The 56,875-nt window shown below is 60.8% G+C and carries 57 protein-coding genes, 2 tRNA genes and 1 riboswitch (2 of these 60 cut by a window edge); of the genes, 48 read left to right on the top strand and 11 right to left on the bottom strand.

Going from position 1 to position 56,875, the window contains the following annotated elements; all coding sequences use genetic code 11:
- The 5 genes from I4W07_RS00710 to I4W07_RS00690 form a co-directional block, all read right to left on the bottom strand.
- Positions 1-1,046: the 5' portion of a hypothetical protein gene (locus I4W07_RS00710; RefSeq protein WP_196025278.1), read on the bottom strand. The gene continues 190 nt to the left of window position 1, outside the view; the window shows 1,046 of its 1,236 coding nt (coding positions 1-1,046); it begins with the start codon at positions 1,044-1,046; its stop codon lies off the left edge, out of view.
- Positions 1,047-1,228: 182 nt separating this feature from the next.
- A complete protein-coding gene (locus tag I4W07_RS00705; RefSeq protein WP_196025277.1) occupies positions 1,229-3,043 on the bottom strand; it encodes a hypothetical protein in 1,815 nt (604 codons plus the stop codon).
- On the bottom strand, positions 3,040-3,792 hold the full coding sequence (locus tag I4W07_RS00700; RefSeq protein ID WP_196025276.1) for a hypothetical protein: 753 nt from the start codon (positions 3,790-3,792) through the stop codon (positions 3,040-3,042). Before I4W07_RS00700 ends, I4W07_RS00705 begins: the two co-directional genes overlap by 4 nt.
- Before the next feature lie 8 nt (positions 3,793-3,800).
- Positions 3,801-3,891: riboswitch (SAM riboswitch) on the bottom strand.
- Positions 3,892-4,009: 118 nt separating this feature from the next.
- On the bottom strand, positions 4,010-4,996 hold the full coding sequence (locus I4W07_RS00695) for a hypothetical protein (RefSeq protein WP_196025275.1): 987 nt from the start codon (positions 4,994-4,996) through the stop codon (positions 4,010-4,012).
- Positions 4,997-5,119: 123 nt separating this feature from the next.
- The gene (locus I4W07_RS00690) at positions 5,120-5,773 is read right to left on the bottom strand and encodes a helix-turn-helix transcriptional regulator (protein WP_022094290.1); all 654 of its coding nucleotides are present in this window, start codon (positions 5,771-5,773) and stop codon (positions 5,120-5,122) included.
- 277 nt (positions 5,774-6,050) lie between these two features.
- Here I4W07_RS00690 and dpaL point away from each other — a divergent pair, with 277 nt between their 5' ends.
- The 5 genes from dpaL to hydA all read left to right on the top strand — a co-directional run bounded on the left by dpaL (position 6,051) and on the right by hydA (position 12,270).
- Positions 6,051-7,265 (top strand): diaminopropionate ammonia-lyase, encoded by a 1,215-nt coding sequence (gene dpaL, locus I4W07_RS00685; protein WP_196025274.1) that lies wholly within the window; start codon positions 6,051-6,053, stop codon positions 7,263-7,265.
- Between the two features lie 74 nt (positions 7,266-7,339).
- Positions 7,340-8,725 carry a YgeY family selenium metabolism-linked hydrolase gene (locus I4W07_RS00680; RefSeq protein ID WP_055252228.1) on the top strand — a complete coding sequence of 462 codons (1,386 nt, stop codon included), beginning with the start codon at positions 7,340-7,342 and terminating at the stop codon, positions 8,723-8,725.
- A 201-nt stretch (positions 8,726-8,926) separates the two neighbouring features.
- A complete protein-coding gene (ygeW, locus tag I4W07_RS00675) occupies positions 8,927-10,129 on the top strand; it encodes a knotted carbamoyltransferase YgeW (protein ID WP_195644111.1) in 1,203 nt (400 codons plus the stop codon).
- Positions 10,130-10,279: 150 nt separating this feature from the next.
- Positions 10,280-10,894 (top strand): nucleotidyltransferase family protein, encoded by a 615-nt coding sequence (locus I4W07_RS00670; protein ID WP_196025273.1) that lies wholly within the window; start codon positions 10,280-10,282, stop codon positions 10,892-10,894.
- 8 nt (positions 10,895-10,902) lie between these two features.
- Positions 10,903-12,270, top strand: a complete 1,368-nt coding sequence (hydA, locus tag I4W07_RS00665) for a dihydropyrimidinase (protein WP_196025272.1) — start codon at positions 10,903-10,905, stop codon at positions 12,268-12,270.
- 109 nt (positions 12,271-12,379) lie between these two features.
- Here hydA and yqeC read toward each other — a convergent pair whose 3' ends face one another.
- Complete coding sequence (yqeC, locus tag I4W07_RS00660) at positions 12,380-13,114, bottom strand: selenium cofactor biosynthesis protein YqeC (protein WP_196025271.1); 735 nt, start codon at positions 13,112-13,114, stop codon at positions 12,380-12,382.
- A gap of 102 nt (positions 13,115-13,216) precedes the next feature.
- On the opposite strand from yqeC, the gene yqeB reads away from it, so the two are divergent.
- From yqeB to I4W07_RS00545, 23 genes are all read left to right on the top strand, one after another.
- A complete protein-coding gene (yqeB, locus tag I4W07_RS00655; RefSeq protein ID WP_196025270.1) occupies positions 13,217-14,011 on the top strand; it encodes a selenium-dependent molybdenum cofactor biosynthesis protein YqeB in 795 nt (264 codons plus the stop codon).
- 9 nt (positions 14,012-14,020) lie between these two features.
- Entirely contained in the window at positions 14,021-15,064 is a 1,044-nt protein-coding gene (locus I4W07_RS00650; RefSeq protein WP_196025269.1) for an XdhC family protein, read from the top strand.
- 311 nt (positions 15,065-15,375) lie between these two features.
- Entirely contained in the window at positions 15,376-15,933 is a 558-nt protein-coding gene (rplE, locus tag I4W07_RS00645) for a 50S ribosomal protein L5 (RefSeq protein ID WP_006235260.1), read from the top strand.
- A 79-nt stretch (positions 15,934-16,012) separates the two neighbouring features.
- Entirely contained in the window at positions 16,013-16,198 is a 186-nt protein-coding gene (locus I4W07_RS00640; protein WP_022094280.1) for a type Z 30S ribosomal protein S14, read from the top strand.
- A 119-nt stretch (positions 16,199-16,317) separates the two neighbouring features.
- A complete protein-coding gene (rpsH, locus tag I4W07_RS00635; RefSeq protein ID WP_006235262.1) occupies positions 16,318-16,716 on the top strand; it encodes a 30S ribosomal protein S8 in 399 nt (132 codons plus the stop codon).
- 33 nt (positions 16,717-16,749) lie between these two features.
- Positions 16,750-17,286 carry a 50S ribosomal protein L6 gene (rplF, locus tag I4W07_RS00630; RefSeq protein ID WP_118259158.1) on the top strand — a complete coding sequence of 179 codons (537 nt, stop codon included), beginning with the start codon at positions 16,750-16,752 and terminating at the stop codon, positions 17,284-17,286.
- A gap of 75 nt (positions 17,287-17,361) precedes the next feature.
- Positions 17,362-17,730: a 50S ribosomal protein L18 gene (gene rplR, locus I4W07_RS00625; RefSeq protein ID WP_006235264.1), complete on the top strand. Its 369-nt coding sequence runs from the start codon at positions 17,362-17,364 to the stop codon at positions 17,728-17,730.
- A 14-nt stretch (positions 17,731-17,744) separates the two neighbouring features.
- The gene (rpsE, locus tag I4W07_RS00620; RefSeq protein ID WP_006235265.1) at positions 17,745-18,269 is read left to right on the top strand and encodes a 30S ribosomal protein S5; all 525 of its coding nucleotides are present in this window, start codon (positions 17,745-17,747) and stop codon (positions 18,267-18,269) included.
- A 2-nt stretch (positions 18,270-18,271) separates the two neighbouring features.
- Complete coding sequence (gene rpmD / locus I4W07_RS00615; RefSeq protein ID WP_006235266.1) at positions 18,272-18,454, top strand: 50S ribosomal protein L30; 183 nt, start codon at positions 18,272-18,274, stop codon at positions 18,452-18,454.
- 3 nt (positions 18,455-18,457) lie between these two features.
- Entirely contained in the window at positions 18,458-18,907 is a 450-nt protein-coding gene (gene rplO, locus I4W07_RS00610; RefSeq protein WP_006235267.1) for a 50S ribosomal protein L15, read from the top strand.
- Positions 18,901-20,187, top strand: coding sequence for a preprotein translocase subunit SecY (gene secY, locus I4W07_RS00605; protein ID WP_035137447.1), 1,287 nt, complete (start codon positions 18,901-18,903; stop codon positions 20,185-20,187). Before rplO ends, secY begins: the two co-directional genes overlap by 7 nt.
- 18 nt (positions 20,188-20,205) lie before the next feature.
- Positions 20,206-20,832, top strand: a complete 627-nt coding sequence (locus I4W07_RS00600; RefSeq protein ID WP_006235269.1) for an adenylate kinase — start codon at positions 20,206-20,208, stop codon at positions 20,830-20,832.
- Positions 20,829-21,617, top strand: coding sequence for a type I methionyl aminopeptidase (gene map, locus I4W07_RS00595; protein WP_196025268.1), 789 nt, complete (start codon positions 20,829-20,831; stop codon positions 21,615-21,617). The genes I4W07_RS00600 and map overlap by 4 nt, the downstream gene beginning before the upstream one ends.
- A gap of 104 nt (positions 21,618-21,721) precedes the next feature.
- Complete coding sequence (infA, locus tag I4W07_RS00590; RefSeq protein ID WP_035137443.1) at positions 21,722-21,940, top strand: translation initiation factor IF-1; 219 nt, start codon at positions 21,722-21,724, stop codon at positions 21,938-21,940.
- A 147-nt stretch (positions 21,941-22,087) separates the two neighbouring features.
- Positions 22,088-22,201, top strand: coding sequence for a 50S ribosomal protein L36 (rpmJ, locus tag I4W07_RS00585; protein WP_006363204.1), 114 nt, complete (start codon positions 22,088-22,090; stop codon positions 22,199-22,201).
- Positions 22,202-22,215: 14 nt separating this feature from the next.
- Positions 22,216-22,590: a 30S ribosomal protein S13 gene (gene rpsM, locus I4W07_RS00580; RefSeq protein ID WP_022094275.1), complete on the top strand. Its 375-nt coding sequence runs from the start codon at positions 22,216-22,218 to the stop codon at positions 22,588-22,590.
- Positions 22,591-22,604: 14 nt separating this feature from the next.
- Positions 22,605-23,009: a 30S ribosomal protein S11 gene (gene rpsK / locus I4W07_RS00575; protein ID WP_006235274.1), complete on the top strand. Its 405-nt coding sequence runs from the start codon at positions 22,605-22,607 to the stop codon at positions 23,007-23,009.
- Between the two features lie 19 nt (positions 23,010-23,028).
- On the top strand, positions 23,029-23,625 hold the full coding sequence (gene rpsD, locus I4W07_RS00570) for a 30S ribosomal protein S4 (protein WP_006235275.1): 597 nt from the start codon (positions 23,029-23,031) through the stop codon (positions 23,623-23,625).
- 32 nt (positions 23,626-23,657) lie between these two features.
- A complete protein-coding gene (locus I4W07_RS00565; protein ID WP_195246761.1) occupies positions 23,658-24,599 on the top strand; it encodes a DNA-directed RNA polymerase subunit alpha in 942 nt (313 codons plus the stop codon).
- 30 nt (positions 24,600-24,629) lie between these two features.
- A complete protein-coding gene (rplQ, locus tag I4W07_RS00560; RefSeq protein ID WP_006235277.1) occupies positions 24,630-25,097 on the top strand; it encodes a 50S ribosomal protein L17 in 468 nt (155 codons plus the stop codon).
- Positions 25,098-25,189: 92 nt separating this feature from the next.
- Positions 25,190-26,014: a tRNA pseudouridine(38-40) synthase TruA gene (gene truA / locus I4W07_RS00555; protein ID WP_196025267.1), complete on the top strand. Its 825-nt coding sequence runs from the start codon at positions 25,190-25,192 to the stop codon at positions 26,012-26,014.
- A gap of 203 nt (positions 26,015-26,217) precedes the next feature.
- Positions 26,218-27,216: a glycosyltransferase family 2 protein gene (locus tag I4W07_RS00550; RefSeq protein WP_138375096.1), complete on the top strand. Its 999-nt coding sequence runs from the start codon at positions 26,218-26,220 to the stop codon at positions 27,214-27,216.
- 132 nt (positions 27,217-27,348) lie between these two features.
- Positions 27,349-27,786 carry an arginine repressor gene (locus tag I4W07_RS00545; RefSeq protein WP_006235280.1) on the top strand — a complete coding sequence of 146 codons (438 nt, stop codon included), beginning with the start codon at positions 27,349-27,351 and terminating at the stop codon, positions 27,784-27,786.
- Between the two features lie 187 nt (positions 27,787-27,973).
- Here the strand turns inward: I4W07_RS00545 and I4W07_RS00540 are convergent, their stop codons facing one another.
- The gene (locus tag I4W07_RS00540; protein ID WP_196025266.1) at positions 27,974-30,196 is read right to left on the bottom strand and encodes a transglycosylase domain-containing protein; all 2,223 of its coding nucleotides are present in this window, start codon (positions 30,194-30,196) and stop codon (positions 27,974-27,976) included.
- Positions 30,197-30,357: 161 nt separating this feature from the next.
- Here I4W07_RS00540 and I4W07_RS00535 point away from each other — a divergent pair, with 161 nt between their 5' ends.
- The 4 genes from I4W07_RS00535 (at position 30,358) to I4W07_RS00520 (ending at position 36,662) form a co-directional block, all read left to right on the top strand.
- Entirely contained in the window at positions 30,358-32,334 is a 1,977-nt protein-coding gene (locus tag I4W07_RS00535) for a U32 family peptidase (protein ID WP_196025265.1), read from the top strand.
- A gap of 96 nt (positions 32,335-32,430) precedes the next feature.
- Positions 32,431-33,642 (top strand): tyrosine--tRNA ligase, encoded by a 1,212-nt coding sequence (gene tyrS, locus I4W07_RS00530; protein ID WP_196025264.1) that lies wholly within the window; start codon positions 32,431-32,433, stop codon positions 33,640-33,642.
- A 278-nt stretch (positions 33,643-33,920) separates the two neighbouring features.
- Positions 33,921-35,741 (top strand): adenine deaminase, encoded by a 1,821-nt coding sequence (locus tag I4W07_RS00525; RefSeq protein ID WP_196025263.1) that lies wholly within the window; start codon positions 33,921-33,923, stop codon positions 35,739-35,741.
- A 126-nt stretch (positions 35,742-35,867) separates the two neighbouring features.
- A complete protein-coding gene (locus I4W07_RS00520) occupies positions 35,868-36,662 on the top strand; it encodes a Cof-type HAD-IIB family hydrolase (RefSeq protein WP_196025262.1) in 795 nt (264 codons plus the stop codon).
- Between the two features lie 115 nt (positions 36,663-36,777).
- Here the strand turns inward: I4W07_RS00520 and I4W07_RS00515 are convergent, their stop codons facing one another.
- The 3 genes from I4W07_RS00515 to I4W07_RS00505 all read right to left on the bottom strand — a co-directional run bounded on the left by I4W07_RS00515 (position 36,778) and on the right by I4W07_RS00505 (position 39,491).
- Positions 36,778-37,620, bottom strand: a complete 843-nt coding sequence (locus tag I4W07_RS00515) for a Cof-type HAD-IIB family hydrolase (RefSeq protein ID WP_196025261.1) — start codon at positions 37,618-37,620, stop codon at positions 36,778-36,780.
- 87 nt (positions 37,621-37,707) lie between these two features.
- Complete coding sequence (locus I4W07_RS00510) at positions 37,708-39,126, bottom strand: citrate synthase (protein ID WP_196025260.1); 1,419 nt, start codon at positions 39,124-39,126, stop codon at positions 37,708-37,710.
- Between the two features lie 77 nt (positions 39,127-39,203).
- A complete protein-coding gene (locus I4W07_RS00505; RefSeq protein ID WP_006235289.1) occupies positions 39,204-39,491 on the bottom strand; it encodes an ACT domain-containing protein in 288 nt (95 codons plus the stop codon).
- A 326-nt stretch (positions 39,492-39,817) separates the two neighbouring features.
- On the opposite strand from I4W07_RS00505, the gene rpmE reads away from it, so the two are divergent.
- The 12 genes from rpmE to I4W07_RS00445 all read left to right on the top strand — a co-directional run bounded on the left by rpmE (position 39,818) and on the right by I4W07_RS00445 (position 54,548).
- Complete coding sequence (rpmE, locus tag I4W07_RS00500; RefSeq protein ID WP_006235303.1) at positions 39,818-40,243, top strand: 50S ribosomal protein L31; 426 nt, start codon at positions 39,818-39,820, stop codon at positions 40,241-40,243.
- A 341-nt stretch (positions 40,244-40,584) separates the two neighbouring features.
- The gene (gene secA / locus I4W07_RS00495; protein ID WP_196025259.1) at positions 40,585-43,392 is read left to right on the top strand and encodes a preprotein translocase subunit SecA; all 2,808 of its coding nucleotides are present in this window, start codon (positions 40,585-40,587) and stop codon (positions 43,390-43,392) included.
- The gene (gene prfB, locus I4W07_RS00490) at positions 43,392-44,540 is read left to right on the top strand and encodes a peptide chain release factor 2 (RefSeq protein WP_118079456.1); all 1,149 of its coding nucleotides are present in this window, start codon (positions 43,392-43,394) and stop codon (positions 44,538-44,540) included. The genes secA and prfB overlap by 1 nt, the downstream gene beginning before the upstream one ends.
- A 167-nt stretch (positions 44,541-44,707) precedes the next feature.
- Positions 44,708-45,598 carry a YitT family protein gene (locus I4W07_RS00485; protein ID WP_118079458.1) on the top strand — a complete coding sequence of 297 codons (891 nt, stop codon included), beginning with the start codon at positions 44,708-44,710 and terminating at the stop codon, positions 45,596-45,598.
- A 246-nt stretch (positions 45,599-45,844) separates the two neighbouring features.
- Complete coding sequence (locus I4W07_RS00480; protein ID WP_118079460.1) at positions 45,845-46,675, top strand: transketolase; 831 nt, start codon at positions 45,845-45,847, stop codon at positions 46,673-46,675.
- Position 46,676: 1 nt separating this feature from the next.
- Positions 46,677-47,618, top strand: coding sequence for a transketolase family protein (locus I4W07_RS00475; protein ID WP_196025258.1), 942 nt, complete (start codon positions 46,677-46,679; stop codon positions 47,616-47,618).
- A 525-nt stretch (positions 47,619-48,143) separates the two neighbouring features.
- Positions 48,144-49,364 carry a cell division ATP-binding protein FtsE gene (ftsE, locus tag I4W07_RS00470; protein ID WP_271739717.1) on the top strand — a complete coding sequence of 407 codons (1,221 nt, stop codon included), beginning with the start codon at positions 48,144-48,146 and terminating at the stop codon, positions 49,362-49,364.
- Positions 49,351-50,271, top strand: coding sequence for a permease-like cell division protein FtsX (gene ftsX, locus I4W07_RS00465; protein ID WP_117734382.1), 921 nt, complete (start codon positions 49,351-49,353; stop codon positions 50,269-50,271). Before ftsE ends, ftsX begins: the two co-directional genes overlap by 14 nt.
- Positions 50,272-50,461: 190 nt before the next feature.
- On the top strand, positions 50,462-52,597 hold the full coding sequence (locus I4W07_RS00460) for a ribonuclease R family protein (protein ID WP_196025257.1): 2,136 nt from the start codon (positions 50,462-50,464) through the stop codon (positions 52,595-52,597).
- A gap of 177 nt (positions 52,598-52,774) precedes the next feature.
- Positions 52,775-53,380 carry a recombinase family protein gene (locus I4W07_RS00455; RefSeq protein WP_055251867.1) on the top strand — a complete coding sequence of 202 codons (606 nt, stop codon included), beginning with the start codon at positions 52,775-52,777 and terminating at the stop codon, positions 53,378-53,380.
- 104 nt (positions 53,381-53,484) lie between these two features.
- Positions 53,485-54,066 (top strand): VanZ family protein, encoded by a 582-nt coding sequence (locus I4W07_RS00450; RefSeq protein ID WP_196025256.1) that lies wholly within the window; start codon positions 53,485-53,487, stop codon positions 54,064-54,066.
- A gap of 122 nt (positions 54,067-54,188) precedes the next feature.
- Positions 54,189-54,548, top strand: coding sequence for an arsenate reductase family protein (locus I4W07_RS00445; RefSeq protein WP_055285675.1), 360 nt, complete (start codon positions 54,189-54,191; stop codon positions 54,546-54,548).
- A gap of 196 nt (positions 54,549-54,744) precedes the next feature.
- Here I4W07_RS00445 and I4W07_RS00440 read toward each other — a convergent pair whose 3' ends face one another.
- On the bottom strand, positions 54,745-55,155 hold the full coding sequence (locus tag I4W07_RS00440) for a hypothetical protein (protein WP_195247218.1): 411 nt from the start codon (positions 55,153-55,155) through the stop codon (positions 54,745-54,747).
- Positions 55,156-55,431: 276 nt separating this feature from the next.
- On the opposite strand from I4W07_RS00440, the gene I4W07_RS00435 reads away from it, so the two are divergent.
- From I4W07_RS00435 to smpB, 4 genes are all read left to right on the top strand, one after another.
- Positions 55,432-55,505, top strand: a tRNA-Gln gene (locus I4W07_RS00435).
- Positions 55,506-55,522: 17 nt separating this feature from the next.
- Positions 55,523-55,599 (top strand) — tRNA-Glu (locus I4W07_RS00430).
- A gap of 95 nt (positions 55,600-55,694) precedes the next feature.
- On the top strand, positions 55,695-56,612 hold the full coding sequence (locus I4W07_RS00425) for a tetratricopeptide repeat protein (RefSeq protein WP_196025255.1): 918 nt from the start codon (positions 55,695-55,697) through the stop codon (positions 56,610-56,612).
- A protein-coding gene (gene smpB, locus I4W07_RS00420) for an SsrA-binding protein SmpB (RefSeq protein ID WP_196025254.1) crosses the window boundary here: on the top strand, positions 56,602-56,875 show its 5' portion. It continues 197 nt past the right edge of the window; the window shows 274 of its 471 coding nt (coding positions 1-274); the start codon lies at positions 56,602-56,604; its stop codon lies off the right edge, out of view. The genes I4W07_RS00425 and smpB overlap by 11 nt, the downstream gene beginning before the upstream one ends.

Below are 56,875 nucleotides of genomic sequence, written 5' to 3'. Positions count from 1 at the left end.
TCTCCTGCGCCTTCGAGCGCCTCGTCGATGAGTGTATGGTCGCCCACGGGGGTCTTTGCGATGGCGTGACCGAGCAATTTGCCCGCGGACGCGATACCGCCCAGCAGTGCCGCATCGACGGTGTCGACAGCCCCCGCTTCGAGTGCGTTGTAGCAGTCGGTGTAGAGCTCGCGGTACGCGATCGAATCAGCCTCGATCTTCGCAGTGGCGTCCGCGAGCTTTGCGGGCTCGAAGTTCTGGGCGAGCATGGGTTCGAGGAACAGCGAGAACGCGTGGATGTAGGTGGCGAGCTGGCAGTCTTTGAGGTAGTCGAGCACCTTGTCGAGGCGTCTGCCCAAGCCGTCTCGCACCTCGATGAACCCTTTCTTTTTCAGATCCGCCTGTGCCTGCGAGCGGAAGAGTTCCATGTCCTGCGCGGACGACTGCTTGATGTCGAGCACCTTCATATGGGCGTTTGCCATGTAGGTGGCGTTGCCGTAGTTGAGGCCGTAACCGTTGAGGATGTCTGCGAGCGTCTTGAGGTTGCCACGCATGTTGGCCTTGTCGCGCTGACGCATGTACTCGAACATTTCGTCGACGGACTCCTGGATGGAGTCGAGCTTTTGGTTTATCTGCGCGATTGCGGCTGCCATGAATAGCGATGTTGGATCGTAAGGCACCTGCGTGACGCTCGTGGCGATGTCGCCCTCGACTACGTGGAAGCGCGCCTGCCCAAGGCCCTTGGCGGCGTCGCGGTAGCCCCCTGTGAGACCGCTGCCGTCCTTGAACGTGTTGAGTTTCGACGGATCGAGCGGGCTACCATATTTGTCAGTCGCCTGGAGCAGCGTGGGCACACTCACCGTGTTGGTGACGGTGCGAAACATCGAGCGGAGCGAGGCGAACGCCACGCCGAGTTGGGGAATTCGCTCGAGCGGTAGCTTGATGGCGCCGGAGACGTCCACCCGCTTCTGAGTGAGCGCGAGGTGGATTTTGGTCGATGCGAGCTGTTTTGCCACGAGCTCCTCTCGGCCGTCGTTCGCCGAGGGTTTGGTCTCGTTGTCTGCCATAGCGCGCTCCTTGCTTACGTTGATAGTCGTGGGCATTATCTCATCGCCTGGTGGCTTGCTAGAGCGGGGTAGAGGCCGAGCGTCTGGCGAAACTCGTTAACTGATTGCATTTCAGCGGATTGGGTTGATTATAAGAGAAGGACGGCTATCCATCTGCCCTTCCCAGTTGAGTTCGCTTTGAGCTACTGTTCGTGCCTATGCTGCTTGGGCTCAAGCCTTCTCGCTGCCGTGAAGCAGGCCGTGGCCGCCATGGCCAATGCGATGCTGGCCATCCAAGTGGAGTCGCCGGTTGCAGCGAGCTTTGGTTCATCGGCTGTCGTGCGTCCCGACTTTTTTGTAGCCGCCTCGTCGGCGTCCTTTTCAGGAGTGGCAGGATCACTTTTGTTGTCGCCGGGTGAATCTACGTCGGTCTTTCCGCCCGCCTGCTCCCCTTGGGCCTTCCCCTCCACGGTGAAGGACGCATCGGTCGCCGTCCCGTCCTTCCAGACGGCCGTGACGGTGTGTCCGCCGCCGGCGAGCGTGTCCAGGTAGGACGGCCTGAGCTCGATAATCGTGCTGCCCCTGGTTGCGGTGTAGTTCTCGGCGGAGACCTCAGTTCCGTCCACGAGGAGACGCGTGAACTCATCGAGAGGACCGCTGAAGCGGAAGGTCAGACCGGCCTCGCCGTCCTTTGCATACGCCTGCCCGTCGCCCTTGGTGGCGGCATACAGCGGAGCGGTCACGTCGAAGGTGACGTCCCCCGCGTCGTCGACATCAAAGGTCTGAACGCCGGTCTTGCCGTTACGCTCGGCGTAGGCGGAGCTGTAGACGAAGGTCTCGTGGCCCGTCTTGTCGAGGACCGCGAGGGCTTGGATTTCAAACGAGCCCATCGAGAGCGACGTGGGGAACTCGATTTCGATATAGCCCCTTGCCGCATCGTAGCTGCAGCTCAACGTTTTGCGGGTCTTTAAAGAGTTCGGGTCCTCGACATAGCCGGGGTCGCCGAGGATCGGGGAGACAGACCTTACGCCGTCCGCGTCGCCTACATTGCAATAGATACGGAGGATCCCGCCGACGGGGACCCTCTTCGCGGAGATGGAAACGTTCGAGACCGTGGGCGGGTTCCGGTCGATCGCGCTGCCGGTCACCTCGAAGCACAGCTCGCTCGGGTCGCCAACCGAGAAAGTCGCGCCCGAAATGCCGTTGGCCCTGGCGTAGGAACTCTCGTACACATCGGTCTCGAACCCTAGGCCATCGGTGACCGAAAGGCCGATCAGCCTGTGCCTTCCGATCCTATTGCTGTCGAATGTGAGGTCAAACCCGTCGATAGACGAGCCTCCGTGATAATAGGCTGACGAAACAGAGCAGCCGTCGTCCGAATTCTCCCAGCCCTGCCGCAGTATGGGGGAAACGGAGCGAACGCCGTCGGCATCGGAGACGGTCCAAGAGATGTGGAAGTCGGCACCGGTTGCGACCTCCCTGCTCGAGAGCGACACGGAGGACACGGTCGGCGGGTTTTGGTCCTCGGGTCCCTCGGTCACCTCATACTCGAGGGGGTCGGTGGTGAAGGTCGGACAGTCGAGCCCCTTCTCCTCGGCATACGTCGTGTCGTAGACATCGGTAACCCATCCAAGACTATCGGTCACGCCGAGGCCGATGATCCGGTACCTGCAGGGCCGGTCGCTCGGGGAGGTGGAGATATCGAAGCCCGCGGTCGTGTTGCCGGTCGACGAGAAGGCGAGACGGGAACTGATTCCATGGTCTCCGGTATCGTTTTCGACAAGGACTTCGACTATGGGCGTGACGGACCGTACCCCGTCAGGGTCATCGACGCTATAGCCGACATGCAGCGTGGAGCCGGCCGTGACTGTCGTCGCGGATATCGTCACGTTGGAGATGCTGGGCGGGTTCGGGTCCGACGCGGCTAGGGCGGTTGAGGGCAAAGCAAGCGCTACGGTGGCGGACAGCGAGGCGAGCAGGCTAAGCGCGAAGCGCCTGGAGAATTTCAAGGAGGTCATTGGTGGTGCCGATCTTCCATAATTGTTGCAGCGATACCAGTATATCTTTGGCCCATGCTAGCCAGATGTTCTTTCCGCGAACGGCTCGTTAGTTTAGAGACGGCATATGGACGCCTGTCTCGTCCACGTTTCTCGTAAGGGCGATTATAAGGACATGAAGAGACTTTCTCGGAACAATCAATTGGGGATATCAAAGAAATGCTGGACGCCTCCTGATCGCTCAATGCCTTTGAGGTGAAATGCGGCGCATCGGCTACGTTGTTGAGATCATTTATCGAGCGATACGTCATTCCAGCTGAGGCCACCGTCATGAGGCTTCTGTTCCTACACCCCCCCGCAATCCCGCGCGCGGCACCCAACAGCGCGTACTCCCTCTCGCTCCACTGGCACAGCTCGGCAGTCTCGACGGCGTCGCGACACAGGTCCAGAAACACCTCAGCTCCCTCGCAGAAGCACTCGCGGGCAAAGTCACCCGAACCGCTTGCGACGCACGTGCCGTCGGCAAACAGCTTCCAGCTAGACAGCTCGCGCGAGTCGTCTCCAAGCAGCTTGATCTGCAGTACGTGCGGGTCGCCGGCGGTGTAGAGCTCTTTCTCGAGCGCCTGCACGGTAAAGCGCATCTGGTGGGGGAGACTGCTCTTGACCATGGCCGAGGCATAGCCGTTCGGCTTGTCCAGAAGATGCATTCGTTTTGGCTTGGCGGCTAGGTTGTGGAAGTTGCGCTCACTGCGCACAGAGAAATTGTCCATACGGACTCCTTTCATCGATGTTGGCAGGGCCACCGTGCCTCTTGGCCGGTTGGCGTCGGGATCGTGGAGCCAACTCTCTACCCCGACTCTGGATAAAACGCGCCCGCTGCTTGCGGGCACGATGGAGTCTATCAGCACGCGCGGACAAAGATCAACCCCGTGCGGCAATGAGCGCACGGGGTTGATCTGGTCTACGACCCTCAATTTTTGGCATTTGTTATTCGTCGTCTCCGTCGTTGGGGTCGCCCTTGAGGGTGTTGATGTCCAGGTACTGGTTATCGTCCTCTTTTTGCTGGGTCTCCGACTCCGCTTGGGTGGGGCCGCGGAACAGCTGGAATCCCTCAAACGCAATGACGCCGAGCAGGGCAATGATAATGGCGATAAAGGCAACCTTGACAGCCTGCGGAAATTCCGAGAAACGCAGCGCCTTTTCCTCGGCGTAATAATCGGCGAAGCGCTCTTCGCCCGTGCTTTTGGTATACGCCGGCGCGGACGCGGCCTCCGGGTCATATTCCGGTGCAGGCGTGGCAGCGTACGGATCGTTGGGATAATCGCTCGATGCGGTGCCATAATCCTCTGTCTCGATGCGACCGTTGCCAGCATAGTCATCGGAATAATCGGAATATGCCGCACCGCCCCCATAGTCCGCAGCGCTCGTGTTGGCGGCAAACAGCGGGTTAACTGGAACATCGAGCGCCGGCATGCCGGTAGAGGTCTCATCCAGATCGGCTGCAGCCCAGGAATCGTAGGCAACTTGATGGGCAACGGGCTCATCGAGCCTTGCGACCGGAGGCTTGCGTGCCGCAGGAACAGGCAACTGCTGGGCGCTGTACATAACAGTGCTGTCGGCCGATTTGCCCTGCGTCGCTGCAGCGAGAAATGCCGCCGTCTCGGACGGGTCGCTTGCGGGGCGGGGAACGGGCGTGGGCGCCGAAGTGGGTGCGGGCGTAGGCGCGGGCGCCGAAACAGGCGACTGCGCAGGAGTCGGCGCAGATGCGGGCTTAGGCGCAAGTGCGGGATTGGGGTTTGACGGGCGAGCCCCGCCGCCCATGAGTTCGTCGGCGGTCCACGGGCGATCATCCATCACGTCGTCAAGGCTCAGCGAAAACAGGTCGTCTTCACCCTCATCGAACATGCGGTGCACATGTCCACCAATTGCCGGAATCAATCCGCGACCGGTGCATGATGCCTTGCTCAACGCCATTCTGTCCCATCCTTTCGAAATACTAATGACATCGATTATATGGAACTTCCCAAGCGGCTCGGTCTTGGTTTCGTGCTTTCCAGAACTCGCGCCCAAAAGGGGAGGGGCAATCCAGGCGAGTGCCTACTTGTCGCCGGCCGCCGCCTTGGCCTCATTGAGGTAGCTATAGAAGCTGTACTTGGAGATGCCAAAGAACTCGCAGGCGCGCTCGCTCGACTTGGAAATGAGGAAGGCACCGCGACGGTCGAGGTAGCCAATGGCACGAATGCGCTCGTCTTTGGTCATGAGTGCCGCGGGCTTGCCCACAAACTGCTCGCACTCGTGCAGCAGGTCCTCGAGTAGGTCGCCGATGTTCTTGGTAATGGGCTCGGGCTCGGTATAGCCCGTGCCGCCGGTGCCGGTAAAGGCGTCGAGCGAACGCTCAAAAGCCTTCATAAGCGTAATGTCAAAGTTGATGCCCAAAATGCCGACGGGCTTGCCCTCGTCGTTGCGGATAAAGATGGTAGAGGACTTGAGCAGCTTGCCATCGGTGGTTTTGGTGAGGTATGGCTCGCGGTCGTGCACGTCGGTGGTGCCCTCGTGCATGGACTCAAACACAATATGGCTGGGGCCGTCACCCAGTTTGCGCCCGCTGACGTGGCCGTTTTCGATCACTACGATGGAGTGGTCCACGTCCTCGGTCTCCAGATCGTGGACGACGACTTCGCAGTTGGGGCCAAATTGGAGCGCCAGGCCGTGTGCTAGGCGCTTGTAAAACTCAATCTGTGCGGGGGTCATGGGTGCCTTCCTAAAAATTAGTTTGGGCACACTTTGCCATAAACCACACTTGACCGCAAACAAATCCATCAACAAGGCAATTCATGACCGTTCGGCGGCGAAAAAGTACCGATTACGGCAACAAACAATTCGTTAGGTATGCCAATCAAAAAGTGTGATAGAACATTACTAACAAACTTTTTGTTTGGCATCCACATAAAAGTTCAGCCGTGTGAATGGGATCGGGCTGAAACGCGTATGCGGGGGCCGGCAAGAGAGGACTTAAGGAGTTCACCGTATGGCCGATAAGATCCAGTGGGCGAGCAACACGATGCCCAAGAGCGATGACAAGCACTTGGGAATCATGAGTCTCGACCACGTGAAGAAGGCCCGTGCCTTCCACCAGTCGTTCCCCCAGTACACCGTCACTCCGCTTGCCCGTCTGGACGGTCAGGCTGCGCGCCTGGGCCTGTCCAACCTGTGCGTTAAGGACGAGAGCTATCGCTTTGGCCTCAACGCCTTTAAGGTCCTGGGCGGCTCGTTTGCCATGGCCAACTATATTGCCGATGAGACCGGCAAGGACGTTGCCGACTGCACCTTCGATTACCTGACCTCCGATCAGCTGGCCGAGGACTTTGGCCAGGCCACCTTCTTTACCGCCACCGACGGCAACCATGGCCGCGGCGTGGCATGGGCTGCCAACAAGCTGGGTCAGAAGGCCGTCGTTCACATGCCCAAGGGTTCCACTAAGCCCCGCTTCGATAACATCGCCGCCGAGGGCGCAACGGTGACCATCGAAGAGGTCAACTACGACGAGTGCGTGCGCATGGCCGCTGCCGAGGCCGACGCCTGCGAGCGCGGCGTCATCGTTCAGGACACCGCCTGGGAGGGCTACGAGAAGATCCCGTCCTGGATCATGGAGGGTTACGGCACCATGGCTTCCGAGGCTGCCGAGCAGCTGCGCGAGATGGCCATCAACCGCCCGACGCACGTGTTTGTCCAGGCTGGCGTGGGTTCGCTCGCCGGCGCCGTGGTGGGCTACTTCACCAACCTGTATCCCGATAACCCGCCCACCTTCGTCGTGGCTGAGTGCGCGCCTGCCGCCTGTCTGTACAAGGGCGCTGCCGCCGGCGACGGCGATCCGCGCATCGTGGACGGCGACATGCCCTCCATCATGGCCGGTCTGTGCTGCGGCGAGCCCAACATTCTGGGCTGGGATATCCTGCGCAACCACGTCACCGCCTTCGTGTCCTGCCCCGACTGGGTCACCGCTCGCGGCATGCGCACCCTGGGCGCTCCCGAGAAGGGCGACCCGCGCGTCATCTCCGGCGAGTCCGGCGCTGTGACCACCGGCCTGGTCGAGACCCTCATGCTCGATCCCGAGTACGCCGAGCTCAAGGAACTCATCGGCCTGGACAAGACGAGCTCCGTGCTCTGCTTCTCCACCGAGGGCGACACCGATCCCGACCAGTATCGCCGCATTGTTTGGGAAGGCGAATATCCCACTTGCTAATCGTTGGGGCGGAGTAAATAGGTATCGCTCCGCCACCTCACAGGTAGATTCCTTCGTTTGAAAGGTTATGAACAATGGCTAAAGAACTCGATTTCGACGCTATCAAGGCTGCTGCTGAGTCTCATCGTGCTGATATGACTCGTTTCCTGCGCGCTATGATTTCCCATCCCTCTGAGTCCTGCGAGGAGGGTGAGGTTGTCGCCTGCATCAAGGCCGAGATGGAGAGCCTTGGCTATGACGAGGTCAAGGTCGACGGTCTGGGCAACGTCATGGGCTTTATGGGCGAGGGCGACAAGATCATCGCCATCGACTCCCACATCGACACCGTCGGCATCGGCAACATCGAGAACTGGGATGCCGATCCCTATGAGGGCTACGAGACCGACGAGATCATCTACGGCCGCGGCGGCTCCGACCAGGAGGGCGGCATGGCTTCTGCTACCTACGCTGCCAAGATGATGAAGGACATGGGCCTCATCCCCGAGGGCTACAAGATCATGGTCGTCGGCACCGTCCAGGAAGAGGACTGCGACGGCATGTGCTGGCAGTACATCTACAACAAGGACGGCATTAAGCCCGAGTTCGTCATTTCCACCGAGCCCACCGACGGCGGCATCTACCGCGGTCACCGCGGCCGCATGGAGATCCGCGTCGACGTTCACGGTACCTCCTGCCACGGCTCCGCTCCCGACCGCGGCGACAACGCCATCTACAAGATGGCCGACATCATCGCCGACGTCCGCGCCCTCAACAACAACGGCTGCGACGAGTCGACCGACATCAAGGGCCTCGTCAAGATGCTCGACCCCAAGTACAACCCCGAGCACTTCGAGGATGCCCGCTTCCTGGGCCGCGGCACCTGCACCGTCAGCCAGATCTTCTACACCAGCCCCAGCCGCTGCGCCGTGGCCGATTCCTGCGCCATCTCCATCGACCGTCGCATGACCGCCGGCGAGACCTGGGAGTCCTGCCTGGACGAGATCCGCAACCTGCCGGCCGCCAAGAAGTACGGCGACGACGTGAAGGTCTCCATGTACATGTACGATCGTCCGTCCTGGACCGGCGAGGTCTACGAGACCGAGGCTTACTTCCCCACGTGGATCAACAAGGAGACCGCTCCGCACGTCAAGGCCCTCGTCGACGCCCACAAGGCCATGTTTGGTGACGAGCGCATCGGCTGCGAGCCCAGCATGGACAAGCGCACCGGTCGCCCGCTGTGCGACAAGTGGACCTTCTCCACGAACTGCGTCTCCATCCAGGGCCGCTACGGCATCCCCTGCGTGGGCTTTGGCCCGGGTGCCGAGTCTCAGGCTCACGCTCCCAACGAGGTCACCTACAAGGACGACCTGGTCACCGCTGCCGCCATGTATGTGGCTGCCCTGAACCTCTACGATCCGAGCCAGGCCGATGGCGACGCCACCGTGTTCCGCGCCGGTCTGACCAACAACAAGATCGACTAGTCCCATTCCTCGATTTTGTTGAGCCGGGGACAGTTTATGCCCCCGGCGCCTCCTGTTGACTTGGGGCCCGCGGTCGTTATCTCCCATGCTTCCTCAACGGTGGCGGGTCCTCGTCATGGTGCTCTGCATGTTCTAGCCACACGCGCATGCCGGAGCACATCTACTCACTGCGATCGTTTCATCTTTAGAAAGGACATTTCCATGGACGCTAAGTTTACCGAGCTCGTCGAGCAGCTGAACGGCCTCGATTTTAAGGGTATGTACGGCAGCGACTTCCTGCACACCTGGGACAAGACCACCGATGAGCTCAAGGCTCTCTACATCGTCGCCGACGCCCTGCGCGAGCTGCGTGAGAACAACGTTTCGTCCAAGATCTTCGACTCGGGCCTGGCCGTCTCCCTGTTCCGCGACAACTCCACCCGTACGCGTTTCTCTTTCTCTAAGGCCGCCAACCTGCTCGGCCTTGAGCTGCAGGACCTGGACGAGAAGAAGTCCCAGATCGCCCACGGCGAGACCGTCCGCGAGACCGCTACCATGATCTCCTTCATGGCCGACGTCATCGGCATCCGCGATGACATGTACATCGGCAAGGGCGATGCCTACATGGCCGAGGTCTCCGAGTCCGTGCAGCAGGCCTACGAGGATGGCGTTCTGGATCACCGTCCCACGCTCATCTCTCTGCAGTCCGATTCCGACCACCCCACGCAGTCCTCTGCCGACATGCTCTACCTCATCAACGAGTTTGGCGGCCTCGAGAACCTTAAGGGCAAGAAGGTTGCCGTCACCTGGGCCTATTCGCCCTCTTACGGCAAGCCGCTGTCCTGCCCGCAGTCGCTGATCAGCCTGCTGCCCCGCTTTGGCATGGACGTCACCCTGGCTCACCCCGAGGGCTACGACCTCATGCCCGAGGTCGTCGAGCGCGCCAAGAGCTATGCCGCCGAGTCCGGCACCACCTTTAAGCAGGTCAACACCATGGCCGAGGCCTTCGAGGGCGCCGACATCGTGATCCCCAAGAGCTGGGCTCCGTTTGCCGCCATGGAGAAGCGCACCAACCTGTACGCCGAGGGCGACGACGCCGGCATCGCAGCGCTCGAGAAGGAGCTGCTCGCCCAGAACGCCACCCATCAGGACTGGTGCTCCACGACCGAGCTCATGGAGAAGACCGCCAACGGCCAGGACACCATCTTTATGCACCCGCTGCCCGCCGACATCTCCGGTGTCTCCTGCGAGCACGGCGAGGTTAACGCCGACGTCTTCGACATGCACCGTGTGGGCATGTACAAGGAGGCCAGCTACAAGCCGTACGCCATCGCAGCCATGATGTTCCTGCAGAAGGTTGCCGATCCCGCCGCTACCCTCAAGGCCCTCGACGAGCGCAATACCGCCCGTTGGTTCCAGGCCTAAAGCCGGGTTGAGGTAAGCCATGTAAAGGGGGCGCTCTGCCAACCGGCGGGGTGCCCCTTTTTTGCATCGCGGGCGTGCGGGATAAGCGCTTTCGATGTGGATGCCCGCGGCGCGAGTTATGGGTACGATGGTTTCAGGGGAGGTATCACCATGAAACTTGGATGCGTCATTATGGCCTCGGGCGAGGGCAAGCGGTTTGGCTCCAACAAGATGCTTGCCGATATCTATGGCAAGCCGCTGATTGCCTGGACTATCGATTCGGTTCCCCGGGGCTTTGACGTCGTGGTTTCGACGCGTTGGCCCGAGGTCGCCCAGATTTGCGAGGACAAGCATTGCCCGTGTGTGCTGCACGATGGCGAGCTGCGCAGCGAAAGCGTCCGTGCGGGCCTTTCGTGGGGAGTCGAACGCAACTGGAAAGGTTGCCTCTATTTGCCGGGCGACCAGCCGCGCGTGAGTTCGGATTCTTTTGAGGCTATGGTTCGTACATTTGACGAGCGTGGCCGCAAGCATCCGGTGCGTCTTGCGTGCAACGGTGAGCCTTCGAGTCCGGTGCTCTTTCCGGCGGAATTGTTCGATGCGCTCATACGTCTCGAGGGCAAGGACGGCGGCGGTTCGATCCTCAAGGACCGTACCGATGTGGTGCTGGTCGAGGCGCGTGCCTACGAGCTGTGGGACGTCGATACCGCCAAGGGGCAGCAACGCATAACGGAGCATATCGCCGCCTGCTCGTATTTTGATCGCGTGGCCAACTGTATTAATCAATAAGGAGCAACATGATCATCATCAAAAACGGCGCGCTCGTGACGCCCCAGGGGCTTCGCCGCGCCGATCTTGCCATGGAGGGCGACAAGATTGTGCGGATTGCCGCGGCGATTGAGCCGGGTGAGGACGATACCGTCCAGGACGCCACGGACTGTTGGGTGTTCCCGGGCTTTATCGATGGGCACACGCACATGCAGTGCTGGACCGGCATGGACTGGACGGCCGATAGCTTTGAGACCGGCACGCGTGCGGCTGCCTGCGGCGGTACGACGACCATCGTGGACTACGCGACGGCTGATCGCGGCGTGACCATGCCCGATGCCTTGGCCGAGTGGCATCGCCGTGCCGACGGAACCTGCACGGCCAACTACGCCTTTCATATGGCACTCGCCGAGTGGAATGAACGCAACCGCGCCGATCTTTCGGCTATGCGCGAGGCGGGCGTATCGTCGTTTAAGACCTACTTTGCCTACGATCATTTGCGCCTGGACGATGCCGAGACGCTCGAGGTGCTCGAGGAGCTCAAGCGTATTGGCGGCATACTGTGCGTGCATTGCGAGAACGGTACGCTGGTGAATGAGCTGCAGAAGCGCGTGTACGAGCAGGGGATTCATGGGCCCGAGGGGCATGCGCTCAGCCGCCCGGACGTGTGTGAGGCCGAAGCCGTGAGCCGCCTGCTGTATCTGGCGCACCTGGCCGGCGACGCCCCAGTCAACGTGGTGCACCTTTCGACCAAGTTGGGGCTCGAGGCCATTCGTGCGGCCAAGGCGCGCGGGCAGAAGAATATCTATGTCGAGACCTGCCCTCAGTATCTGATGCTCGACGACACCTGCTATCTGGAGCAGGGCGAGGACGGCTTTGCGGGCGCCAAGTACGTGATGAGCCCGCCGCTGCGCCATGCCGGCGACCGTGCCGCGCTGCGCGAGGCGCTTGTGGCCGGCGAGATCGATACGATTGCGACCGATCATTGCAGCTTTAACCTGCACGGGCAAAAGGACCGCGGGCGCGACGATTTCCGCGCGATTCCCAACGGCGGGCCCGGCGTGGAGCATCGTCCCGTCGCGATTGCCACGAGCTTTGAGGGACAGCTGGGACCCGAGGATCTGTGCCGCTTGATGAGCGAGAACCCGGCGCGCGTGTTTGGCATGTACCCGCGCAAGGGCTGTCTTGCCGAGGGCGCCGATGCCGATGTGTGCGTGTGGGATCCCAAAGCGCGCTGGACAATCAGTGCCGCGACACAGCATCAAGCTGTGGACTACACGCCGCTCGAGGGTTTTGGGGCACATGGCCGCGCCAAGGTCGTGTTTGTGAACGGCGTGCTGGTGGCACGCGACGGCGAGCCCACCGGAGCCCAACCCGGCCGCTACGTCCCCCGCTAGCAGCAAAGATGCCGTGTCCCCTCCTCAGTTGCGGTGAAATACGGACTGTTTGCGGCCGTCGGGCGGCCAAACAGTCCGTATTTCACCGCAACTGAGGAGATGGGGCCGGCTACTTGAGGCTGCTGGCGACGACGGGGTGGTCGAGAGCTGCCTCGAAGCGGTCGGCCATCGTGGGGTCGCTGAGCGTGTCGACTTGGTTGAGCATGATGCGGGCATTGTTGAGGTTCAGCATCCGCAGCTCGGCATTGAGCACCTGGGCGACGCGCTCTGGGGTGGCAGTGTCGGTGAGCTCGCAGCCGCAACGCTCGCAAAAGAGCTCGGGGCGGTGGACAACCTCGGCGACGGGTTTGCCCAGTCCCGAGGCGCCGACGACCCAGACAACGTTTGCCGTGGCGGCGGGAATTACCGGCTCCCAGGCGGCATGCGCCTTGAGCGGGAGTCGCTTGCTACCGTCTGCCTCGGCCAACACATAGTCAAAGCGCTGTGCCAGCTCGCCGAGTGGCTCGGCGGGGGCGGAGAGCTTGCCTGTCTCCGGGTCCAAGATGCCTGCCTGGCAGATGCCTCCGCGTGCAAGCCCCGCGCAGGCCTCGCAGGTGCAGCCTGGGGCGTGTGGGGCACCTGGCTTCCAAGGCGCGGCGTCCAGGCGACGATTCGACCCGTCCCATGGCACGCCGGCAACGGGAAGCATATGCGTGGTGGTGCAGAGGAGCACGCGGCCGCCAGCGCGCATGAGCTCAAGACCCAGCGTTTTGAGCAACGTCGACTTGCCGCCGCTGCCGATAATCGCGGTAATGCCCGGCTCGATCCTGAGCGCCGAGGCAAGATTGCCGCTAACCGTTTCCATCTGTTCACCGCCGTATAATACTGTGATAATAAATAATCATCAGAGTAGCGGTCGAACCGCTTTTGCTCTGCTCAAACCGTAGCACAGGGAGGTGCCCCGGGAATGCTCGTTTATGTTCGCGGCGCCGGCGATATCGCCACGGGTGTCGCCGCTCGCTTGGTGCGCGCCGGCGTGTCGGTCGTTATGGCCGATATCGCGGTTCCCACGTGCATCCGCCGCACAATCAGTTTTTGCGAGGCTATTCGCCTGGGCGAGGTCCAGGTCGAGGGCATTCGCGCTCGCTTGGCGCAGACGCCGGCAGAGGCGCTCGAGATTACCCAAGCGGGGGATGTTGCCGTCGTGGTGGACCCTCAGGCCAAGATGCTCGATGAGCTTAAACCCGCGGCTGTGGTCGACGCGATTCTGGCCAAGCGCAACCTGGGCACCACGCGCGACATGGCGCCTACCGTCATCGCCGTGGGGCCGGGCTTTACCGCGCCGGTCGATTGCGACGCCGTGGTCGAGACCATGCGCGGGCATTTCCTGGGCCGTGTCATTACCCAGGGTTCGCCCCAACCCAACACGGGCGTGCCGGGCATTATCGCTGGCTATGGCAGAGAGCGCGTTATCCACAGCCCCGCCGCCGGCGTGTTTCGGTCCGACCGCGCGATCGGCGACATCGTGAGCGCCGGAGACGTGATTGGCTACGCGGGCGATTCGCCCATGTGCACGCAGATCGATGGCTGTCTGCGCGGGCTTTTGGCGAACGGCGTGCAGGTGACTGAGGGCTTTAAATGCGCCGATGTCGATCCGCGCGGCGATGCCAGCTATATCAACTACATTTCGGACAAGGCGACGTCGGTCGGCGGCGGCGTGCTCGAGGCACTCGCTATGCTTACCGATATCTTTAGAGGATAGAAGGCGGCAATGGAAAAGCTCGATGCTGTGAATGCGGCGCTTGTCGCCCTGCGTGCTGGCGAGACGTGCGAGCTCGTGGTCGTGGCCGGCACGGCGGGGTCGTCGCCGCGCGGCGTGGGCGCCTGGATGGCCGTCTTTGCCGACGGTAGCCAGGCGGGCACCATCGGCGGCGGCAAGATCGAGCTTTTTGCGCTGGACGAGGCGCGAGAGCTGCTGGCCGCGGGGCAATCGCGTCTGGTCCGCTACACCATGGGCGGCGAGAACTCCGATACCGGTATGATCTGCGGCGGAGCCATCTGCCTGTGCTATCTGCATCTGGATGCGATCCAGGCACCGTTGTTCCAGGAAATTGCCGACGTCTTGACGTATCGACGTATCGGCGACTTCGTCATCGACTTTGAACCGTTTATCGCAAACGCGCTCGAAGGCGATGTTGCCGAGTATCATGGCGAGGAATCGCGCCGCACCATTGCGGGCTGCCCCGGGCTTTCGCTGGTGGAGGAGGGGAGTAAGGTCACCTACACCAACGCAGCCTCCGAGATTCCCGCGGCGCACATCGAGACGCTCTGCCCCGAGGGCCTGACCTATATCTTCGGCTGCGGCCACGTGGGCGCCGCGACGGCGCGGGTGCTCACGGCGGCGGGCTTTGCCGTCGTGGCTTGCGACGACCGCCCCGGCACGCTGACCCCCGATTGGGTGCCCGGTGTCTACGACCGTCGTCTGGTCGACTACAAGAGCCTGAGCAAGCAGTGCCCCATCGGCCCGCGCGACCTGGTGGTCGTCGCCACGGCGGGTCACAAGTCCGATATCGACGTGGTGATTCAGGCCATGCGTGCCAAACCCGCCTATCTGGGCTGCCTGGGCTCGCGTCGCAAGACGGCCTTTGTGCGCGCCCGCCTGGAGCAGGAGGGCTTTACGCAGGACCAGATCGACGAGCTGCACCTGCCGATCGGCGTTGCCATCGAGGCCGAGGATCCCGAAGAGATCGCTATCTCCATTGCCGCCGAGATGATCAACCTGCGCCGCACCAAGCTCGTCCCCCGCAAGCGCTAATCGCATCCCCACCAATAAGTTGCGGTGAAATACGGATTGTTTAAGCCTGTTAGGTCGCCCAACAGTCCCTATTTCACCGCAACTGCTTTTTGGGACCCATTTGTGCGGGGGAGTTGTGGAGTTGTGCAGGCAGACGAGGTTTTTCTGGAAATACGCTCCCGATGCGCGTATAGTACCGATTGTTTTGTCGGCTCCTGCTGCGTCGAGTCCAAACCGCAAAATGCCATGAGCGGCGCGGATGCAGCCAGGAGGCACGAGGACAACCCATCGTGGCCACGCCCCGTGCTTAAAACCCCAAGAAGGAGTGAACAATGGCAGAAGAGAAGTATGTGCCGCGTCTGAAGACCAAGTACAACAACGAGGTCAAGCAGCAGCTTCAGGACAAGTTCCAGTACGAGAACGTCATGATGATCCCCAAGTTTGAGAAGATCGTCGTGAACATGGGTGTCGGCGAGGCCGCTACCGATTCCAAGGCCATCGACGGTGCCGTGCGCGACCTGCGCGCCATCACCGGACAGCAGCCGATGATCACCCGTGCCCGTAAGTCCATCGCTACCTTCCGCCTGCGCGCTGGTATGCCGATCGGCTGCAAGGTTACCCTGCGTGGCGACCGTATGTGGGAGTTCTTCGATCGTCTGACCTCCGTCGCGATCCCCCGTATCCGCGACTTCCGCGGCATTTCCGCCAAGAGCTTCGACGGCCGTGGTAACTTCTCCATGGGCGTCACCGAGCAGCTCATCTTCCCCGAGATCGACTTCGATTCCGTCGATCACCAGCGCGGTATGGACATCACTTTCGTGACCACCGCCAATACCGATGAGGAGGCCAAGGCCCTTCTGGACGCCTTCGGTTTCCCGTTCAAGAAATAGGTTCACCTGCCCTATAAGCGCCGTTCCCACAAGGGGGCGGCGCTTGGGGCGAACAATACTCTATGTGAGGAGGATATAAGTGGCTAAGACATCGATGATCGTCAAGTGCAATCGCAAGCAGAAGTTCTCTACTCGTGAGTACACGCGCTGCCAGCGCTGCGGCCGTCCGCACTCTGTGTACCGCAAGTTCGGCCTGTGCCGTGTCTGCTTCCGCGAGCTTGCACTCAAGGGCGAGCTTCCCGGCGTTAAGAAGGCCAGCTGGTAAGTCACTACCAGCGTTTCAAGCATCAGTTTGGAACAGGGAAAACGCGCTAAAAAGGCTTTGCCGTTAAGGGCGGCGAAGAACCAAGAGCACGTGTTCATCAAGAACGAAGGAGAATCTGTATGAACCTTACAGACCCGATCGCAGATATGCTTACGCGCATCCGTAACGCTAACTCTGTGAACAAGGCCACGGTCTCCATGCCGAGCAGCAAGAAGCTCGTCGAGATCGCTCGTGTTCTGCACGAGGAGGGCTACATCGAGGGCTACGATGTCGAGGACACCGTTCCCCAGAAGACTCTGCACATCACGCTTAAGTATGGTCCCAAGAAGGCTAAGGTCATCAACGGCATCCGTCGCATTTCCAAGCCGGGCCTGCGTAAGTACACCGGCGTTGCCGACATGCCCCGCGTCCGCGGTGGCCTTGGTACCGCCATTATTTCCACCAGCCATGGCGTCATGACCGACCGCGATGCTCGCAAGCACAACGTCGGCGGCGAGATCATCGCTTACGTCTGGTAATTCGCTCGGTAGGTAGAAGGAAAGGAGATCACCGTGTCTCGTATCGGTAATAAGCCTGTCCAGATTCCCGCCGGAGTCGAAGTGGCAGTCAACGGCAACAACGTTGTCGTCAAGGGCCCCAAGGGCCAGCTCGAGCTCAATGTCTTTGAGAAGCTCGCTATCAACGTCGAGGACAACGTCCTCACCGTTTCCCGTCCCGACGACGAGCGTGAGACCCGTGCCCGCCACGGCCTCACCCGCGCCCTCATCCACAACATGGTTGTTGGCGTTTCCGAGGGCTTCGAGAAGAAGCTCGAGCTCGCCGGCGTCGGTTACCGCGTCCAGCAGAAGGGCAAGAACCTCGAGTTCTCCCTGGGCTTCTCGCACCCCGTGATCGTCGAGGCTCCCGAGGGCATCACCTTCGAGGTTCCCGACAACACCCACGTGAACGTCAAGGGTATCAACAAGCAGCAGGTCGGTCAGATCGCCGCTGAGATCCGCGGCCATCGTCCTCCCGAGCCTTACAAGGGCAAGGGTATCCACTACGTTGGCGAGCACATCCGCCGCAAGCTGGGTAAGGCCGCCAAGTAGTCGTAACCGACTCACTCGCATAAGACCAGCACCCCGTCAGGTGCTGGCAAGATCAACCTTTTTAGGAGTTTACGTATGAACAAGCATAAGGCGAAGCTGGAAGGCCTCAAGCGTCGTCAGCGTCGTGTTCGCGGCAAGGTCTCGGGTACCTCCGAGCGTCCGCGTCTTCGCGTGACCCGTACTAACGCCAACATCTATGCCCAGATCATCGACGACAGCAAGGGCTCCAGCCTGACGCTCGTCTCCGCCTCGACCCTCGAGGCCGAGTTCAAGGGCACCCACACCTCGAACAAGGAGGCTGCGGAGAAGGTCGGTCAGCTCGTTGGCAAGCGTGCCATCGAGGCCGGCATCACCAAGGTCGCCTTCGATCGCGGTGGCCGTATCTACCATGGCCGCGTCAAGGCCCTCGCCGACGGTGCTCGTGCCGCCGGTCTCGAGTTCTAGGAGGTATGTAGCACATGGCTCGTAATCAGAAGCAGCAGCGCGAGGCCTCCGAGTTCGAGGAGCGCGTCGTTTACATCAACCGCGTGTCGAAGACCGTCAAGGGTGGTCGTCGCATGAGCCTCGTCGCTCTCGTCGTCGTTGGCGACGGCAAGGGCAACGTCGGCGTTGGCATGGGCAAGTCCGCTGAGGTGCCAATGGCCATCTCCAAGGCATCTCTCGATGCCAAGAAGAACATGTTCCACGTGCCGGTGACCGAGCAGGGCACCATCCCGCACGAGGTTCTCGGCCACTTTGGTGCCGGCCGCATCATCATCAAGCCCGCTGTCGAGGGTACCGGCGTTATCGCCGGCGGCGCTGTGCGTCCCCTCTTTGAGCTTGCTGGCATCAAGAACGTCCTGTCCAAGTCCCTCGGTACCGACAACGGCCTCAACATCATCAAGGCTGCCGTCGAGGGCCTCAAGGAGCTCTCCAGCCCTGAGGACGTCGCGGCTCGCCGTGGCCTGACGGTCTCCGAGATGTTCGTCGGTAAGGAGAACTAAGCATGGCTGACACCATCAAGATCAAGCAGGTCCGCAGCACCAACGGTTGCAAGCAGGACCAGGTCCGTACTGTCCGTGCCCTCGGTCTCCACAGGATCCGCGAGGTTCGCGAGATTGCTGACAACGAGTCCGTCCGCGGCATGATCTTCAAGGTCAAGCACCTTGTCGAGATTGTAGAGGAGTAGCAAATGCAGCTTCACGATCTTACTCCCGCGCCCGGTTCCACCAAGAACCGCAAGCGCGTCGGCCGTGGCAATTCTTCGGGTCACGGCACCACTTCTGGCCGCGGCCAGAAGGGCCAGGGTTCCCGCTCTGGTGGCACCAAGGGTGCCGGCTTCGAGGGTGGCCAGACTCCGCTGGCTATGCGCCTGCCCAAGCTTCCGGGCTTCCGCAACCCCCGTCGTATCGAGTACACCGCTGTTAATGTTGAGCGTCTCGAGCGTAAGTTCGAGGACGGCGCTGTGATCGACGGTGCCGCTCTTAAGGCCGCTCGCATCACCAAGAGCGAGTTCGAGCCCGTCAAGGTGCTCGGCAATGGTGAGCTCACCAAGAAGTTCACGGTCAAGGTCGACAAGGTCAGCGCTTCTGCGCAGGCCAAGATCGAGGCCGCCGGCGGAAAGGTCGAGCTGCCGTGCTAAATGGTCTTAAGAATGCTTTCCGCATCAAAGAATTGCGCGAAAAGATTCTTTTTACCATAGCTATGCTCGTCGTGTACCGCATTGGTGCGCACGTTCCTGTGCCCGGCATTCCCTTCCAGGGGATGCTGGGCCTTTTCTCGACCGATAACAATTCGGTCGCCGCAGGTGCTATGGCCCTCCTGAATCTTTTCTCTGGCGGTGCGTTGAGCTATGTGTCGGTGTTTTCGCTGGGCATCATGCCTTACATCACCAGCTCGATCATCCTCCAGATGCTCCAGGCCGTCGTGCCTTCCCTGCATGAGCTTGCCCGCGAGGGCGAGGTCGGTCAGACCAAGATTACGCAGTATTCGCGTTACCTCACCCTGGCTCTGGCAATCCTCAACTCCGTGGGCTACCTCTTCCTCTTTAAGAGCTTCGGCATCAGCTTTAATGGCGCCGGTGCTCCCGAGATCATCTTCGACCTCATGATCGTCGGTACGCTCACCGCGGGCGCCATGCTGATCATGTGGATTGGTGAGCTCATCACCCAGCGCGGTATCGGCAATGGCATGTCGCTGATCATCTTTGCGAACATCATGGCCGGTCTGCCGCAGGCTATCTTCTCCAGCACCGAGGGCAATGCCGGTGGCATCATCACCATGGTGATCATCTGCGCCATCATCCTGCTGGTTATCCCGCTGATTGTTTTCCTTGAGCGCGGCCAGCGCCGCATCCCGGTCTCCTACGCTAAGCGCGTCGTGGGCCGTCGCATGATGGGTGGCCAGACCACCTACCTGCCCATCAAGGTCAACACCGCGGGTGTCGTGCCGATCATCTTCGCTTCGGCGCTGCTGTACTTCCCGGCTCAGATTGCCGTGTTCTTCCCCGGCATCGGCTGGATTCAGGCAGTTGCCTCCGCGCTTTCGACCGGTTGGCTCAACTGGGTGCTTAACGTTGTCCTCATCGTGTTCTTCGCGTACTTCTACACCTCCATGGTGTTCAACCCCGATGACACGGCCGATAACCTTAAGAAGCAGGGCGGCTTTATTCCGGGCGTCCGTCCGGGTAGGGCTACCGCGGCCTACATCAAGAACGCGCTCAACAAGATCACGCTTCCCAGCGCTGTCTTTTTGGCGCTCATCGCCATCGTGCCTTCGATCATCTTCTCCTTCACGGGTAACCATCTGATCCAGGCATTTGGCGGCACGTCCATCCTCATCATGGTCGGCGTCGTGCTCGACACGGTCGATAAGCTCGAAGGCCAGATCAAGATGTATGATTACGATGGATTCTTTAAATAGGCTAGAGGAGGATTGCTCATGAACCTCGTATTGCTCGGAGCTCCGGGTGCCGGTAAGGGCACCGTCGCACAGGAGCTCGTCGCCGAGTTTGGCGTCGCCCATATTTCCACGGGCGACCTGCTGCGTGCTGCCGTCAAGGGTGGCACCGAGCTTGGTATTCAGGCTAAGAAGTACATGGACGCTGGCGAGCTCGTTCCCGACCAGCTCGTGATCGACCTTGTCAAGGAGCGCCTTGCCGCCGATGACGCCCAGCAGGGCTTCATCCTCGACGGCTTCCCGCGCAACACCGCCCAGGCTGTGACGCTCGATTCCGAGCTCTCCGCCATGGGTCGCGAGATCGATTGCGCCCTTCTGGTCGATGTGGCCCCCGAGGTCATTATCGATCGTCTGTCTTCGCGTCGCACCTGCCGCGCCTGCGGTTACACCGGCACCGCTGCCGATGCCACCTGCCCCAAGTGCGGTGGCGAGATGTATCAGCGCGACGACGACAAACCCGAGACCATCAAGAACCGTCTCGACGTCTACGAGAAGTCCACGAGCCCGCTCGTTGACTACTATCGTGGCCAGGGTCTGCTCAAGTCGGTCAACGGTGACCAGGCTCGCGAGACCGTGTACGGGGATGTCAAAGAGGCTCTCGGTCTATGATCAAGATTAAGTCTGCAACGCAAATCGAGCAGATGATGAAGGCAGGAGCGCTATCTAAGATGGCGCTCCGCCACGTTGGAGCCATGGTGCGCCCCGGCGTTTCGACTTTTGAGCTCGATCAGCTCGCGGAGCAGATTATCCGCATGCATGGCGGCACCCCGGCCTTTAAGGGCTACGGCGGGTTCCCGGGAACCATCTGCGCATCGATCAACGATGCCGTGGTTCACGGTATTCCCAACCCCGACATGATCCTGCGCGATGGCGATATCATCTCCATTGATACGGGAGCTGTCGTTGACGGTTGGGTCGGCGATAACGCTTGGACGTTTTTCGTCGGCACCCCCACGCCCGAAGCCAAGGCTTTGTGCGAGGTCACGCGCGATTGCCTTAAGGCTGCCATCGAGCAGGCTGTTCCCGGTAACCATATCGGGGACGTCGGTTATGCCGTTCAGTCCCTCGCCGAGTCTCACGGTTACGGCGTGCTTCGTGATTATGTGGGCCATGGCATTGGCCGCGTGATGCACGAGGACCCCAACGTTCCTAACTATGGAAAGAAGGGGAGGGGCGTTCGCCTCCAGGCCGGCATGGTCATTGCCATCGAGCCGATGGTTACGATGGGTTCCAATCATGTGAGTACAGGCTCCGATGGTTGGATCGTTACGACCAACGATCACCTGCCCGCCGCGCACTATGAGAACACCGTCGCCATTACCAATGATGGTCCGGTGATTCTTACCACGGATGCCCAAGGTGCTTGGTGCTCCCTCCAAGGCGGAGAAATGTAACAAGTTCCACTTAGATGTGGAGCCATTACGAAGATATTACGATACGTGCATGCGTATTGTAGAATACTCAATCGCTGTCGTTTTCTAGAGAAAGATGATTGCTTGTGAAGAAGGAAGACGCAATTGAGCTCGAGGGTACGGTAAAGGAACCGCTGCCCAACGCCATGTTTAAGGTCGAGCTCGAGAACGGTCATTCGGTTCTGTGCAATATTTCTGGCAAGATCCGAATGAATTACATCCGCATTCTCCCCGGTGACAGGGTTGTCGTGGAGCTTTCCCCGTACGACCTGACCCGCGGTCGCATCACCTATCGCTATAAATAGCGACACGCATACACGCTCTTTTCCGACTGCAGGCTTAGCTCAACCTACGGTCGGTTTGCGTGTGAAGACCAGCCATAGTTTTAAACGCCTGCGGCTGGGCGAGTAGATAGTAGGGAAGTAGTTTGAGCGCTACCGAAAGGAAGAACGATGAAGGTACGTCCTTCGGTCAAGAAGATGTGCGATAAGTGCAAAATCATTAGGCGCCATGGCAAGGTCCTCGTCATTTGCGAGAACCCCCGTCATAAGCAGCGTCAGGGTTAAGAGAGGAGACTACGTTGGCCCGTATTAATGGTGTCGACCTCCCGCGTGAGAAGCGCGTTGAGATCGGTCTGACCTACATTTACGGCATCGGCCGCACCACTGCGACGAAGATCTGCGTCGAGTGCAATGTTAACGTGGATACGCGCGTTAAGGACCTCACCGAGGATGAGGTTAACGCCATCCGCGATTATATCGATAAGAATCAGATCATGGTTGAGGGCGACCTCCGCCGTGAGCGCAACCAGAACGTCAAGCGCCTTATGGACATCGGCTGCAACCGCGGCCTTCGTCACCGCAAGGGCCTCCCGGTCCGCGGCCAGCGCACCCACACTAACGCTCGTACCCGCAAGGGCCCGAAGCGTCAGATCGGTGCTAAGAAGAAGAAATAAGGAGCGCTAGATAGATGGCTACTGCTAAGAAGAACGTTCGCGCTGCCCGTCTGAAGCGCGCGGACCGTAAGAACATTTCCGTGGGCCAGGCTCACATTCGTTCTACGTTCAACAACACGATCGTTTCGATCACCGATCCCCAGGGCAACGTCATTTCCTGGAAGTCGGCTGGCCAGGTGGGCTTCAAGGGCTCCCGTAAGTCCACGCCGTTCGCTGCCCAGATGGCTGCCGAGGCTGCTGCCAAGCAGGCCATGGAGCACGGTATGAAGAAGGTTTCCGTCTTCGTCAAGGGCCCCGGCTCCGGTCGTGAGACCGCCATCCGCTCCCTCCAGGCTGCTGGCCTCGAGGTCTCGAGCATCCAGGACAAGACCCCCATTCCGCACAACGGCTGCCGCCCCAAGAAGCGTCGTCGCGTGTAACTGAAAGGATCGTATCAATATGGCAATCGACAGGACTCCTGTTCTTAAGCGCTGCCGTCAGCTCGGGATCGATCCCGCTGAGCTCGGTTACAGCAGCAAGAAGGAATCTATCCGTCAGCCCAAGCGCCGTCGCAAGGAATCTGAGTACGGCATGCAGCTGCGTGAGAAGCAGAAGGTCAAGTTCATCTATGGCGTTCTGGAGAAGCAGTTCCACGGCTACTTCAACAAGGCCCGTAAGATGAACGGCGTCACCGGTGAGAACCTCATGATCATCCTTGAGTCTCGCCTCGACAACGTCGTCTTCCGTCTTGGCTTCGCCCGCACCCGCAAAGAGGCTCGTCAGTCCGTCCGTCACGGTCACTTCACCGTGAACGGCAAGCGCGTGGACATCCCGTCCTACCGCGTCAAGGCCGGCGACGTCGTCGCTGTCGGCGAGAAGTTCCGTGACCTCCTCCCCATCAAGGAGGCCCTGATTTCCTCCGAGCGCTTTGAGGTCCCTGGCTGGCTCGAGGTCGATATCGAGAAGCTGTCTGGTAACGTGCTCGCTCTGCCGACGCGTGAGCAGATCAGCGGTGATATCAACGAGCAGCTCATCGTCGAGCTCTACTCTAAGTAGTCCATCCGGGCTGCTGAGGCTGGAGGTAATACATGTCAGAATTCATTAGGCCTCAGGTTCAGGTCGAAGAGATCAACGAGACCTCTGCTCGTGTCTCCGTCGAGCCGCTCGAGCGTGGCTACGGCGATACGCTGGGTAACTCGCTTCGTCGTGTTCTTCTGTCCTCGCTCGAGGGTGCCGCCGTTGAGGCCATTCAGATCGATGGTGCGCAGCACGAGTTCATGACCATCCCTAACATGGTCGAGGATGTCACCGACATCGTCCTGAATGTCAAGGGTCTTGTCTTCAGGGCTCTCGGCACGACCGACGAGGCGACCGCCACCATCTCGGTTGACGGCCCCTGCGAGGTCACCGGTGCGGACTTCTTTATTCCGTCCGAGTTTGAGCTGGTCAACCCCGAGCAGCACATTGCTACGCTCACCGAGGGTGGCCATCTCACCATGAGCATGCGCATCGGCTATGGCCGCGGCTATGTCTCTGGCGAGGCTAACAAGCGTGACAACGATCCCATCGGTGTGATCAACGTCGACTCGCTGTACTCGCCGGTGTCCCGTTGCGCCAAGCTCGTTGAGGCTTGCCGTGTCGGTCAGCATACCGACTACGACCGCCTTGTCCTCGAGATCGAGACCAACGGTTCCATCGCCCCGCGCGACGCCGTGGTCCAGGCTGCCAATATCATCAACCAGCATATGGCCGCCTTTATGAACCTTGCCGAGACCCCCGAGGTCGAGGAGGAGGCTTCGATCTTCGCTCCCGAGGTCACCAACGACAACGCCGAGCTGGACAAGCAGATCGAGGATCTGGACCTTTCCGTCCGTTCCTACAACTGCCTTAAGCGCGCCAGCATTCACTCGGTCCGTCAGCTCGTTGAGTTCTCGGAGAACGATCTGCTCAACATCCGTAACTTCGGTGTTAAGTCGATCGAGGAAGTGAAGGACAAGCTTGAGTCCATGGGCCTGAGCCTGAAGGCTTAATGCTTCGCATATTTGAGGAGAAACTAGACCATGCGTCACAACGTTAAGAAGGGCCTGAAGCTCGGCACCGATGCGAGCCACACCAAGGCCATGAAGAAGAGCCTTGCTAAGGCCCTCTTCGAGAACGACCGCATCAAGACTACCGAGACCCGCGCTAAGGCGCTGCGTTCGGTCGTCGACCCGATCATCACCTGGGCCAAGAAGGGCGACCTGCACTCTCGTCGTCTGGCTATCGCCAAGCTCGGCGATAAGCAGCTCGTTGCCGAGATTTTCGACAAGGCTGCTCAGGGCATGTGGCAGGACCGCAACGGCGGTTACACCCGCATCATGAAGCTCGGTAACCGTAAGGGCGATAACGCTCCTATCGTTATCATGGAGCTCGTCACCGAGCCTTGCACGCCTAAGGCCAAGAAGGCTGCTCCGGCCCCCAAGAAGGCCGCTGCTCCCAAGAAGGTCGAGGCTGTCGAGGAGGCTCCTGCTGAGGAGACCGCTGAGTAGACATTCCGTCTGCATAGGCTATATTCGAGGGGTACGTTCGCGTACCCCTCTTTTTTTGTCGCGATACCGTTACTTGTTTGTTGGGAGCGCCCATGACTGCGCCGTCTGATTTCAATTCGATTTCCGAGCTTGACGCCACGCTCGTATTTCGCGTGGCCTATGATGGCTCGTCGTATAGCGGATTTGCCGAGCAGCCGGGACAGACGACGGTTGCGGGTGAGCTGCGTCGAGCCATCGAGACGCTGCTTCGCCGTCCGATCGATCTGACGTGCGCAGGTCGTACCGATGCCGGCGTGCATGCCGTGGCTCAGTACATCAGCGTGCCCGTAACGAACGCTGAGCTCGCCCTTACGCGCCGTAGGTGGCTGCGGGCTATGGATGCCCTGCTGCCCAAAGATATCGCCATCAACGAGGTCTACAAGGCTCGTAAGGGCTTTTCTGCGCGCTTTGACGCGCGTTCCCGTACGTATACGTACCGTATTGCCGATCGAGATGCGCGCCCCGTGCTGTCCCGCGGTGCCGTGTGGTGGCATCGCTATCCCTTGGATGTTGAGGCTATGTCTGCTGCCTGCCCCGCGCTGCTGGGCGAACAGGACTTTAAAAGCTTTTGCAAGGTTGCTTCTGCCGTGGGCAAACCTACGCACCGCTGCGTAATGCGCGCCGAGTTTGGCCATGAGGTTGCGTTTGGCGAGGACATCCTGACGTTTACCATCGAGGGCAATGCGTTTCTGCATTCGATGGTCCGTACGATCGTTGGCACGCTTGTCGCGATTGGCATGCATCGCCGTGAACCCGAGTGGATGCGCGAGGTCATCGATGCTTGCGACCGTACCGCTGCGGGCCCCACGGCTCCTGCCTGCGGCCTTACGTTTATGGGCGTGGATTACGATCCCGCCGAGCTCGTCGTGCTCGACTAGGGGAGGGCTCGACGCGTCGTGCGTCGACACCCATTATCTGTGGGCTGCGCGTGTGCAACATCTGTTCTTGGCGTGCAATACAACCGGTGTCTCATTGCTTTTATTGCCGGGGTGTACCATGAACCACGGTTTGATTCATTGCTGTCGAGAGGACGGATAACTTGGTTCGACGTGGCTCGCATCCGCGACTTTCGGTGATCCTTGTGGTAGAAGGTTCGCCCAGCTATGCGATGCGTGCGCTCGAGAGTATCCAGAACCAAGACCTCTACGATTTGCAGATTGTCGTTGTTTGCCGCGATGCTGCGCCCGGTGTGCGCCATTCGCTTCAAGTTGCTGCCGACAGGGACATCCATATTGATTTGATTGACGTCGAGGACGCGAAGCGCGGCGCTTGCCTTCGTGCCGGTTTTGCTGTCTCGCGCGGCTCTCAAATCATCGCTATGAACGCCGATGAGTGGTTTGCTCCGCAGTCCCTTTCCAAGATGGTCGATATCGCGTGCGATACTGCGGCAGACATAGTGTTCCCCACGGTGTCGCTCGACCGCTATGATGCACATCGAGAACGCCATTCGCGCGTCTTGGATGCTGCCTCTATTGCCATAGAAGACGAGTCTTCTATGGTGACTGGGCTGCCCCAGTTGATTTTGGGCGGCCTAGTCGCTCAGACCTCTGGCGTGATGTATAGCCGTCCGCTGTTTGAGGCATGCCTGTCGCGCGGCAAGGCGTACCGTACGGTTGAGTTTATGGCTTATGCGCTCTCGCAGGCACGATTCGTGTCCGGCTGCGGCGACGCTTGTTTCCACGCGGTGGCACCTAAGCTTACAGATGCCTTTGATCCCACCATGTATGCCAGGATATCCGATGACACTCGAGCGCTCGACGAGCTTGCGGACTCACTCTCGGAAGCAGATAGCGGTGGTCGGCTCAAGCTGGCAAGCCAAAAGTTCTACTTTGCCGGACTGGTCGCCTGCATCGAGAATTTGTGTCTTAGCCCGCATGGAGTGTCGTCAATCGAGCGTTCCGCCCGCATGCGTGATATGCTCGAGGCGCCTCGAACCCGTCAGATGGTCGCCGCGCTCAAGGATAACCATCGGGGACTCGGTTTGTTGTTTGGGCCGATCGCCAGCGCCAAGCCCGCGCGCTGCGTGATGTGTACGCATCTGGCAGCTTTTCTTAACCGGACGGGCGCAAAAACCGCCTAAACGGCTCATTTCGAAACATATTTGCATAGAATTGTTTCGAAATGCGTTCTTATACACAAAAGCCTTCAAATAGCGTTAAACTATTCAATCACTGATTGATTGTCTCCGCCATCTTTTGGAGAGAGGGTTTGTATGGCTAAAAAACGCAATGGGCGCCAGGATGCCATTAGAGATATTGTGCGCAATAAGGACGTCCGCACGCAGCGCGTGCTGGTCGATGAGCTCCGCGCTATGGGCTTTGATTGCACGCAGGCGACTGTCTCTCGCGATATTGCCGATATGGGGCTGCGTAAGCTCCCTGAGGGCATCTATGTTCTGGCAGAGGACCTGCACCTGCAGCGTATGGTTTCCGAGCTCGTAACGGGCGTTCTGCGTACCGATAATCTGGTTATGATCAAGGCTCAGCCTGGCACGGCTTCCGGCATCGCCGCCGCCGTTGATGCGGCGGAGTTGCCCGATGTGCTTGGCTCGCTTGCCGGCAACGATACGATTTTGGTTATTGCCCAGACGGCCGAGGACGGCGAGCGTCTTGAGGCGCTGATCAATAAGCTGAGCAATTCTCGCAAGTAGGCGTGCGGGTCGTGCGCTCGGCACTGTGCGCGCTGACATCGTGGCTTGTAAGGGGTATCGACGTTGGTCGGTACCCCCTTTTTGTTTGCCGGTATAAAGACCGCCCACCAGGTCGCTTCAAACTAAAAGGCCCCCGAGCAGTTCAATAAGCTGCTCGGGGGCCTTGTTGCTTATGGCCGGATGATTTCTAGCCGACCGTATCGTCGGGCGTGGGCGAGGGGTCGGGAGTGGGCGTGGGCGTAGGCGTGCCGCCATCGCCGCCGGTCGAACCACCAGTGGATCCGCCCGTCGAGCCACCGGTCGAACCACCAGTGGATCCGCCCGTCGAGCCACCGGTCGTACCGGTGCCGCCGGTGGTGTCGCCGCCCGTGGTCTCGGTGGTCGTGGTCGTCGTTGTGGTAGTGGTTTCCTCTTCGTCCTCGTTCTCGTCCTCGTCGTCGTTCTCCGTCTTCTTGGTGTTGTTGGTGCCGTAGAACTTCCAGACGCTGTTGTTCTTGTAGGTGGGAGCCGTTCCGGTCGCAAACTCCTCGCGCTCGGTACCGGTCAGAACGGTGTTCATAAACCGCTTAAAGACAGGCAGGTTGGTGCTGTCGCCCAGCAGGTCTGTGCCGTATTTTTGGATGGGGATCTCGCCCGCGGAATAGCCGGTCCACAGGGCGCACGCCAGCTGCGGGGTATAGCCGCAGAACCACAGGTTAGTGGTGTTGTCGGTGGTGCCCGTTTTGCCGGCATAGGGCTGGTTGACGCTCAGGGCGCCAGCAGCACCCGTACCGCCGCCCTGCATGACGCCGGACAGAACATCGGTGACCGCTGCGGCCTCGCCCTCGGTAAGCACCTGTGAGGGATTGTCGGTGTGCTGGTACAGCACCGAACCGGTACGAGAGTCAATCTCGGTGATGGCGATCGGCTGGCGATAGTGGCCGCCGTTGGCAAACGTCGCGTAGGCGGCGGCCATCTCGAGCGGCGAGATCGAGCCGGTGCCGAGCGTCATGACGGGAACGTCCTCGATGTTGTCCTTGGCGGGATCGATGCCGAGCTTTTTGACGAGCGAGATGATCTTGCTGTTGCCGATGGCTTCGGCCACCTGAATGTAGCCGGTGTTGGATGAGTATGCCGTTGCCTGCTTAAGCGTGATGTTGCCATAGCTCTGGTTGCCGTAGTTTTGCACCTCGGTCGTGGTGCCCTTGGCCTTGAGCGGCGAGTTGCAGTTGAGGGTGACGTTGGGGTTCATACCGTTTTGGATGGCAGTTGCCAGCGTAAAGGCCTTAAACGTGGAGCCCACGGGGCGCTTTGCCGTAGCGTGGTTCACGTGATTCTCATCGGCGTTGTAGTCGTAGCCGCCTACCATGCACTTGATGTAGCCGGTCTTGGGGTCAACGACGACCATGCCCATGTCCAGGCCGTCGAGCGAAAGCGTGTCGAGCTGCGAGCGCACAGCCTCCTCGGCCACCTGCTGCATGGTGGGGTCGATGGTGGTCTTGACGGTCAGACCGCCCTTAAAGAGCACGTCGGTGGAGAACTCCTGCTCAAGCAGCTGCTTAACGTAGGAGACAAAGTAGGGCTGAGAATACACATCGACGCCACTGCCCGAAATCTCGGTCACGTTAAGCGTGATGGGCTCAGCCTGTGCGGCATCGTGCTCTTCCTGCGTGATGTGGCCCAGACGCAGCATGTTGTCCAGAACCTTATTGCGGCGGGACAGCGCCAAGTCGGGATTAACCGTGGGGTCGTACTGCGAGGGCGAGTTGGGAAGGCCGATGAGCAGCGCGGCCTCGCTCAGGGTGAGGTCGGCGGCGGTTTTGGACAGATAGGTCTCGGCGGCGGCCTCGATGCCATATGCTCCATGGCCGTAGTAGATGGTGTTGAGGTACATCATGAGGATCTCGTCTTTGGAGTACATATCCTCCATCTTGATGGCGATATAGGCCTCGCGCACCTTACGCTCGATGGTCGAGTCGAATTGTTCCTCCTGCAAGATGGTGTTGCGAACCAGCTGCTGGGTGATGGTCGATGCGCCCTCGTGGCCGCCGGTGAGGGTTGCCACCGATGCGCGTGCAATGCCCCAGAGGTCGATGCCGCCATGCTCGTAGAAGCGCTCGTCCTCAACGTCGACGGTGCCCTGCAGCACGTACGGGGACACTTGGTCCTTGGTGATGGACTTGCGGTTTTGCGTGTAGAAACTCGCAATGGTATTGCCGTTGCAGTCGACGATGTCGGTGGGCTCGCTCACCAGATACGCGTTGGCATCGGTGTAGTCGGGCAGATCGGACAGCCAGCGGTTGACGTTGCCGATCATGCCGATGCCAAACGCTACGCCCGCGATAAGCAGAAAGCCCAAAAACGAGAGCAAGATCATGGGAAGGGCATGCGTCTTAGAGCGACCGCGCCCCTGTCGTTGGCGAGGACCCATATATTGACCTCCAGGTATGTCGTGCCAGGCGGCAGGTATGCTACCGGGCAGGATGGACATAAGTTATTACACGATAAACCAATCGGGGCATGCGGGGCCTCGTGTATGCTGGTTGGCAGCAATTTTCAGAGTGAAAGCACACCTTGGCAAGGAGTTTACCGATGGCGATTCGGCCGATGGAATCGAGCGGGCAATGCGAAAGCGAGTTGGCGGCGGCTGAAGTGGCGCTGCCCGAACTGCTGGCGCCTGCTGGCGGACTCGACCAGATGCTCGCGGCGATTGCGGCGGGTGCCGATGCCATCTATGCGGGACTGGACGGATTCAACGCTCGAGCGAGCGCGCATGGCTTTAACGATGATGAGTTCGCGCGCGGTTGTGCCGTGGCCCATGCCCATGGCGTGCGTGTGTACGTGACGCTCAACGTGTTCGTGTTCGATGATGAGTTTGCCGACGCCGTGGCGTTGGGGGCGCATGCGCGCGCGTTGGGTGCCGATGCGTTGATTGTGGCCGATGCCGGGCTGGCCTGTGCGCTTCGTGCGGCGATTCCGGGGGTCGAGATTCACCTGTCCACTCAGGCGGGCGCTCATAGCGAGGGTGCCGTGCGGTTGGCTGCCAAGGAGTTGGGCGTTGAGCGCGTGACGACTATGCGCGAGCTGAGCGTTGCAGAGATTGAGACGCTTTGTGCTACTGGCGTGCCCATCGAGGTGTTCTGTCACGGCGCTATTTGCATTGGATACTCGGGTGCGTGCGGGTTCTCTGCCCTTCGACGTGGCCGCTCTGCGATGCGCGGTGATTGCACGCAACCGTGCCGTCTATCCTATGACTTGGTGGACGAGGCGGGGCAGAGTGTTGTCGCTGTCGAAGGGGATCGCCTGCTTTGTCCGCGTGACTATTTGGGCATCGCGCATCTGCCCGAGCTTGTTGCCGCCGGCGTGGCATCGCTCAAGATCGAGGGCCGCATGAAGAATCCCGACTACGTCTTTAACGTGGTGAGGGTGTGGCGTCGGGCGCTCGATATGCTGCGCGACGGCACATGGGATGCCGATGCGGTGCCGGCGCTTGAGCGCGAGCTGGGAAGGTCGTTCAACCGCGGCTTTACCGATGCGTATCTGCGGGGCCGTTCGGGCGCCGAGCTCATGAGCTTTGAGCGCGCGATCAACCAGGGCGTGCGCGTGGGCCACTTGGTGGCGGTGGGTCACGAAGAGGTGACGGTTGAGCTTGATGCCGCCGTGGCGGCGGGCGATACGCTCGAGATCCGATTTTACCCGGGTGCCGACGCGCGTCCCGATGTGCCCAAGCGCTGGCCACAGGTGCCTTGCCCCGTGGATGCCGCTGCGGGAGAGCGCATCGTCGTGCATTGCAAACGCAAGGTGGACGCGGGCTGTGAGGTCTATCTGATTCGCAGTGCCGGCGTGCTGGGGCAGACGGCAACGGTGTTGGAGCGCATGCGGGTCGAGGCAGATGCGGTCGCGCCTGCTGAGCGGTCCGTTGAGGTGCTGCCGTTTGAGGGCGTTCTGGCAGATGGCGACGTGCCGACGGAGTTGGCGGGACCGGCGGAGCCGGCAAAGCATGAGGCTTTTGCTCGTATGGTCTTTGCCTGGGAGCTGATGGATTTGGATCCGCGCGATGAGCGGGATCTGTCCGATGCGACGGTGGTGCTCGACGAAGTGTGCCGCGCAGGCGACGCCGAGCGGACTCGAGCGCTTATGCAACGTGCCGGGCGTATTGTTTGCCGCAACCTGGGGCAGGTGGCGATGGCCCGCGAGCTGGGCACGACGTTTGACGTGGCGGCGCCGGTGTTCTGCGCCAATCGGGCCACGCTTGCCTGGCTGCGCGGGCTTGGCGCGAGGTGGGTATACTTGCCTGCCGAGTTGCTCAGCAATGACAGGGAGCGTATTGCCGAGCTGGCTGCTGAACCCGGCGTCTTGGGTCCGTTCGACGCCGACTGTCCCGAGCTTATGGTGTGCGAGCACTGCCTGCTGACCGCCGAGGGCGTCTGCGCCACCGATGCGACGGGGCAGGTCCGTTGCCGCGACTGCTTGCGTCGTCGGCAGGTGCGCTATCTGGTCGAGCGTGACGGTACGCGTCTGCCAGTTGCCATCGACGCATGCGGCAGGACGAGGATTTTCCTGTCGTAGATGCTGCATCGCGTCAGTTTGTTATCATAAGAGAGTTTATGGACTTCCAGCACCGCCGTTTTCGGCGAGGGTGCTATAGCAAAAGGAGGATACCCAATGCTGTCTGTTGACGAGCAAATGCGTATCATCACCTCGGGCGCCGCGCAGATCGTCCCCGAGGCCGACCTTCGCAAGAAGCTTGAGAAGGGCGAGCCCCTCAACATCAAGCTCGGCGTCGATCCCACCAGCCCCGACCTGCACCTGGGCCACGCCGTGCCGCTGCGCAAGATGCGTCAGTTCCAGGACCTGGGCCACAACGTCACCCTCATCATCGGCAACGGTACCGCGCTGATTGGCGATCCTTCGGGCAAGAACTCCACCCGCCCGCAGCTTTCGCAGGAGCAGATCGAGGCCAACGCCGAGACCTACGTGAGCCAGGCCATGAAGATCCTGGATCCCGAGAAGACCACCATCGTGCACAACGGCGACTGGATCTTGTCGATGGATCTGGCCGGCCTGCTGCAGGTGTGCTCCAAGTTCACCGTCGCCCGTATTCTCGAGCGCGACGACTTTACCAAGCGCTACCAGTCCCAGACGCCGATCGCCCTGCATGAGTTCCTGTATCCCGTGATGCAGGCTTACGACTCCGTGCAGATCAAGGCCGACGTGGAAATGGGCGGCACCGATCAGCTCTTCAACCTGCTCGCCGGCCGTGAGCTCATGGAGAAGATGGGCATGGAGCCCCAGATCGCGCTCACCATGCCGTTGCTCGAGGGCACCGATGGCGTCCGTAAGATGTCCAAGTCCTACGGTAACTACATCGGCCTGACCGACGCGCCCAAGGATATGTTCGGCAAGACCATGTCCATCCCCGACGAGATGATCGGCAAGTACTACCGCCTGGCGAGCTCGCTCACCCCGGCCGAGGTCGACAAGATCGACGCTGCCCTGGCCGACGGCTCCGCCGATCCCTATGAGCTCAAGCGCGCTCTGGGCCGCGACCTGTGCGACACCTACCACGGCGCCGGTGCCGGCGACGAGGCTCAGGCCGAGTTCGACCGCGTGTTCAAGGAGGGCCAGCTCGCCGACTTCCCCGAGAAGCATGTTGAGCTGACTGTTAACGACGAGGGCCAGATCTACCTCGCCGGTCTGCTCAAGGACCTGGGCCTTTCGGCCAGCGCCGGCCAGGCCCGTCGCGACATCGACGGCGGCGGCGTCAAGATCAATGGCAAGGCCGTGGCTCCCAAGAGCTACAACATCGACCCCAGCGCCCTCAAGCTGGGCGACACCCTCTCCGTGGGCAAGCGCAAGGGCTTTAAGTTGGTCTAGCAAGTAGGTCAACCTAACATGTGCAATAGGGCCGCAGCCGGGATTCCCGACTGCGGCCTTTTTAGATGATCCCTTGGGGACGGAGGAAAACGGATCACCGAGGGGGTCGGTTTGGCCCGGTGATCCGTTTTCCTCCGTCCCCAAGGGATCATTTGGCAGTGCCGTTAAGCGGAAGGGGTGTTATCGGCGGCCTCCTTTTGGGCATACAATGGCTATTGGTTTGCTGCGGTGAAGGCATGTCCGCTCCGCAGCTTTTTTCTACGGTTAAAGGAGTATGTATGTCCGTTGAGGTCATGAGGACTGTGATCGAGGCCGCCGAGGGCCGCGTGCCCGTCGACACGCTGTTTACCAATGCGCAGATCGTCGACGTGTATGGCCAGCGTGTGGCGCCCGGTAGCGTTGCCGTCAAGGACGGTGTGATCGTCGGCGTGCTCTACGACGGTCGCGACGATGCCGCCGGCGCCTACGAGGCGACCGAGGTTATCGACTGCCAGGGTCGCTATATCGCCCCCGGCTTTATCGACGGACATCTGCATATCGAGTCCTCGAACATCCGTCCCGCCGAGTATGCGCGCATGGCGGCGACGCGCGGCACCACCACTGCCATCGCCGACAGCCACGAGATCGCCAACGTTTCCGGCCTGGACGGCCTGCGCTTTATGATCGAGGACGGCCGTCGCGCCCCCATTTCCATCAAGTACATGATGCCCTCGTGCGTGCCCGCGCTGCCCGATGAGCAGGCCGGTGCCGTCATTACCGCCGCCGATATGCAGGCGTTTTTTGCCGAGCATCCGGGCGATGTCTTTGGCCTGGGCGAGATGATGAACCTGCCGGGCGTCTTTATGGCCGATCCCGAGACCTGCGCTCGTATCGACGCTGCTAACCAGACGCCGTCCAAGCAAGTCGACGGCCATGCGCCACTTGTCGCCGGCAAGGACCTCAACGCCTATGCCGCAGCAGGTATTATCGCTGACCATGAGTCGACGATTCCCGAGGAGGCGCTCGACAAGCTGTCTCGCGGCATGTACGTGATGCTGCGCGAGGGTACGTGCAGCCATGACCTGGCCAACCTGTCGCCGATGCTGCTGGAAAACCCCGCCCGTGCCCGCCGCTGCTGCTTTGCGACCGACGACCGCGCCCCTTCCGACGCGCTTTCGACCGGCATGATCGACAATGCCTGCCGCGTGGCTATCGAGGCCGGCATCGACCCGGTGGTCGCCATCTCCATGGCGTCCCTTTCCACGGCTGAAGCATTTGGCCTGGATCACGGCTGCCGCGACCCGCACGAGCTCCGCGGCGCCATCGCCCCGGGCAAGCGTGCCGACCTGCTGGTGCTCAATGACCTGACGTTTGCCACGGCTCCGCATCGCGTATATGCCGCCGGTGCCCTGGTGGCGCAGGACGGTACCTTTGTGGGCGAGATTGCACCCGAGATGGCCGAGGTTGCGGCCCTTGCCGACGAGCTGCGCGCCTCCGTTAAGCTGCCGAAGCTTTCGCTCGACGTGTTCGACTATGCCTTTAAGCCGGGCGAGGCCGTGATCGACGTGGTGCCGGGTAAGGCCATCACGGGTATGGTTCGCCCCGAGAGTGCCGAGGGCCTGCGCCGCATTATGCTGATCGAGCGCCATGGCCGCGGCGTGTCGCTGCAGGCCGAGGGCGCCGACGGTGATGGTCCTGCGGGCCTGGGTCTTGTCGGCAAGCATATCGGTCGCGGCTGGGTGCGTGGCTTCACCATCACAGGCGGTGCCATCGCCTCGACGATCGGTCACGACTCGCACAACGTATGCGTGGTGGGCGACAATGCCGCCGATATGATGGCTGCCGTCGAGGCCGTGGGCCAGGGCGGTCACGTACTGGTGCGCAACGGCGAGGTCGTGGCGCGCATCCCGCTGGCGCTCGGCGGCCTGATGAGCGAAGGCACGGCCGAGGATGTCGCCGCGCAGCACGACGACTTTATGGTCAAGGCGCGCGCCATGGGCATCGAGCCGCCGCTCGACCCCATCATGGGCATCATCTTCCTGCCCCTGCCGGTTATCCCGACGCTCCGCATCCGCCCCGAGGGCATGTTCGACGTCACCACCTTCACCTATGCCGACTAGTCATCGGGGATGCACTTAAACGACTAGTTGTAACGTTTATGACTGCGGGGTCTTATTTGAGCTCCCTTTGGGTACGTTGGAATTGGATACACGTTCGATTCCAACAAGCCCGAAGGGAGCTTTTCCATGTTTAAACTGATTGCATCCGATATGGACGGCACGTTGCTTGACGAAAACAGCCAGGTGCCTCCCGAGACCTACGAACTGATTCTGGCGCTACACGAGCATGGCGTGCATTTTGCCGCATCGTCAGGTCGCCGCTACGATCGCCTGTGCGAGTTCTTTGCGCCCGTTCGCGACAAGATGGACTTTGTCGCAGCTAACGGTGCCCAGGTCTACGCCGACGGCAAAATGGTAGACCGCGAGGTATATTCGCACCTGGCGATTCGAAAGCTCGCCCAGGCCGTCGCGACGTTTCCCAATCTGCATCTTGCACTCTTTGACCGAATCAAGTCCTTTTTGCTCGATGACGAGTGCAAGTTCGTGTGTGAGGTCGATAAGGACCTTCCCAATGCCGAGCGTATTTGGGAGCTGCCCGATCCCAGCGTAAATATCATCAAGGCGAGCATCTTTTGCGACGACGGTGCCGTTATGGACAGTGCCTACGTGCTACAGCGCGAGCTCGGTCAGCTCTTTACCTTTGCGCCTTCTGGAAACGCGTGGATCGACGCCATGCAGCCCGGCGTGTCGAAGGCCTCGGGCATCGCGCAGCTTGCGGAGCATTACGGCATTGGGCGCGACGAGGTCATGGCGTTTGGCGACTCGATGAACGACTATGAGATCATTCGCTTTGTCGGCACGGGCTGCGCGATGGAAAACGCGCGCCCCGCGCTCAAGGCCGTTGCCGATCGCGTGGTGGGTCGTAACCGCGACCATGCCGTCCAACAGGAGCTCCGTCGCGTGCTGGAGAGCCTCGCCTAATCCGGCAGTTGGGGACGTTCCTTTTCTGCCGGCAGCCGGGGACAGTCCTTGCGGTTTTCCGTGGGTAGCTAAAATAGCCCCGTCCCAAATTAGCTACCCTGCCGGGTTGCTGCTGCTAGGCGAGGGCAGCCATGATGGCGTGGGCGACGCCGTCGTGGTCGTTGTCGAACTCGGTGATGGCGTCAGCGGCCTCGCGGTCCTCGGGCTCGGCGTTGATCATGGCCATGCCGTGGCCCGCCGCCTGCAGCATGGGGATGTCGTTGATGTTGTCGCCAAAGGCCCAGGCGTCGGCGAGACGCTCGCCCAGGTGCTCGCATAGCCAAGTGAGGGCCGTTCCCTTGGTAGCGCCCTCGCCCATGACCTCGATATTCATGGCGTACGAACGCGTGACCTCGATCCCGCCGAGCGAATCAAGCGCAGCCGCGATGGCGTCGCGATCGGCCGGGTCGTGCCAGTACATGGCGATGCGTTCGAGTGTCTCGACCTCGTCGATCTTGCTGTCGATATCCATGTCGATCGGTGTTCGTGTGCGCTTGAGCGAAGCCGCGATGTGCGGGTCGCCGCCACAGAACTCGTCTAGGCGCGTGTAGAGCGAGCGGGGGAGGAAGCACTGCCCGTCCGCGAAGATATCGAAGGTGACGTCATGGCCGGCGGCAATGCTATGGACACGGTGGGCGATGGCGCGGTCGAGCGGTCGGCTCAAAATGCGCGTAGCACGTGAGGTATCGGTGGGCATACCGTCGTCGAGCTGCCAGACGCTGGCGCCGTTGGCGCAGACCGCGTAGTGTACGGCGGGGTGGGCGAGGATGGGCTCAAAGACGCCCGACAGCGGGCGCCCCGTGCAGGGCACAAACTCAATACCGCGTCTCGCAAGCTCGTCGAGCATCGCCCAGGCGGCGTCGCTCATCTGCTTATCACTCGTCAGCAGCGTTCCATCCATATCGGAAAACACAATCATTCGCTGCGATCCTTTCTACTGGCATAAAAAGCGTGGCCGAGGGCGGTGATGCCCTGGCCACGCTCGGGTTCTATAACGGTCCGCGTCCTAGCGATCGGCGAGCGGCTTGTATTCCAGCGGCTCGATAACCGGGCGATACGCGGGACGGATGATGCGGTGCGCGCAGAAGAGCTCTTCCATGCGGTGCGCCGACCAGCCGGCCGTGCGGGCGACGGCGAACAGCGGTGTAAAGAGCGTCTCGGGCACGCCGAGCATTTTGTAAATAAAGCCCGTGTACAGGTCGATGTTGGCGCAGATGGGCTTGGTCATGCCGTGGTCGCGCATCACCTGCGGGGCCAGGCGCTCGATGCGCTCGATGAGCGCGAACTCCTCGCCCAAGTCCTTCTTGGCGGCAAGCGAGCGCGCGTAACGGCGGCAGACCTCGGCGCGCGGGTCGCTCAGCGTGTAGACGGCGTGGCCCATGCCGTAGATGAGGCCCGTGCCGTCGAAGGCCTGCTTATCGAGAATCTTGCTCAGGTAGGCTGCGACCTCGTCCTCGTCCTCCCAGTTGGAGACATGCGCACGGATGTCCTCGTGCATGGACACGACCTTGGCGTTGGCGCCGCCGTGGCGCGGGCCCTTGAGCGAGCCGATGGCCGCGGCGTAGGCGGAATACGGGTCGGTGGCCGAGGAGGACAGCACGCGGCAGGCAAACGTGGAGTTGTTGCCGCCGCCGTGCTCTGCATGCAGCATGAGCATCACGTCGAGCAGCATGGCTTCGTCGCGGGTGAATGCCATGCCGCCGCGCAACACCTGCAGGATGGTCTCGGCGGTGGAGAGGCCGGGTGTGGGGTGCGGGACATGAACCTCGGAGCCGCGGCGCTTGGCGACCGAGGCCATATGCGCGAAGGCGGCGATGCGGGGGAGACGGGCGAGCATGGAGATGGCGACGTCGATTTCGTGCTCGGGTGTAATGGCGTCGGGCTCGGCGTCGAAGGCGTAGAGCAGCAGCACGGCGCGCTGAAGCACATTCATGATGCTCGACGACACCGTGGTCATGGGGAACTCGCGGACGTATTCGTCGCTCAGATGCCTAAAAGCACCCAGGCGTCCGCAAAAACCGTCGAGCTCCTCTTTGGTGGGCAGTGAGCCCGTGATGAGCAGGTAGGCGACCTCTTCGTAGCCATAGCGATCCTCGGCCTGGGCGTTGTTGACCAGGTCCTCGATGCTGTAGCCACGAAGCGTGAGTTTGCCCTGATCGGGCACGACCTTTCCGTCGACCTTGTTGTAGCCATGCACATCCGAGATACGGGTGAGACCCGCGACCACGCCCGAGCCGTCGGCATTGCGCAGGCCGCGCTTGACGTTGTGCTCTACGAACAGGTCCTCGTCGTACGGGGCGGTCGGCAGGCCGTGGTAGAGGTTTTCGCTTTCGGGCGAAATCTGACGGCTCGCCTCGTAATCCAGAACCAGGCGGCTCAGGTGATCGTCGAAGCGGTAGTAGATTTTCTTGGCGTCGTAGGCCATGCGCGCTCCTCTCCGGTCCGCTTTGGGGCCGCGCGCTTGGACGATATGACGTCAAGCTGCCCCGAGCGGCTTGTTCGCTACAGGCGGTACATAAAGTTAAAGACGTCCTCGCGCTGAATGGACACGTTGACGCCCGAAAGCTCGCCGGCCTCGGCCAGGGCCTTCTGCAGCTCGGCGAAGTCGAGCTTGGACTCGGCGGTGTCGGCCAGCATGGTCATGGTGAAGATGTCCTCGATAATGGACTGCGTGATGTCGCGGATGTCGACGTTGGCCTCGCCCAGAACACGGGTGACGCCGGCGACGATACCGGGGCGGTTCTTGCCAAGGACGGTGATGACGATGCGGGAGGACGAGATCTCGGCCATGGGAAACCCTTTCGCGTGTTGGCGGCGCGCGGGGACGCTCCGCTACGGTACAGTGTTCATCATTGTACCTGTCTGGCGCAAAAAAGGGCACCTTTGCTGCGGCGTTACACGTCTGCAACATGGGAGAAGGGGCAAAGGCGCCCGTTTGCCGCGATTCGTCGTGTCGTCTGCCGTGCCTTGGGCGCGATGCACAACGCAAAGACCGTGAACCTTTTGTGGGACACGCGGCGCCGTGGTACCATAGCCGAGTTTGTTGTCTTGGTCGGAAACCAAGACGCCTTATGCGCTGATCGGTAACCAGCGCCTGACCAATAAGGAGTCCTACCATGAAGCAGGGTATCCATCCCCAGTATGTCGAGTGCACGGTGACGTGCTCCTGCGGCAACACCTTCAAGACGCACGCTACCGTGTCCGAGATGAAGGTTGAGCTTTGCAACGAGTGCCACCCGTTCTACACCGGCCAGCAGAAGTTCGTCGACACCGGTGGACGCGTCCAGCGCTTCGCCGACAAGTTCGGTGGCGCCGCTGCCGCCCAGCTCAAGAAGGCCGAGGAGGCCAAGGCTGCCAAGGCTGCCAAGGCTGCTGAGGCCGAGGCCGCTCGCAAGGCCGCCGCTGAGGCCAAGGCTGCCGAGAAGGCCAAGCGTGCTGCTAAGTTTGCCGAGGAGGCTGCCAAGCAGGCCGCCGAGGCTCCCGCAGAGGCTCCCGTCGAGGAGGCCGCTGCCGAGGCCGAGACCACCGAGGCTGCTGAGTAAATAGCTCGCCGCGGAAACACTCGCATTCATGGCAAAAGGGCCGCGCATCCATTTGGGTGCGCGGCCCTTATCTTTTTATTGGTGCAAACCAACCTGTCCCCATTGCACCAGGTTGGTGCGAAGGGAACAGGTTGGTTTGCACCAAATGGCAGAGAGACGGCGTTTTCCAAGATAAAAGCTGCCAAAATAAACCAGTCTCTTTTTAGCAGGTTGGTCGTAGTTATTACGTGGTCGAGCGTGTCGACCGCATAGGCGACGCCTTGTTTGGCTAAAGTACAAATATCTGTGTTTAACTCGTCCAAGGTTTCATGCCGCGGGCGATGGCCAAAAAGGAAAACCACATGGGATTCATGTCAAAGTTGCTGTCCTTTGGATCTGATAAGGACCTGAAGCGCTACTACAAGATCGTCGACAAGATCAACGGTCTTGAGCCCCAGTTTGAGAAGATGACCGAGGAGGAGCTCCGCGCCCAGACCGATAAGTTCCGTGAGCGCTACGCCAACGGCGAGTCGCTCGACGACATGCTCCCCGAGGCCTTTGCCACCGTGCGCGAAGCTTCCAAGCGCACCATGGGCATGCGTCACTTTGATGTACAGCTCATCGGCGCCATGGCGCTGCACGAGGGCCACATCGCCGAGATGAAGACCGGCGAAGGCAAGACCCTCGTCTCCACGCTGGCCGGCTATCTCAACGCTATCGCCGGTAAGGGCGTGCACGTCGTCACCGTCAACGACTACTTGGCCAAGCGCGACTCCGAGTGGATGGGCCGTATCTACAAGTACCTGGGCATGACCGTCGGCCTGCTGCAGAACAACATGCCGCTCGAGCTTAAGCGCCCGGCCTACCAGGCCGACGTCACGTACGGCACCAACTCCGAGTTCGGTTTCGATTATCTGCGCGACAACATGGTTACCCGCCCCGAGCAGCGTGTTCAGCGCGGCCACAACTACGCCATCGTCGACGAGGTCGACTCCATCCTGATCGACGAGGCCAGAACGCCGCTCATCATCTCGGGCGCCGGCACCAAGTCCGCCAGCACTTACAAGGACTTCGCGCGCGCCGTGCGCGGCCTTGAGCGCGGTGAGGACGTCTCGCACGACATGCTCACCGCCACCGAGGACGTGGAGCCCACGGGCGACTTCGTCATGGACGAGGCCAAGCACACCATCGCCGCCACCGAGCGCGGCCTTAAGAAGATTGAGCGCCGCCTGGGTATCGATGACATCTATGCCGATCTCTCCGGCCAGCTGGTCAACCACCTGCAGCAGGCGCTGAAGGCCCAGTACATGTTCCACCGAGACAAGCAGTACGTGGTCACCAACGGCGAGGTCAAGATCGTCGACGAGTTCACCGGTCGTATCATGGAAGGCCGCCGCTATTCCGAGGGCCTGCACCAGGCCATCGAGGCCAAAGAGGGCGTGCTCGTGCGCGAGGAGAACCAGACCCTTGCCACCATCACCCTGCAGAACTACTTCCGCCTGTATGATAAGCTCTCCGGCATGACCGGTACGGCGCTCACCGAGGACGCCGAGTTCCGCGAGATCTACAAGCTGCCCGTCGAGGTCATTCCCCCCAACAAGCCCGTGCAGCGTGTTGACCACGAGGACCTGGTCTACCGCACCATCCAGGCCAAGTACAACGCCGTTGCCGACGACGTTGAGCGTCGTCACGCCAAGGGCCAGCCGGTCCTGGTGGGCACCGTCTCCATCGAGAGCTCCGAGAAACTGTCCGCCGCCCTCACTAAGCGCGGTATCGCGCACGAGGTCCTCAACGCCAAGCACCACGAGCGCGAGGCCCATATCGTGGCCCAGGCTGGTCGCTATGGCGCCGTGACCATCGCTACCAACATGGCCGGCCGTGGTACAGACATCTTGCTGGGCGGCAACCCCGACGAGCTGGTGCGCGAGCGCCTGGAGCACGAGGGCCTGACCATGGAGGACGTGACGCCCGAGCAGCTCGAGCAGTTTAACGCCGAGGCCAAGGAGACCTGCAAGGCCGAGCGCGAGCGCGTGCTTGCCGCCGGCGGCCTGACCGTTATCGGCACCGAGCGCCATGAGTCCCGCCGTATCGACAACCAGCTGCGTGGCCGTTCCGGTCGTCAGGGCGATCCGGGCGAGACCCAGTTCTACCTGTCACTCGAGGATGACCTCATGCGCCTGTTCGGCGGCGACAGGATGGACCGCGTCTCCAAGATGATGGTCACGGCCGACATGGGCGACGACATGCCCATCCAGCACAAGATCATTTCCAAGGCCGTCGAGAATGCCCAGCACAAGGTCGAGAGCATCAACTTCTCCATGCGTAAGAGCGTTCTTGAGTACGACGACGTCATGAACAAGCAGCGCCAGGTCATCTACGCCGAGCGCAACAAGATTCTGGACGGCAAGGACCTGACCGACCACATCACCGAGGTCATGCACGATACCGTGTACCGCTGTGTTCAGGAGTTCTGCACCAAGGACAGCCACGAGGGCGAGCGCGATCTTGAGGGTCTGCGCAAATGGGTCGTCGAGCTGACCGGGCATATCGATACCCCTCAGTTCCCCGACGAGGACTTTGAGGCCCTGGCCGCCGATGTCTTGGCTTATGTTGAGAAGTGCTACAACATGAAGGCCGAGCGTCTGGGCGAGGACCTGATGCGCGAGCTCAATACCCAGGTCATGCTGCGCGTCATCGATACGCGTTGGATGAACTACCTGCAGGAAATGGACTACCTCAAGACCGGTATCGGCCTGCGCGGCTTTGGCCAGCGCGACCCGCTGGTTGAGTACAAGACCGAGGCCTACGGTGCGTTCCAGATACTCGTCGATACCATGTACGAGGATTACCTGCGCACTGTTCTGCGCATTGAGCTCAAAGCTGCCCCGCAGGCTGTGGAGCACAAGGAGGACCCCGCCCTTAAGGGTGCGCGCTTCTCTGGTCCCGCCGAGGTCGATGGCGACAACAGCGATTCGGTACTGCGCAAGCAGGCTCAGGTGCAGGCCCGCACCGCCGTCCAGGGTGGTCCGGCTGCCGTTAACAACGGTGGCAAGGTGACGACCTATCGCAAGTCCGAGAGCGATGACCCCTATGTCAACGTGGGCCGCAACGACCTGTGCCCTTGCGGTAGCGGTAAGAAGTTTAAGTACTGCCACGGCAGGAATCGTTAATGGCCGAGACTCTAGAGGTAACTCCCGCCGAGTTGGACGCGTTTGCGGACCGACTCGGCGAGGTCGAGTCGTATCTCCATTTGGACGAGAAGCGCGCCCGCGTGGCGGAGCTCGAGGCCAAAAGCGTCGCCCCGGGCTTTTGGGACGATGCCGATGCCGCTCGCGCCACGATGGAGGAGATTGCACGCGCCAAGGAGGACATCGCCGCCGTGGATACGGCGCGCGGTGAGCTTTCCGATGCTCGCGCCGCGCTGGAGCTTGCCGAGGAAATGGGCGATGACCCCGATGCTGCCGCGCTGCGTGAGGAGGCTGCCGCCACGGCGGAGCGGCTTTCCCGCGCCATCGACGAGCTTGAGCTTGCGAGCTGGTTTACCGGCGAGTTCGATCACGGCGACGCAATTGTGACCATCAAGCCCGGGCAGGGCGGTTTGGAGGCCCAGGACTGGACCTTCATGCTCTTTAAGATGTACATGAAGTACTGCCAGCGCCGCGGTTGGAAGGTCACCATCAACGATTGCCCCGCGGCCGAGGTTATCGGCATCGATCGCGCGACCTTTACCGTCGAAGGCAAGGATGCCTTTGGCATGCTTCGTGCCGAGGCCGGTGTTCACCGCCTGGTGCGCATTAGCCCCACCGACGACAAGAAGCGCCGCCAGACTACGTTTGCCGGCGTCGAAGTCATTCCGGTACTGCCCGACGATATCGATATCGAGATTAGTCCCGATGACATTCGCGTCGACGTGTACCATGCAAGCGGCCCGGGCGGCCAGGGCGTCAACACCACCGACTCCGCCGTGCGCGTGACGCATTTCCCCAGCGGTATCGTGGTCACGTGTCAAAACGAGCGCAGCCAGATTCAAAACAAGGCCGCGTGCATGCAGATCCTCAAGGCGCGCCTGTACGAGATTGAGCTCGAAAAGCGCGCCGAGGCCCTGGATGAGATTCGCGGACCCAAGACCACAATTGGTTTTGGCAACCAGATCCGCAGCTACGTGCTCTACCCGTACCAGATGGTTAAGGACCTGCGCACAGGCGTGGAGACCAGCAACGTCGAGGCGGTTCTTGACGACGGCGACCTGGATCCGTTTGTGATTGGCTATCACCGTTGGGCTACCGGCAACGCTGACGCGGAGGCCCCGTCTGCCTAAACCGCTCGGTTTATGTGGAAATGGATTAAAGCCCTCCGAGCAGGGCGGTTTTGTATCCAGAACATACCCTGCACAGGGGTGGTTTTTGTCCGGCGGATCGGTAGAATCGAATACATGAAGAAGTTCAAAGCGCATCCGATGGGGTGCGCTTTTTTGAAGGAGGCAGCATGGCATATCGTCTGGACATCAAGCGCATTCTTTCGATGAACTTCTTTCACGATCTACCCCAGATCATGTTGGGGTGTGCCTTGGCCGCCATCGCGACCGACCTGTTTTTGATTCCCAACGGTCTTGCAGCCGGTGGCGTTACGGGCCTTGCGACGATTATCCAGGCAGTCGGCGCAGCGCGAGGCGTGTCGCTTCCTGTCGGTATCCAGACCATCGTGATGAATGCCTTGCTGCTGCTGATCGTTATGCGCGAGGGCGGCATGTTCTATGTAGTGCAGACGGCGACGGGCTTTGTGCTGCTGGGCTTCTTTACCGATCTGTTTGCCCCGTTTGTAGCGCCTCTGGCACATGCAGACCTGATGCTTCCCGCTATGTGGGGCGGCATTATCACGGGCATCGGTTACGGCATGGTGTTGCGCGCCGGCGCCAACACCGGCGGCTCGGACACGATTGGCCAAATCATCTCGCGTAACACCTCGCTGCCGGTGGGCTCGACCGTCATGGCGATCGACGTTGCCGTGTGCGCGCTCTCGGCCCCGGTATTCTCGGTCGAAAACGCGCTGTATGCAGGCCTTTCGATGGTCATTAGCGGTTATGTGATCGATGCTGTGGTCGATGGCGGCAATAAGCGCCGTATGGTACTCATCATCTCGGAGAATTTTCCCGATATCGCGGCCGACATCATGTATGGTCTGGGACGCGGCTGCACCAAATTAAAGGCGACTGGTATGTATTCGGGCGTCGAGAAGCCGGTGATCATGGTGATCGTTAGCCGTCGAGAGCTCAACACCCTCAAAACGATCGTGCGCGAGCGCGATCCTCGCGCAATTGTGACGGTCGCCGACGTTACGGAAGCCTTCGGTGAGGGATTCAAGGATATTAACGCGTAGGCTGAATTTCGGTTTGCGGATCATTTTTGTGCCGGGGCGAGAGGTAGACACCGCATCCAAAAGACGTTCACATTGATAAACCGTTTCATCAGCGGTTCTGCCTGCTAAATTGTTCAAATAATGATAAAAACTCTGGTAAAGCCATCAGTTTCCAGCATAATGAATGACGTACGTGCATTGCGGCTGTGTTGGGATTACCTTCGGCGCCGTGCGCATTTTGCCTAATGAGGATGAAAGGAAGGCACAATGAGCGACGAAGAGCTCAAAAAGGTTGCCAACGAGGTAAGGAAGGGCATCGTCACCGGCGTGCACGCTGCCAAGTCCGGCCATCCGGGCGGTTCGCTCGGCGCTGCCGACATCATGACCTATCTGTACTTTGAGGAAATGAACGTCGACCCGGCCGATCCCCGCAAGGCCGATCGCGACCGCTTTGTGCTTTCCAAGGGTCATTGCGCTCCGGGCCTGTACGCCGTGCTCGCCGAGCGCGGGTTCTTCCCCAAGGAGGACCTCGAGACGCTGCGCCATATCGGCAGCCACCTGCAGGGTCACCCTAACATGAACGACACCCCGGGCGTCGACATGTCCACTGGCTCGCTCGGCCAGGGCATTTCCGCCGCCGTGGGCATGGCCGTTGCCGCTAAGCACTGGGGCGATACTTACCGCACGTACGCCCTGCTGGGCGATGGTGAGAGCGAGGAAGGCCAGGTCTGGGAGGCCGCCATGTTTGCCGGCAACCAGCAGCTCGACAACCTCTGCGTGATCGTCGACCACAACGGTCTGCAGATCGATGGCCCCGTCGAGGAGGTCAACGACCCCATGCCGCTCGCCGACAAGTTCCGCGCCTTTAAGTTCCATGTGGTGGAGCTCGCCGACGGCAACGACTTCGATCAGATTCGCGCCGCTTTTGCCGAGGCTCGCGCCACCAAGGGTCAGCCGACCGCCATTATCGCCGAGACCACAAAGGGCAAGGGCGTCTCCTTTATGGAGAACCAGGTGGGTTGGCACGGTAAGGCCCCCAACGATGAACAGTTTGAGCAGGCCATGGCAGAGCTCACGGCCGCCGGAGAGGAGCTCTAGGATGGCAGATGTCAAGAAAATCGCCACGCGCGTAAGCTACGGCGAGGCCCTCGTCGAGCTCGCCAACGAGCACGATGACTTTGTGGTCCTCGACGCCGACCTGGCCGCCGCCACGCAGACCGGCAAGTTCAAGGCAGTCCGCCCCGACCGCTTTTTCGATGTGGGCATTGCCGAGAGCAACCTGATGGGTGTTGCCGCCGGTATCGCGACCACCGGCCGCGTTGCCTTCGCGAGCAGCTTTGCCATGTTCGCTGCTGGCCGCGCCTTTGAGCAGGTCCGCAACTCCATCGGCTATCCGCACCTTAACGTTAAGATCGGTGCCACGCACGCCGGTATCTCGGTGGGCGAGGACGGCGCCACGCACCAGTGCTGCGAGGATATCGCCCTGATGCGCGTCATCCCCGGCATGACCGTGATTGTTCCCGCTGACGATGTCGAGGCCCGCGCCGTGACGCGCGCCGCCTACGAGTGCGACGGCCCTGTGTACATGCGCTTCGCCCGTCTAGCCTCGCCGGTCATTAATGACCCCGAGACCTACAAGTTTGAACTGGGCAAGGGCATCATCATGCGCGAGGGCGCCGACGTTACCATCATTGCCTGCGGTCTGATGGTCGGCGAGGCCCTCGAGGCTGCCGAGCAGCTTGCTGCCGAGGGTATCGACGCCGAGGTCATCAACATGCACACCATTAAGCCCATCGACTCCGACCTGATCGTCAAGAGCGCCACCAAGACCGGCCACGTCGTGACCGTCGAGGAGCACTCCGTGATCGGTGGCCTGGGCAGCGCCGTTGCCGATGTCCTGTGCGAGCAGTGCCCGACGCCGCTCAAGAAGATCGGCGTCAACGACACGTTCGGCGAGTCCGGCCCGGGTGCCGAGCTCCTGCACAGGTACGGCCTGGACGCCGCCAACATCGTGGCGACCACCAAGGAGTTCTTGGCATAAGGCAAGGCGGATCTCAAGGACTGCTTCGCCAGAACTATAAAACTGCTTCGCCAGTACTACGGAAACCCGGCAGGGGCGCTCCCTTGGAGAGCGCCCCTGTTTCAGTTGCGGTGAAATAAGGACTGTTTTGCAAGCTTAAAGGCTCAACAGTCCCTATTTCACCGCAACTTATGAAGACGCCCCTCAAGCACGGTCCCATCAGGGAAAAGGGCATATATCGGCAAAGTGCAATTCAGACCCTTCCAACTTTGTATATGCAGCACCCCAAGATAAACGCGGCGGCCCCTTAGTAGCCGCAGGCCGCGTACAGGGTTACTCTCCATATCTTTCCGCAGGACGGAGGAGCCCCTGCCGCGCGAAGCGCGCAGCGGGGGCTCCGACATGTCCGAGGACGATTTCGAGAGTAACCCTGTGCCCGGCCGACGGGATCCCTAAGCACGCCATGCTTCTTATGTGCAGCAAAGCTAATGCTGCTAAAATACAAAGCGCTCATGTAGTTTAAACGCACGACGATAAGGAGCACCAGTGGGTAACCACTTCCGTACCTCCGGTGCGGGCGATGATGCCCCCAAGACGCAGGCAGGCGTCCAGGGCAGTCGTTTCGCCACTCCGGATTCAGAGGGCCAGCCTGTTGCTCAGGCCCCCGCTCAGCCGGCAGATCAGGCACAGCCGGCATCCGATCCCTTTGCCTACAATCCAACCAGCGATGTCGCGCTTTCCGGCACGGCGGGTTTTGAGCCCGTTCAGGCCGTGACCGCTCGCGTGGAGCAGCCTCAGGCTGGCGCCGCCACGCCGCAGCCTACCATGGCCGGCATTCCCGACCCCATGGCCCCTGCGACGCCGGCTCCTCAGTCTGCGCAGTCCGGTCTCTTTGCCGCTATTCCCGACCCCACGCAGCCTGCTGCCCCGGTGGTCGAGAGCGATCAGGCCGCCGAGGTCGCAAGCCTCGATAACGCGCTCAACAACCCCGATTTTACGTCGGTGTTTGCACCCATCGATCCGCAGGCCAGCCGCAAGAAGATGGCCAAGCAGGCCGGTGTCGAGCCCGTCATCCTTATGGAGCATGTCACCAAGATCTATCCGGCACAGCCCAACAAGCCTGCACTCGACGACATCAACATCGAGATCTATCCGGGCGAGTTCGTCTTCCTGGTCGGTCACTCCGGCTCGGGTAAGACCACGCTGCTGTCGACGCTCAACCGTGACGTCAAGCCGACGAGCGGTCGCATCCTGGTTGCCGGTCAGGACCTCATGAAGATCAAGAACCGCAAGGTTCCGTTCCTGCGCCGCCAGATTGGCGCCGTGTTCCAGGACTTTAAGCTTCTGCCGCAAAAAACCGCCTACGAAAACGTGGCGTTTGCCCTGCAGTGTATCGGCAAGCCCAAGGGCGTCATTCGCAGCCAGGTGCCCGAGGTGCTGCGTCTGGTCGGCCTGGCCGATCAGATGGACTCGCTGCCCGACCAGCTTTCCGGTGGCGAGCAGCAGCGCGTTGCCGTCGCCCGCGCTATGGTCAACCGCCCGCCGCTGCTGATCTGCGACGAGCCCACGGGTAACCTCGACCCGGCGATCTCGCTGGGCATCATGAAGCTGCTCGAGCGTATTAACCGCACCGGCACCACCGTAATCGTTGCCACGCACGACCGCGAGATGGTCGATAGCATGCACCGTCGCGTGATCGCCCTCGAGGGCGGCCACGTTATCCGCGACCAGGAGAGGGGAGGTTACGGCAACTATGGCACCAACTAACGTGGGCTACTCCTTCAAAGAGGCAATCAGCCACTTCTTCCGTAACTGGACTACCTCGCTCGGCGCCGTCATCACGATCTTCCTTTCGCTGTTTATCATCGGCCTGTTCATCATGGGCTCCGCGATGCTGAACTCCGTGATCGGCACCGTCGAGGATCAGGTTGTCATCAACGCGTTCATTAGTGATGACGCCGATCAGGCCGATGTTCAGGCTTTTGAGGCCGAGCTCAAGACGTGGAGCAACGTCAAGTCCGTGACCTATAAGGACAAGGACGACGCGCTGGCCGAGTATACGAGCAAGATGTCGGGTAACGCCGACGCCACCATGAGCGCGCTCGACGGCCAGAACCCGCTGCCCGCCTCGTTTGCGATTGAGATGGACGATCCGTCTCAGGTCGAGAGCACGGCCAAGAAGCTCAAGAAGAATGCCGACTTCCAAAAGATCGCGGACGACGGCGACGTCAACGCGAGCGTACTGTATGGCCAGGAGGAAGTAAGCCGCCTGTTCCAGGTGACCAACTACATCCGTATTGCCGCCGTGGTGCTCGTCGGCCTGCTGACCTTTATCGCGTTCATCTTTATCAACAACACGATTCGCCTGTCCATCACGGCGCGTCGTCGTGAGATTGCGATTATGCGTCTGGTCGGTGCCAGCAACGGCTTCATTCGCGGCCCGTTTATCACCGAGGGCGTGCTGCAGGCCATTTTGGGCTCGCTGCTTTCCATCGGCGTTCTGGAGCTGCTGCGCAATCTGATGATTCCGCGTCTGCAGGAGAGCATCGGCTGGATGTCGTTTGCCCTGCCGATGCAGTACTACCTGGTGACCTATGCTGCGCTGATTCTGGTCGGCGTGATTATCGGTCTCTTTGGTTCTGCCATCGCCATGCGCCGCTACCTGCGCGTGTAGGCATGCCTGGAATTCATCCCTTCCAACGGGTCGTCTCTTATGGGGCGGCCCGTTTTTTGATTCCTAGGGGACGAAGGAAACGGATCATCGTGGCGCTGGTCTATCTATGTGATCCGTTTTCCTTCGTCCCCTAGGGATCATTTGGGTAGACTCTTGGGATGTAAACGGCAATCGATAGTTAGGAGGCGCCATGGGGCGCAATAACAAGCATAAGCGTGGAGCTCGCAATAAGCGCGGGCCGGTGCGCAGCGAACGCCGTCCGAGCCTGACCGGGCGCGTGCAGCTCCATGAGCACAGTGCCTATGTCATAACCGAGAATGGCGACTACAAGGTCATGGGCCGCGGTAAGCGCGAGATCATGGATGGCGATACCGTTGCCGTGAGCATTAAGAACAGCCCGCACGGTGAGCGGCGCGCCGTGATCGAAGGCGTGGTTGAGCGCGCAGCCATAAGCGTGGTGGGTACGTACCAGACCGCCGGTCCGCTCGGTGTGATCGAGCCGCTCGATTCGCGTCTGAAGGCCGACTTCTTCATTTTGCCCGAGGATACCTCGGCGGATCGTCTGGGCGTCCACCCGGGTGATGCCGTTGTCGCACGCATTTTGACCTACCCGACGCGCCTGGAATCGGGCACCGTGACGATCGAACGCCGCATTGGCGGAGATGACGCGCCCGATTTGGGCGTTCAATATGTGATGGCGCGTTACGGCTATACCGATAGCTATCCCGAGGCCGCGCTGGCCGAGGCCGAGGGGCTTTCGCTCGATGTGTCCGCGGCGCTTAAGGACCCGCTCCGCCGCGATCTGCGCGACCGCTTTGTCATCACGATCGACCCGGTCGACGCACGCGACTTTGACGATGCCGTTTCGTTGGAACGCACGCCCGAGGGTGGCTACAGGCTGGGTGTGCATATCGCCGACGTTTCACACTATGTGGCTTGGGACGGGCATATCGATCTTGAGGCTCGTCATCGTACGACATCGGTGTATCTGGCCGATCGCGTGCTTCCCATGCTACCCGAACGCCTGTCCTGTGACCTGTGCTCGCTTCGCCCTGACGAGGACCGTCTTGCGTTTACCGTCGATATCGAGCTCGATGCGCAGGGTCGCGTGCGGCATTACGATCCGTACCCCAGCGTGATTCGCTCGCGTGTGCGTATGGACTATGACGGCGCCGAGGCGCTGCTGGTGCGTGCCGGCGCGGTTGAGTATTCGGTGCTGGAGGGTGCGGCCGAGGATGTTGCGGCTGCCGAGACCTCGCGCGAGGAAGCGCTTGAGCGCGGTCTTGCGTGCGAGGAGACTGCCCGCGGCTACAACGCTGACCTCGGCGATTTCCTTGTCGCCGCCAACGAACTCGCCGAACTTCGCCGTCGTATTCGTCGCGCCCGCGGCTCAGTCGATTTTGACACGGCCGAGATTCGTGCTCTGTTGGATGAGGACGGAGTACCCGTGCAGATTGTGGCGCGTGAGCGTTCGTGTGCCACGTCGCTTATCGAGGAAGCCATGCTGCTCGCCAACGAGTGCGTTGCAGAGTGGCTGGCAGACCGTGATATCGAGGCCTGCTATCGCGTGCATGAGGATCCGAGCCCCGATAGCCTGCACGGTGCCGCCGTTGCGCTGGCGCAGCTAGGCATCATCGACGATCGCCGTGCTGCCGGTATTGCCCTGGGGAGTCCCGATGAGCTGCAGGCTGCAGTTGATGCTGCCGCCGGTACGGCAAACGCACCGCTCGTCAACACGCTGCTTCTGCGCAGCATGCAGCGCGCGCTGTACAAGCCGCGCAACGAGGGCCACTTTGCGCTCGCCGCGCCGTGCTACTGCCACTTTACGAGTCCCATCCGTCGCTACCCCGATCTGGTGGTGCACCGCGTACTCAAGCTGCAGTTGGCCTATGAGCAGCTCGGCGGCAAGGACGCCTTGGTCCGTACGTCGCGGCTGATCGGCAAGGGACGCGAGTCGCTGCCGCGCATTCTGCCGCAGATCTGCCGCGCATGCAGTGATGCCGAGCGCGCGGCAGATGCCGCCAGCCATGCGACGCAAAAGATCAAGATTGCCCAGTACTATGAGGACCGTCTAGGCGAGCGCTATGCCGGAACCGTCTCGTGGGTTAGCAGCATGGGCCTCTTTGTGCGCTTGGACCTGACGCAGGTCGAAGGCTTGGTTTCGATCAAGAGCCTGGGCAACGAGTGGTTCGAGTTCGACGAGGACGCGCTAACGCTCACGGGTGCCGACACGGGCACCCGTTACGAGCTGGGGCAGCGCGTGATCATCGAGGTCTCGCGCGTCAATACCACGCGTGGGCACTTGGACTTTAAGCTTATCCATTAGCCAAATCCCGACTCATGGTGGGGGAGCGGAGGGCGGCCTTTCGGGACCGCCCTTCGCATTTGAATCGTGGCTACCTTGCCGTCTGCTCGGCCGTCCGCTTACCTGCTATTTGAGAGGTAGAACCTACCAAAATAAACCTGTCCCTTTTTGGCAGGTTTACAAGAAAGCGGGGATGAGATGGCGACGGTGTACGGTTATGCGCGGGTGAGTTCGCGCGATCAGAATCTTAATCGGCAGCTGGATGCGCTGGGCGCCTATGGCGTGGGCTCGGCGAATATTTATGCCGACCATGCGAGCGGCAAGGACTTCGATCGACCGCGTTATCGCGAGCTGCTGCACGTTCTGGGAGACGGGGACGTGCTGGTGGTGCTTTCTATCGACCGACTTGGTCGTAATTACTCCGAGATTCTTGAGGAATGGCGGCGCATTACCAAGGAGCTCGGGGTTGCCATTGTGGTGTTGGACATGCCATTGCTTGACACGCGTGTCAGGGCCAGCGGCGCGCCGGATGTGACCAACACCCTGATTGTCGATATTGTGCTGCAACTGCTGAGCTACGTGGCGCAGGTGGAACGCGAGAATATCCATCGGCGCCAGGCGGAGGGAATTGCAGCGGCGCGGGCGCGAGGGGTCCGTTTCGGTCGACCTCGCAAGCCGTGCCCTCCTCAGTTTGAGCTAGTGCGCGATAGCTATGAGGCAGGCGATATTACCCGCAGCCAGGCAGCAAAATGCCTGGGCGTGTGCGTGGGGACGTTTGATCGCTGGATGCGCGAGGCGGGGTAGGGGTTTGCGTCGCTTTGTCGCTTCCTGTTGCGATTCAAATTTTGATACGGTGACGATGTCATTTGGGGCTACACTCGCTGATATTCAAAAAAGGAGGTTGGCCCTTGGCGCGCGTAAAACAAATAATCGGATGGACCGCGATCGTTCTGTTCGCTGCAACGCTGGCGGGCATCTGGGTGCTGACGGAGCAAAATGCGGTGGAGACGTCGTTGCTGAGCGAGTCCACCGCGCGTGTGGTGGAGGGTCAGGCTACGGGCGTTCAGGCCGCCGATGCCACGGGTGAAGCCCAGACGGAGAACGGAATGACCGGGGGCACCGATTCGGCTGCCTCGAATGTCCGGTCTGGCCGACTTGCTTCCATTCGCATGTGGGTGGGCGCGAACGTCCGTCGCGTTGCCCATACCGTAGAGTTTTTCTTCGTCGGATTGTTCGCCTCGGTGATCGTGGCTTGCTTTTCCAGGCGTCCGTGGAGCGTATGCTCCCGTTGCGTGCCCGTATTGCTCTTTTGCGCCGCCTGCTCCGTTGGCGATCAGGTACATAAGATCTTTGTTCCCGGCAGGCATTTCGACGTTATCGATTTAGGATTCGATGCTGCGGGCTATGTCACCGCCATGCTGTTGGTATTGCTGGCAGCGGCGTTGGTGCGCCATGCGACTCGGCCGATCGGCGCCCATGCGAGGCGCTAGCCTTAAGACGAGACATCGCGACTGCCTATGCTTCGACATTGACTACAATAACGGCTGCAATCGCGAGCGGTCGTCGATGTGCAGTTTTCCAGACACCTGTTTTCTCTAAGAAAGGAAATCCCATGGCGGTATTGTTTGTTGAATATCCCAAGTGCTCGACCTGTAAGAAGGCCAAGGCATGGCTGGACGAACATGGGGTAGAGTATATCGATCGCGATATCGTTTTGGACAATCCCACGGCTGATGAGCTTGCGACCTGGATTGCTCGTTCGGGGCTGCCGGTGCGGCGCTTCTTTAATTCGTCGGGCATGAAATATCGAGAGCTGGGCCTGAAGGCGCGTCTGGATGCGGGCATGACGGATCAGGAGTGCTACGAGCTGCTGGCGACCGACGGCATGCTGGTCAAGCGTCCGCTGCTGGTGGGCGACGACTTTGCGATTCCCGGCTTTAGGGAAGCGGCTTGGGCCGAGGCGTTGCTGTAGCGGCTGCGGAAAGTGCGACCCGGAATTCGCTTCCAGAATGGGATGTACTTTCCCAAAGTGGCCGGTTGCGGAAAGCACGTCCCATTCTGAGCTTCGATTGTGGGACACGGTTTCCGGTTGAGGGCTCGACGGGAAAGTGGGGACCAGTTTGAGCTTGAAATCTGGGACGCACTTTCCGCCGGCGGGCCTGCCCCAGTCAGTCCGCCAGCCGCGCCCATTCGTGCGGATCGTAGACCTTTACGTGCTTGTTGGGCTTGCCGCTCCAGTACTCTTCGTCCATAAAGGGCAGATATGCCTGAATGCCGGGGCAGATAAAGGGAATCCGCTGCTGTTGCAGTCGCTCGCGCTGGCGCTGCTCCAGGTGCGCCTCGGATATGACGGTCGGCATGCCGGACAGCTCGACGAGGCTTGCCTGGATTCGCTTAAGGTCGGGGAGTCCCGCGTGCCATGACATCCGCATGATTAAAAAGGATGCACGGCGGTATTTTGCCTGCACCACAGTAATGGCGGGGCGTAACGTGGGGTGAATTTTGTCCCGTTCGGGCCAAAGGTCGGCAGTGATCTCGAGGCCCAGGGTCTCCCATAGGTAATCAAGCTCTTCGTCCATGGCGCCTCGATATCTACGCGATCATTGATACTTCGATTGTGTTGCCTGGTGCTATCGTTTTCACGGTAGAATCTGCCAACGGTTGACGGCTACCGCTCACGGCGTTTTGCCCTTCGTGTACAGCGGTTGGCTTCACAGGTCCTTCACGGGTTGGACTAAATTAGGCCAATTTGACTGAATTTCAAAAAAGTCAAAATTGGGGCTTGCGTCACGGCGAGACTTCCCGTATATTTCTTTCTTGCGCAAAGGCACAGCCGAGCGCAGCGATGCAGTCATTGGGATGTCGTCTAATGGCAGGACAGCGGATTCTGGTTCCGTCAATGGGGGTTCGACTCCCTCCATCCCAGCCATTGCATTTGCTACATATGGCCCGTTCGTCTAGCGGTTTAGGACGCCGCCCTCTCAAGGCGGAGATCACCAGTTCGAATCTGGTACGGGCTACCACAAAATGAACGCCCGGGCCTCGCAAGAGACCCGGGTTTTGTGTATTGACCGTATATGCGGCGTCTGCCGTGTTTCGCTCAGATCGAGGAGTAGCCATGGATCTGCCCATCAGCTTGCAAGACATCACGTATGCCGAGAACTATCTGGCGCAGGGCGACCTGGCCACGGCGACGCCGCTGTTGGAGCGTCTGGTTGAGCTCGCCGAGGAGTATATCGATGCCGAGTGCAAGACGGAGGAGAACCGCCAGTACTTTAGCTTCGATAGCAAGTTTGAGCGTCTGGCCTACCGCCGCGTGGAAAAGGATCCGCGCGAGCTGGTGCAGGTCGAGGTGCCTTTTGATTGCCTGTATTCCGACATGGCGTATGCCTACATTCGCCAGCAGGATTATGTGAGTGCTCGCAACGCCTTGATGCAGGCCGTGCGCTGGGACCCCATGAACTGCAACTACCGCCTGGATCTGGCCGAGCTGTTCCGTGCGCTCGAGGACAAGCAGGAGTGGGCATCGCTTTCGTTTTCGGTGCTAGAGCGTGCGAGCGACGGCAAGTGCGCCGCCCGCGCCTACGCCAACTTGGGCCAGTATTTCCTTGAACCCGAGACCGAGAACGTCTCGGCGGCTGTGGGTTGCGCGCGTCTGGCGCTGCGCTTGGCCCCTGGCGATGCGCATACGACGCGCCTGCTCAACAAGATCCATACTGCCTATCCGGATGCCGCCGAGGAGAGCGACGAGCACGTGATGGGCGAGCTGAGCCTGCAAGGCGTGCCGACCTCGCCTTCGGCCGAGATTGCCATCTGCCTAATCATGTGTGCGACCGATGCTGCAAGCGACGGCGACAAGCAGGAGGCGACGCGCCTGACGGTCCGTGCCCGCGACCTGGTGGGCGAGGAGGCATGTGCGGCAATCATTAAGCTGGTGCGCGAGAGCGATGCCGAGCTCAACGCCGAGCGCAAGGCAAAGCGTGCAGGCGACGACAAGGGAGCCGACGGCGTCAAGGAGGTCGGCGATGCCCAGTAAGCGCGAGCGCAAGCTCATCTCCAAGAATCGCTCGGCGCATCACGAATACTTTATCGACGAGACGTTCGAATGCGGCATTGAGCTGAGCGGTACCGAGGTCAAGTCGATTCGCGAGCGCGCCTGTCAGATCACTGACACCTTTGCGCTGATTCGTGGCGGCGAGTGCTGGCTGGTGGGCCTGCACATTCACCCTTACAGCCACGGTGGCGTGTGGAACCGTGATCCCGATCGTCGTCGCCGCCTGTTGCTGCATCGCAAGGAGA

This window comes from Collinsella aerofaciens, from assembly GCF_015670745.1.
Taxonomy (GTDB): Bacteria; Actinomycetota; Coriobacteriia; order Coriobacteriales; family Coriobacteriaceae; genus Collinsella; species Collinsella aerofaciens_T.
Note: the sequence above shows the minus strand (reverse complement) of the source record. Positions and strands in the feature narration are given on the sequence as shown.

Coding starts and splice junctions, on each gene's coding strand:
- rplE (WP_006235260.1), top strand. CDS start 15,376: ATGGCAGAAGAGAAGTATGTGCCGCGTCTGAAGACCAAGTACAACAAC.
- I4W07_RS00505 (WP_006235289.1), bottom strand. CDS start 39,491: ATGGCCGAGATCTCGTCCTCCCGCATCGTCATCACCGTCCTTGGCAAG.
- rpmD (WP_006235266.1), top strand. CDS start 18,272: ATGGCTGACACCATCAAGATCAAGCAGGTCCGCAGCACCAACGGTTGC.
- I4W07_RS00650 (WP_196025269.1), top strand. CDS start 14,021: ATGGAAAAGCTCGATGCTGTGAATGCGGCGCTTGTCGCCCTGCGTGCT.
- I4W07_RS00695 (WP_196025275.1), bottom strand. CDS start 4,996: ATGGCGTTGAGCAAGGCATCATGCACCGGTCGCGGATTGATTCCGGCA.
- I4W07_RS00475 (WP_196025258.1), top strand. CDS start 46,677: ATGGCAGATGTCAAGAAAATCGCCACGCGCGTAAGCTACGGCGAGGCC.
- truA (WP_196025267.1), top strand. CDS start 25,190: ATGACTGCGCCGTCTGATTTCAATTCGATTTCCGAGCTTGACGCCACG.
- yqeC (WP_196025271.1), bottom strand. CDS start 13,114: ATGGAAACGGTTAGCGGCAATCTTGCCTCGGCGCTCAGGATCGAGCCG.
- rpsD (WP_006235275.1), top strand. CDS start 23,029: ATGGCAATCGACAGGACTCCTGTTCTTAAGCGCTGCCGTCAGCTCGGG.
- I4W07_RS00670 (WP_196025273.1), top strand. CDS start 10,280: ATGAAACTTGGATGCGTCATTATGGCCTCGGGCGAGGGCAAGCGGTTT.
- rpsH (WP_006235262.1), top strand. CDS start 16,318: ATGAACCTTACAGACCCGATCGCAGATATGCTTACGCGCATCCGTAAC.
- I4W07_RS00455 (WP_055251867.1), top strand. CDS start 52,775: ATGGCGACGGTGTACGGTTATGCGCGGGTGAGTTCGCGCGATCAGAAT.
- I4W07_RS00545 (WP_006235280.1), top strand. CDS start 27,349: ATGGCTAAAAAACGCAATGGGCGCCAGGATGCCATTAGAGATATTGTG.
- I4W07_RS00525 (WP_196025263.1), top strand. CDS start 33,921: ATGTCCGTTGAGGTCATGAGGACTGTGATCGAGGCCGCCGAGGGCCGC.
- I4W07_RS00535 (WP_196025265.1), top strand. CDS start 30,358: ATGGCGATTCGGCCGATGGAATCGAGCGGGCAATGCGAAAGCGAGTTG.
- I4W07_RS00460 (WP_196025257.1), top strand. CDS start 50,462: ATGGGGCGCAATAACAAGCATAAGCGTGGAGCTCGCAATAAGCGCGGG.
- I4W07_RS00515 (WP_196025261.1), bottom strand. CDS start 37,620: ATGATTGTGTTTTCCGATATGGATGGAACGCTGCTGACGAGTGATAAG.
- I4W07_RS00440 (WP_195247218.1), bottom strand. CDS start 55,155: ATGGACGAAGAGCTTGATTACCTATGGGAGACCCTGGGCCTCGAGATC.
- I4W07_RS00425 (WP_196025255.1), top strand. CDS start 55,695: ATGGATCTGCCCATCAGCTTGCAAGACATCACGTATGCCGAGAACTAT.
- I4W07_RS00445 (WP_055285675.1), top strand. CDS start 54,189: ATGGCGGTATTGTTTGTTGAATATCCCAAGTGCTCGACCTGTAAGAAG.
- hydA (WP_196025272.1), top strand. CDS start 10,903: ATGATCATCATCAAAAACGGCGCGCTCGTGACGCCCCAGGGGCTTCGC.
- secA (WP_196025259.1), top strand. CDS start 40,585: ATGGGATTCATGTCAAAGTTGCTGTCCTTTGGATCTGATAAGGACCTG.
- ftsX (WP_117734382.1), top strand. CDS start 49,351: ATGGCACCAACTAACGTGGGCTACTCCTTCAAAGAGGCAATCAGCCAC.
- yqeB (WP_196025270.1), top strand. CDS start 13,217: ATGCTCGTTTATGTTCGCGGCGCCGGCGATATCGCCACGGGTGTCGCC.
- I4W07_RS00700 (WP_196025276.1), bottom strand. CDS start 3,792: ATGGACAATTTCTCTGTGCGCAGTGAGCGCAACTTCCACAACCTAGCC.
- I4W07_RS00520 (WP_196025262.1), top strand. CDS start 35,868: ATGTTTAAACTGATTGCATCCGATATGGACGGCACGTTGCTTGACGAA.
- I4W07_RS00540 (WP_196025266.1), bottom strand. CDS start 30,196: ATGGGTCCTCGCCAACGACAGGGGCGCGGTCGCTCTAAGACGCATGCC.
- rplQ (WP_006235277.1), top strand. CDS start 24,630: ATGCGTCACAACGTTAAGAAGGGCCTGAAGCTCGGCACCGATGCGAGC.
- I4W07_RS00680 (WP_055252228.1), top strand. CDS start 7,340: ATGGCTAAAGAACTCGATTTCGACGCTATCAAGGCTGCTGCTGAGTCT.
- prfB (WP_118079456.1), top strand. CDS start 43,392: ATGGCCGAGACTCTAGAGGTAACTCCCGCCGAGTTGGACGCGTTTGCG.
- I4W07_RS00565 (WP_195246761.1), top strand. CDS start 23,658: ATGTCAGAATTCATTAGGCCTCAGGTTCAGGTCGAAGAGATCAACGAG.
- I4W07_RS00690 (WP_022094290.1), bottom strand. CDS start 5,773: ATGACCCCCGCACAGATTGAGTTTTACAAGCGCCTAGCACACGGCCTG.
- I4W07_RS00705 (WP_196025277.1), bottom strand. CDS start 3,043: ATGACCTCCTTGAAATTCTCCAGGCGCTTCGCGCTTAGCCTGCTCGCC.
- rpmE (WP_006235303.1), top strand. CDS start 39,818: ATGAAGCAGGGTATCCATCCCCAGTATGTCGAGTGCACGGTGACGTGC.
- rplO (WP_006235267.1), top strand. CDS start 18,458: ATGCAGCTTCACGATCTTACTCCCGCGCCCGGTTCCACCAAGAACCGC.
- rpmJ (WP_006363204.1), top strand. CDS start 22,088: ATGAAGGTACGTCCTTCGGTCAAGAAGATGTGCGATAAGTGCAAAATC.
- dpaL (WP_196025274.1), top strand. CDS start 6,051: ATGGCCGATAAGATCCAGTGGGCGAGCAACACGATGCCCAAGAGCGAT.
- rplR (WP_006235264.1), top strand. CDS start 17,362: ATGAACAAGCATAAGGCGAAGCTGGAAGGCCTCAAGCGTCGTCAGCGT.
- I4W07_RS00485 (WP_118079458.1), top strand. CDS start 44,708: ATGGCATATCGTCTGGACATCAAGCGCATTCTTTCGATGAACTTCTTT.
- map (WP_196025268.1), top strand. CDS start 20,829: ATGATCAAGATTAAGTCTGCAACGCAAATCGAGCAGATGATGAAGGCA.
- ygeW (WP_195644111.1), top strand. CDS start 8,927: ATGGACGCTAAGTTTACCGAGCTCGTCGAGCAGCTGAACGGCCTCGAT.
- I4W07_RS00600 (WP_006235269.1), top strand. CDS start 20,206: ATGAACCTCGTATTGCTCGGAGCTCCGGGTGCCGGTAAGGGCACCGTC.
- rpsK (WP_006235274.1), top strand. CDS start 22,605: ATGGCTACTGCTAAGAAGAACGTTCGCGCTGCCCGTCTGAAGCGCGCG.
- I4W07_RS00510 (WP_196025260.1), bottom strand. CDS start 39,126: ATGGCCTACGACGCCAAGAAAATCTACTACCGCTTCGACGATCACCTG.
- rpsE (WP_006235265.1), top strand. CDS start 17,745: ATGGCTCGTAATCAGAAGCAGCAGCGCGAGGCCTCCGAGTTCGAGGAG.
- I4W07_RS00480 (WP_118079460.1), top strand. CDS start 45,845: ATGAGCGACGAAGAGCTCAAAAAGGTTGCCAACGAGGTAAGGAAGGGC.
- tyrS (WP_196025264.1), top strand. CDS start 32,431: ATGCTGTCTGTTGACGAGCAAATGCGTATCATCACCTCGGGCGCCGCG.